The sequence below is a fragment of the Arthrobacter sp. USHLN218 genome, assembly GCF_037144715.1.
Classification (GTDB): Bacteria; Actinomycetota; Actinomycetes; order Actinomycetales; family Micrococcaceae; genus Crystallibacter.
The window spans coordinates 512478-568981 of record NZ_JBBCYT010000001.1 but is presented as its reverse complement, the minus strand read 5'-3'; the positions used below and the strand labels follow the sequence as shown (position 1 = coordinate 568981).

Sequence of the window (56504 nt, the reverse complement as noted above, 5' to 3'; positions counted from 1 at the left end):
AGCGCTCCCACTCCGGCGAAGGCCACCTTGTCAGCAACATCGTGATCTTCGTCCTCATGATGGTGCTGTTCCTCGGCGCGATCGTCGCCTTCGGTTTCGAGCCGCAGATCGGGGCCATCCCTGCCTTCGCCATCGGCCTGACCCTGTTCGCCCTGGCGTTCTTCATCCCGCAGCAGATCATCGGCCGCTCGGATTCCCACAAAGACCTCGCTAGCTAATCCCACCAACGGGCGACAAGCCCCCCAACACCTGGGCGCACAGCCTCGGTTGCAGGAGAACTCCGGTGCTCGGCCCTGGCCGAAAACCCGGTGGCACCTGCAACCGGCTGTGCGCTCAGCCCGTTAACGGCGGCGGCACGCTGCCCGCTGGGCAAGGCGCCACAACGACGGCGGGGCGGCCCGCCGTCGTCGGCGTTCCGCTGCCGGTCGATGCGCATGTAGACTGGCAAACGGTGTGACGGGAAGTCTGGTCGTCGAGCAATTCGTGACGTCCTGACCCCAAGGAGAGCCATGACCCAGCCCGCTCCCGGCCAATCCAAAACCGTCCTCGGACGCGGCAGCTATCCCGAGTATCTGCGGATCAGCGACCTCTTGCGCAAGGAAACCGTCGGCGGGATCCTGCTGCTGATCGCCGCCGTCGCCGCCCTGGTCTGGGCGAACTCCCCCGCCGCGGACAGCTACTTCGCCATCCGGGACTTCACCATCGGCTACGAGCCGTGGCACCTGGACCTGAGCATCGGCAAGTGGGCCTCCGACGGCCTGCTGGCCATCTTCTTCTTCCTCACCGGTCTGGAACTCAAGCGCGAGTTCGTCGCGGGCGACCTGCGTTCGCCCAGCCGCGCTATCGTTCCCATCGCGGCGGCATTCGGCGGTGTGGCAGTCCCGGCCCTGATCTACGTCGCCATCAACCTCAGCGCCGGCCCCGAAGCGCTGCGCGGGTGGGCCATCCCCACCGCTACCGACATCGCCTTCGCCGTCGCCGTGCTGGCCGTCATCAGCTCGCATCTGCCGAGCGCCCTGCGCATCTTCATCCTGACCCTCGCGGTAGTCGATGACCTGATCGCGATCGCCATCATCGCGTTCTTCTACACCGAAGAAGTCCATGTCCCGTTCCTGCTGTGGATGTTGCTGCCGCTCGGGCTTTTTGCCTTCCTGACGCAGAAGTACACCCGCTTCTTCGCCCGGCACCATGCCGCCGCATGGATCGTCCTGCTCCCGCTGGGCGTCATCACCTGGGCCCTGATGCATTCCTCCGGCGTCCACGCCACCGTTGCCGGCGTCCTGCTCGGCTTCGTGGTCCCCGTCCAGCGCCGCGCGAAGGACGGCGGCCCGGATGCCGGGCCTGGCCTCGCCGAGCTGCTCGAGCACCGCTTCCGTCCGTTGTCCACGGGCTTCGCCGTTCCGGTCTTCGCCTTCTTCTCCGCGGGCGTGGCGCTCGGAGGATGGGCGGGCTTCGAGTCAGCCGTCACGGACGCCGTCGCGATGGGCATCATCCTGGGCCTCTTCCTGGGCAAGCCCATCGGCATCCTGCTGACCACGTGGGTCCTCACCAAGGCCACGAAGGCGCACCTGGACCCCTCGCTGAAGTGGGTCGACGTGCTGGGCGTCGCCATCCTCGCCGGCGTTGGCTTCACCGTGTCGCTGCTGGTCAACGACCTCAGCTTCCTCCTCGGCAGCCAGCATCACGACCATGCCAAGGTCGCCGTCCTCACCGGCTCGCTGGTGTCCGCCCTCGTCGCCGCTGGCGTCCTGCGCGCCCGCAACAGCCACTACCGCCGTGTCGAGGCTGAGGAACAGGTGGACGCCAACCACGACGGCATTCCCGACGTCTACGAAGAGGGCAACCGCGCCTGATGCGCCGCAACGGTCGTCGGCAGCCACAGCGCGGTTAGGAACAGACTCCCTTTTGGCTCAACTCACTGAGTGTCCATGTCAGGGGCTGCGTTCCCCCGGCTGAGTCGGTCTTCGTCACGACAACCTCCCAGTTGCTGTTGTTGAGGCCCAACTGGTCCAGCGAGATAGTAAGTATCGCCAGCCCTGATGCGTCCGGCCGCGGGGCGACCAACGTGATCGGGTCTTTGCCCGGTTCCTGGCCGCCCTTGTTCAGGCGAACCGCAGAAAGCGTGAAGCCAGTCCCCGGGGTCTGCATCCACCGGATGGTGAAGGTCTTGCCATCCGCGGAAACCGAACAGCCGGAACCGACGATTCCCACGGCGACGGACACCTCGACGGCCGCCGACTGGGACCACTTGGCCGCCGCCGTTCCCGCGCCGGCGCCCATCAGCACCGTAGCCGTGAAGGCTGCAGCGGCAACACGAAGTTGTTTGGACTGCCGAAACCTCGTGCCCTGCTCAGTCATGCCTCGGCCTTCTTTCGGCGTGACTCCCGTGCCCCTCGGAGGATAGTGACCACTCCATAGCCGATCAGGCCGACGGCGACCCACTTGGCCACGCCCTCGCGGTTGTTGTTCTCCATCCAGTTGGCCGCCCACCCCACCTTTGGCACGGAGTACAGCAACTTCCCGCGGACCTGCACCTCCTGCACGGGGACCTCGTCCTCCAGCGAATTGTTGTCGCCCTTGGTGATCAGCGTGCGGTCGCCCTCCTGGTTCACGCCGATCGACACGATACGGTGCGTCACCACCTCCGGTTCTCCGGACTTGAGCTGGTACGTGATGACGTCGCCGATCCTCAGCCCGGCGAAATCCGTTGGCTTGACGATCAGCAGGGTCCCCGGCGGATACTTCGGCGCCATCGAATTGGTCAGCACCGTGTAAGGCTGCGAACCCGTGACGGCAGGAATGACGATTAGGATTACAGCGGCAAAAAGGGCCGTGCACAACGCCACGAAACCCAGTACCCGGCCGGCGGCGCGCCGCATCCCCCGCGGCTTGGTTACAAGGCTGGTTTCAACGCCAGCAGCAGTCATAGCTATCCGTTCAAAGCTGGTCAGCGGTAATCGGCACGGTGATCTTCGTCTGCGTGCCGGAGAGTGCCTGAGGCGCGGTCGAAACCAACGCCAACTGAAAGCAGAAGACGGCCGACGCATTCTTGGCAAGGGTCGCCTCGGCCGAGCCGCCGGCGGCGGTGAAATCGACGGCGCCGCAATTGCTCGTATCCGCAGGAAGCGCCCTTGTCTTGATCACGAGGTAGCTGGCGGAAGCCTGTCCGATGCGGGCCCGGACCGCGAAATCCGAGCCCGCATTCGTGACGTTCGAGACCTTCACGCCGGCGTAGGCCGGCACCGTGCTCGAAACGGGGCCGCTTGGCCGCAGCGGCAGCAACGCCGCCTTGCCCGAAGCATCCACCATTTCCATCTCTGCACCGGTTCCCACGTCCGTGAGCGTGACACGAAAATTCGCCGCCTGGATGGTGCCGGCTTCCACCGGCACCACCCTGCTCCACAGCGCGTACGTCCCCTGTACAGTCAGCAAACCAAGAACGACGGCGGCAGCGAGGAGAGCGCTGGCCTTCAGTAACGTCTTGATCCGCATCGTGTTTCTCTGGGTCGGTCAACGGGCGAATGCCGCTGAGGCGTGTTGCGCTGCTCGTAACCTGCCTTAAGGAGCGGCGACCGCCTGAGGCTTAATCTGCTCCAGCTTGTATGCGACCTCACCGAAATCGTATGCGGCTCCTACTCTGTCGCGCGCGCCTGTCGAAGCAAAGAACTCGAAAGTCGTGGCAGCTTTGACTTCCATAGTGTGGGTCTCGGAATCGGTCATGCTCGCCTTGAGCGGGCCAACGATACGCTCTCCATCTAGCGTTAGCTGCACGGGCGTCTGCTTTGCCGTTTCCCCGAACTCACCTCGGCCGATGCCCTCGGCGCTCACGGTCGCAGCCATCGCTTTGCCCTCAAGAGTGACCGTAAGGTCCTGCGAATAAGTAATCTTCTCGCCCGGGACGATTCGGTAGGCCTCAATATTCGAGATGTGTCCTGTCTTGTTTGAGGTCCAGGAAGCCTCACCGGCCTTTAGGTTGAGATCGCCGGCGGTAATACTGCCCGGGTCCCCTCCAGGCAAGTCCACACTCCACCAGGCCAACGTCCCACCGCCGCCTAGGAGCAGTGCTACGCCAATACCGGTGGCGATGGCACCTTTCGTCATCGTGTTCATTTGTAGCCCCAACTGTTCAAACTAATTGCTGACAAGTGCCACCCTTGCGGCCGATTCTCAAGAATCGACGCTGGGTTAACAAAAGGAAGATGCAAGATCTCCTCAAGATTTGGGCCCTTCTGGCCAGCTGAATCTTGAGCAGATCTTGAGGTGTTTCTGCGCTGGAGCTTGAGCATGTGTGGCGACAATGGCTGCATCAGGTCGGATCACGCGGACGGAGGAACCATGAGGGTCGACGACCAGCTGGTTTCCTTCGAGGCGCTGCGTGAGCTGGCGGATGAGTTCGATGACGACCGTGTATGCCGGTCCTTCGTGGGTAACTTCATCAGCATGTGGGAGGCACGGCACGCCCGTCTTCGGGAGGCTGTCCTGGCATGCGATGTGAAGGCTGCGATGGATGCGGTGCTCAGCGTAAAGACCGCCAGTGCCATGGCGGGCGCTAAGCCGTTGTCGGCGCTGGCTGCGAAGCTTCAGCAGCTCATCCAGTGCCTGGGAGAGGAGATGCGGACGTCGCGTACGCTCGCGCTCCTTGAGGAAATCAAGTCCTGCGGCGAAGCGACGATCGTCCAGCTGAGGCTCTGGTATTTGAGCTCAGCGGGATCTGGCGGCAGGTAGCTGGTGACCGGGTAGCGGGGTCGGTTAGCGGAGGGCGTTGGGGGCCAGCCGGTAACCGACTCCGCGAACGGTCTCCAGATACTTGGGCGAACGGGAGTCGTCTCCAAGTTTGCGCCGCAGGTTGCCGACATGGACTTCGATGGCGCGTTCGTCAGCGTCGCTGATGAAGGACCCCGTGTCATATTCTTCGTACCGCAGCCGGCGGACCAGGTCCGCCTTGCTGCGGACTACGCGGCCGCTTTCCAGCAGCGCATGCAGCAGGTCAAACTCCGTGCGTGTGAGTTCGATCGGGGCGCCATCGACCTCTGTGGTGCGCGTCCTGTGGTTCAGCACGAGTCCGTTGTGGCAGTACGCGCTGTCCTCTTCGACGGGCGCGGCGACCACTGATTGCCTGGGGGCCGATTCGGGAGACGAGGAAGCGGGCACCGATGGCGTTGCCGGTTCGAGGTCAGGCTCCCGATCGAATGCCTCAGTCTCCTCGGCCACTACCGGCACTTGCCCGTTCCGCGGCCGGCGAAGCATGGCGGTGATCCGGGCACGCAATTCGCGCGGCCGGAAGGGCTTGGTGATGTAGTCGTCCGCGCCGGATTCCAGCCCGAGCAGCGTATCCAGCTCCTCGGCCCGGGCCGTCAGCATGATGATGTAGGCGTCGCTGAACTGGCGGATCTGGCGGGCGGTTTCGAAGCCGTCGATATCTGGAAGTCCGAGGTCGAGAGTCACCACCGTCGGGTTGCTTTCGCGGACAGTGGAGACACCTTCGACACCGCTGGCTGCTGCATAGACCTCGAAGCCGGCCTGCGTCAGGACAGCACGTATAAGCTCACGTATGTCGCCGTCGTCCTCGATTATTACTGCTACCCGTGCTGGAACCACTCTGCCCCGCTTCGCATTTATTCCCCAACTTACGCTCCCTGACCTGCATTGTAGCCCCTTGTCAGATCGATTTACCAGAGCACTGAGGGCTGCTCCAGCTAAGTGTCAGAAACCCGACTTATACTGATGTCGCCGGTGGGGGCCTGCCTCCTGCGCAGGCGTCCCCGTCGTCAACAGGAACAGGATTCGTCCGCCATGTCCACGGTCGTCAGAAGAACCCTGGGACTGATCGGCGTGCGCAAGCCGTTCTACGAGCTCAGCCTTCGCCTCCGGGTGGGCCTAAGCCAGCTGCCGCTCGTGTTGACCGTGGCACTGGTAACCGTGCTCGTCGCCTGCTTCTTCCCCGAGACCTTCCGGCATCCTTCCTTCCTTATTGGCCTAGGGCAGCTCGCTGTCCTGACCCTGCTGGCCTTCGCCGTGCCGTGGGACAACCTGCCGCGCGGGTCCTACTGGGTCATCCCGCTGGCGGACTTCATCGCGATCGGCGCGCTCCGGCACAGCGGGCAGGACGCCATCACCGGACTCGGCCTGCTCATGCTCTTCCCGGTTTTCTGGCTGGCCTGGTCCGGCATAGCCCCGATTGGCGCCAGGATCATCAGCTTTGTGCTCCCGCTCGCCATCGTCTGGCTGCCGGCCTTCACGTCATCAGGACCGGTAGCCCTGCCGGACCTGGCCTCGACGCTGATTGTCCCGGTGCTGATGCTGGCCTTTGGGGTGACTATCTCGGTGGCCAGCGAGAGCGAAACGGCGCGGCAGCTCGAGTTCGAGGCAAAGGACCGGGAGCTGCAGCAGGTCCTGCGCGAGACCCGGGACCGCCAGCGGCTGCTGGAAACGATGATGGACACCGTGAGCGTGGGGCTGGTCGCCGTGGACCGGGGCGGCCACGACATCCTGATGAACCGGCACCAGCGCAATAACCACCTGCTGGCGGCCCCCAGCGGCAACCAGGACCCGAACGAGTCGCAGCTGCTGGTCTTCCAGCCGGACGGCACCACCCCCATTCCCCTGGAGGAGCGGCCCGTACTCCGGGCCATCCGCGGCGAGACCTTCAGCGACGAGCTGCTGTGGATCGGCGCGGGCAAGCAGCAGCGGGCCATGGCAGTCACCGCGCGTCCCATGATTGACGACGACGGGGAGTTCGACGGCTCCGTGATCGCGTTTGCCGACGTGACGGAGCTGGTCCGTGCATTGGCTGCCAAGGACGACTTCGTCGCCAGTGTGTCCCACGAACTCCGGACTCCCCTGACCTCGATCATCGGCTACCTGGACCTGGCCCTGGAAGAAGTGGAGGAGACCGACGGGACGGGGCGGCTGGCCGGCTCGCTGCGTGTAGCGCAGCGCAATGCGGAGCGGCTGTTCCAGCTCGTCTCCGACCTGCTGTCCTCTGCGTCCGGGCCCATGAGCATCGCGCCCAAACGCACGCCGCTCGCCGAGGTGATCCGCTCCAGCGTGGACTCAGCGGCACCCAAGGCGGCCGCGGCCGGCGTCGTACTCCGCGACGACTGTCCGGAGGCACTGCAGGCCTTTATCGACCCGGACCGGATCGGCCAGGTCGTGGACAACCTTCTCTCCAACGCCATCAAGTACTCCCCCGGCGGCGGCGAGGTGGAGGTCCGGGCCTGGGCAGCGGGCGGCAAGGCCGTCCTCGAGGTCCGGGACTACGGCCTGGGCATCTCGGAGGAGGACCAGCGGGAGGTCTTCACCAAGTTCTTCCGCACCGCCGCGGTCCGCCGGACAGCGATTCCGGGCGTCGGGCTCGGACTCGTCATCAGCAAGTCCATCGTGGAGGCCCATGGCGGCACGATCGAGTGCAGGAGCACGCTCGGCGCCGGCACCACGTTCACTGTCACGCTGCCCTTGGACAAGGCACAGGACGGGGAGCGCCGGCAGGCTCCCGCGGGTGTCCGGTGACGGCCGCTCCCTCGCACGCCCCGTACGGCCGCGGCCATCTGGCCGCCTGCCTCCTGGCCCTGTACCTGCTCACCGTGGCGTTCATCGTGCTATGGCCGTCCCCGGTGGACCAGCAGGCCCAGGGGGCCATCGCGCGCATGCTCATCCGGCTGCGGGCTTTCGGGGCACCGGACTGGATCGACTACAACCTGGTGGAGGCCAGCGCCAACGTGGCCATGTTCGTGCCGATCGGCGTGCTCGCCGGGATCCAACTGCGCGACGGCCTGCGGTGGCTGGCCCTGCCGGGGGCGTTCGTGGTCTCGTTCCTGATCGAGCTTTTCCAGGACTGCTTCCTGCCCGGCCGCTTCGGCACGATGCAGGACGTGTTGGCGAACACGCACGGCGCCGCGGTCGGACTGGTGATCCTCTACGCGGTCCTCGAGCACCACAGGACACGGAGAACGGCGCCGCCGGACATCCCGAAGAGATGAACGACGGCGCCGTGCCGGGTTAGCGGTGCAGGTTACCGCTGCTCGCCGTGGCCCTTATGCTCCCACTGATCGTGATTGCCCTTGTGGTGGCCTTTGCCCTTGCCCTTGTGGTGTCCCTTGCCGTTGCCCTTGTGCGGCTGCAGGTCAGCGAACGTGGCCGTGGCGTGTGCGACCGCGTCCGACATCTGGCCCAGCAGCTTCTCGTCGATGTTGGTCAGGTCGTCGCAGGCCGTGTGGTAGCACGGGTCGTAGGCCTTGCCGGCGGTGCCGCCGAAGATCGCTGCCTCCTCCTTGGTCTTGATCCCCTCCGCACCGGTGAACAGGCCGCCGGCCGGGATGCCCGCGGCGATGAAGGGCGCATAGTCCGAGCGGCCGCTGAAGTCCGTCTCCGCCGAGGCCAGGCCTTCGGACGCAAAGTAGTCGGCGAAGACCTTCTCGATCTCAGCCGAACCTTCCGGGCCGGCCTGGCCGAACGCCGATCCGTCACCGTCATACACGAACCGGCCGCCGTTGGGCGAGCCGACCATGTCGAAGTTCAGGTTGAGCGCGTGCTGGGCGATCTCTTCGTCGCTGAGCTGCGAGACGTAGTACTCGGAGCCCAGCAGGCCGCTTTCCTCGGCGCCCCAGAATGCGAAACGGACGCGGTTCGCCGGCTTGGCCTTGGTCTTCGCCAGCTGGATGGCCGTCTCCAGGGTTGCCGCGGTGCCGGAACCGTTGTCGTTGATTCCGGCGCCTTCGGCGACACTGTCGAAGTGCGCGCCGACGACGACGGTTTCATCCGCATTGCCCTTGGTGTCCGCCAGGATGTTGAACGTGGTCGAGTCGACGACTTCCGCATCCACCGCGACGCGCACCTCGGTGGCCGGATCCGCGGCCAGCTCCTGGCCCAGGGCGTAGGTGCCGCCGACAACCGGCACGGCAGGGTTCGGAACGGCCGCGAGCGTTCCGTTCAGCAGGCCGCTGCGGTCCTCGCCGTTGCCCTGGTTGAAGATGATGACGCCGGCCGCGCCAGCCGCGGCAGCCTCCTGCGCCTTCTCGCCAAAGGTGCAGGTGCCGCGCTGGATGAGGGCGATGTTCCCGACCGGGAAGCCGGCGAAGTCGGCAGCTTCGCATCCACTGGTGGAGGCGGCCGGATCGGTGAAGTTCACGTCGACTGCCGTCACCGCAGCGGTCACGTCGCCGGTACCGGAGTACTCCATGGTGAGGAAGTCCGTGCCGTGCTCGTACGTGGTCGCCACGGGTGATGTCTGCTGCAGTTCGGACGGGCTGTGCTCGACGAACTGCTGGTAGTCGAAGTACTGGCGCTGCGGGTCATAACCGGCCTTGCGCAGCTGCTTCTCGACGTACTGTGCCGCGGCTTCATAGCCCGGGCTGCCGGAGGCCCGGTTTCCCCCATTGGCCTCGGCGATATCCTGCAGTTCCTCGAGGTGTTCGACGACGTTGTCGGTTTTGACTGCTTTCTGCAGCTTCTCCGCGCTATTTGGGGCTGCCTGGGCTGTACCGCCCAGGCCCAGCGCCAGAAGGACGACGGCGGACACGGCCACCGTGCGAGTGGTGCGTTGATGCTTCATCAGGTGCGATTCCCCTTCATCTGCGAGCAGCCGGATCCCGATGTTCCCCAACTCCGGCCAGTGGCCCAGAGACTAGTAACCGCGGGCGGAGATTGGAAGACTTTGTTTCAGATCTGGCCGATCTTGCAGGCCCGGTGCTTCCTACCGCCTTGAGCTCTTGACCGCGGCGGGAATCCGGACTGTGATGAGGAAGTTAAGCTTCAGCTGGCCGCCGGTTTCGCCATGGCAAAGGACATGGTCACGTGGGCGATGGCGTCGGTCATCTCCTCAAGCACCTGGACGTCCACGTTCGCGACCGTGTCGCACGCTTGGTGGTAGCACGAGTCGTACTGGCGTCCCGCGGTCCCACCGAAGACGCTTGCCTCGGAGCTGCTCTTGGTTCCTTCGTCTCCGGTAAACAGGCCGCCGACCGGAATCCCGGCCTCCATGAAGGGGAAGTAGTCGGAATCGTCGAACAATAGTGTCGGCTCGGCCTCGAGCGAGTTCGCCCTGAAATAGTCCATGAAGACGCGTTCGATCTCGTCCGAGCCGTGCGGCCCGGCGCTGCCAAGGTCGGACCCGTCGCCGTCGTGGACAAAACGCACGGCGTTGGGCGAGGCGACCATGTCCAAGTTAAGGTTCAGCGCGGTCTGCCGCCGTTCATCGCTGCTGAGTTCATCCACGTAGTACTGCGAACCGACGAGATCGTCCTCCTCGCCGCCCCAGAAAGCGAAACGAACGCGGTTCGCGGGCACGATCCCCGACTCGGCCAACCGGACCGCCGTTTCCAGGACCGCGGCCACGCCGCTGGCGTTGTCATTGATGCCGGGGCCCCTGCGGACCGAGTCCAGGTGTGCACCGAGGACGATGGTGTGTTCGGGGTCGCCGCGGCTGTCCGCGAGGATGTTGAAGGTGTCTACCTCCCGATCCCTCCGGCCCTCATAGGAAAACTCCTGGCGCTCTGTCTTGTAGCCGGCGGCCCGCAACTGCTCCTCGACATAGCGGGCAGAGGCCTCGTAGCCCGACGTCCCGGCGGCCCGGTTGCCGCCGTTGTCATCCGCTATCCGCTGGAACGCCTCCAGGTGTGCCATGACTTCGCCGTGATTCACTTCCGCGCGGAGCACCTCTGCCTCCGGCACCTCTGCATCGACCACCACCAACGGCGGAGGAGGCGCGCTGCAGCCCGTCACCACGATGGCGGCGATCGCGACGGCAGATGCAGCTGCCGCGTATCTCGGTTGATGCGTTTTCATGGTGTCCCCCTGCGAAGAATCTAGCGCAGCACCCCTGCGTGTAAAAGAGTGCGGCTGGCTACGGTGGAGACGGCCGCGAATCCGGCGCCGAACATGGCCAGCGCCACCGCGAGGGCCACGGCCCCGGGCGAAAACGCGCTGCCGGCTTCGGCCTCCATCGCCACGGGCGACAGGAGCACCAGCAGCGCGCCGGCCGCCGTCACGATCCGCGGGGCGGCCACACAACCGATGAGGACAAGCGCAGCGACGGCCAGCGTCCACACCCAATCGCTGCCCGGCAGCTCCAGCACCCCCATCCGGCCGGCGTCCATGGCGAACAGCAGCAGCTGCAGTCCGCCATAGGCGCACAGTCCAATCCCCAGGGCGGTTCCTTGTCCGCCCACTTGGTGGTGGTTGGGCAGCACAGCCAGCGCGGCAGCGACCAGCAGGGCGATGTAGACCGCCGTCCAGAACGGCCGCGGCAGCACCGAAGCCGAGGCGGCCGAGGCGAGCTCGAAGTAGCCGGCCGACGCATGCACGAACGCGATGCCGCCGAGGACGAACTCCCCGAAGGAGCGGCCGACGTGCATATTGCGGGCCGAGTCCTGCCATCGCCGGGCGAGGCTCGCGAAGAGCGCGTACGCACCCCCGATGCCGAGGCCTACCAGGGCCAGCCGGCCGGCCTCGCCCCCGACGGTTCCCGCCACGACCGCGGTCACGGCGGATCCGGTGACGAGGACAGTGCCCGTCAGTCCGGCGTCTCGTTCCAGCCCGGCCGGCGGCTGGCGCTGCAAGGCGATGAAAAGCAGCAGCAGCGCGAGGCACAAAACAATGACTATTCGAATTCCGGCTTCGTCCAGGATGCCGACGAATGATTCCATCGCCTCGCCTACCGTCTGTCCGGAATTACCCCGCTCAGGATCGGTCTGCGTTTTCGGATTACTTGTATTGCTGACATATGAATCGGATCCCCCAACTGATGTCCGTCAACCGTGCTCCCCAGCACGGCCTTCATGGACCTGACTGCACTCTAGCGCAGAAAGTCAAGATGCATAACGTCCCGACTTTGTGTCCAAGGAGAAAGCCAAGGTACGCCGCGCCGAACCCTGCAGCGACCCTCGGTTTTAATCTTCTCGTTACGATTGCGGGATACTGTCAATAGCGGCGCCGGGACTCCGGCGCGGAACCAGTCTCATCATTGTTGAAGGATCAGTATGCGTATTTCCGTTATCGGCTGTGGCTATCTCGGCGCCGTGCATGCGGCCTCGATGGCCAAGCTCGGCCACGAGGTCATCGGTATCGACGTGGACGAGCGCAAGATCAGCGACCTGCAGGCCGGCCGCGCGCCGTTCTTCGAGCCCGGCCTGCCCGAACTGCTGACCGAGGTGCAGGAGACCGGGCGGCTGTCCTTCTCCACCAGCATGGCCGATGCGGAAGGCGCCCGGGTCCATTTCGTGTGCGTCGGCACCCCGCAGCGCAAGGGCGAAAACGCCGCAGACCTGACCTACGTCGACTCGGCCTTCAACGAGCTCTTCCCCTACCTGCGCGAGGGCGACATCGCCGTCGGCAAATCCACCGTCCCGGTCGGCACCGCCGCCCGGCTCGCCGGCCTCGCCGCGGACAAGACCCCCGGCGCCGTACTGGCCTGGAACCCCGAGTTCCTGCGCGAGGGCCACGCGGTCAAGGACACCCTGACCCCGGACCGCTTCGTCTACGGCATCCCCGCCGGGCCCGCCGGCGACGCCGCCACCGCGGCCCTCGACGAGGTCTACGCCACCCCGCTGGCCACCGGCACCCCGCGCCTGGTCGTGGACTACGCCACCGCCGAGCTGGTCAAGACCGCCGCCAACTCCTTCCTCGCCACCAAGATCTCCTTCATCAACGCGATGGCCGAGGTCTGCGAAGCCACCGGCGCCGACGTGACCGCCCTCGCCGACGCGATCGGCATGGACGAACGCATCGGCCGCAAGTTCCTCAACGCCGGCGTCGGCTTCGGCGGCGGCTGCCTGCCCAAGGACATCCGCGCCTTCATGGCCCGCGCCGGCGAACTCGGCGCCGACCAGGCCCTGACCTTCCTGCGCGAGGTCGACGCCATCAACATGCGCCGCCGCTCCCGCGTCGTCGAACTCACCCGCGACCTCTGCGGCGGCTCGCTCATCGGCAAGCGCATCACCGTCCTCGGAGCCGCGTTCAAACCCGAATCCGACGACGTCCGCGACTCCCCCGCCCTCTCCGTCGCCGCCCAGCTCCAGCTCCAGGGCGCGACCGTCACCGTCACCGACCCGGAAGCCCTGGCCGGCGCCAAGATCCGCTTCCCCGAGCTCTCCTACGAACCGGACACCAAGACCGCCCTGGCCCGCGCGCACGCCCTGGTCCTGCTGACCGAGTGGAAGGAATACCGGGAACTGGACCCCGCCGCCGTCGGAAACCTCGTCGACGAGAAAAACATCCTCGACGGCCGCAACGTCCTCGACCCCGCCGCCTGGCGCGAAGCCGGCTTCACCTACAAAGGCATCGGCCGCCCCTAACCGGGAACCGGACAGAGCCACCCGCGTCCGCAGCCGCACGTGCGGAACGGCCCGTCACCGGGACCGTTCGGCCGTCGCGTGCGGACGCGGGTGGATTGCCGTATGCGGACGCGGGGGGCTTGCCGACGCCGAACGCGGCGCCATAAGGATGGTGTCCGCGGCCGGAGATGCGGCCGGGTGCCCGAGGTCTGCGAGAGGGAGCAGCCGGCCCCGCAGGATCAGCGCCCGGGGGTTTCGCCCAGGACGCGCAGGCGCTCGTTGTAGTCGTCCGGCGTGATGTGCCCGTGCGCCAGCCTCTCGTCCAGGATCTGCCGTGCCCTGCTCCGCGGCATAGCCCCGAGCTGGGGACTGCTCAGGGGCGGCTCAGCCACGGCTTCGTTTTGCGTGAAAGTGACCAGCGCACGGACCACCAGCACCGCCAGCAGCACGACGACGGCCACCAGGACCAGGCCGAAAATCCAGACGAAGCCCATGAAAAACCAGTTCCCGTTCATCATTGCCATCATCCCCTTTGACGCCGCAAGCGGGGCCTTGCCGGGCTCCCTTGGTGCCTAGGATACGCTTCCCCGGCACCGGCAGACAGGGGCCGGAAGCCGGACCTTCCGTTCCCGCTGATCCAAGGTTTCCCCAACGGGCGGCACCAAGAATGGACACGGCACGGACCACCGTGCCACGGCATTCATTGACACGTCCGGAGCGGCAGAGCAAGGTAGACACCACCGGATTTGGAGAGATCGAGTGGGGCAGGCATGGGTTGGACGCCCCGCTGCATGGGAGAACAGCATGAGCTTCAGGTCCTGGTCAGCAGTCGGCACATCGGTCCCGGGCACCGGGGGCAACCGGTGCGTCCGCGTCTGGGCGCGCCGCGGGACAGCGGCTGGCGCGGCGCTGGGCCTGGCCGCCGGAGCGTTCCTGCTGCCCTCGTCGTCCGCCTTCGCGGCCCCGGATCCGGGTGCGGTCGAGTTCGCGCCGGGCGCCTCCGGATTGGGCGATTCCTACTATCCCAACGCCGGCAACGGCGGCTACGACGTCCGGCATTACCGGTTGGACCTTGACTACCACCCGCCGACGGACACGCTCGCCGTCACCGCCACGATCACGGCGCGGGCAACCCAGGACCTCAGCTCCTTCAACCTTGACCTGGACGGGCTCAGCGTCGAGTCCGTCCAGGTAAACGGCCTGACCGCCGCCTGGTTCGTCGTGGACGATGAACCAGGCGGGGAGCTGACCGTGACCGCGCCGCAGGGAATCCGCCGCGGCAAGGTATTCACCGCCGTCGTCAAGTACAGCGGTGTGCCGAAGACGATCACGAAGCCGGGCACCGCCGGATTCATCCACACCGAGGAAGGCGCCGTCGTCACTGGCCATCCGCTGGGGGCGGCCACCTGGTTCCCGTCCAACAACCACCCGAGCGACAAGGCAACGTTCAGCTACAACATCTCCGTGCCCGACGGCTGGGAGGCCCTGGCCAACGGGGCGCTCAAGGGCAAGTCCAGCAAGTCCGGCCGGACCACCTGGTCCTGGGAGGCCAAGGAGGAGCTGCCGACCTACCTCGCCTCGATCAACATCGGCGATTTCGATATAGAGTCCTACACCAAGAAGGGCACGGACTACTGGAACGCGCTGGATCCGAAGCTGAAGGACGTGGTCACCCCGCGCAACGGCCACGGGCTCGCCTGGTCGCACGCGGCGGATTCGTCCTACAAGCGGCTGACCCGCACCATCAGCGTCCCCGACGGCGGCGCGGAGTTCTCCTTCTGGATGCACCGGGACACCGAGCCGGGCTGGGATTTCGCCTTCGTGGAGGCCCGGACGGCGGGCGGCGGCGACTGGACCACGCTGAAGGACACCACCGGCCACGCCAGCAACGACACCGGCCAGTCCTGTCCCGCCTGGCATGAGGTGCATCCCTTCCTGAGGCACTACCAGTCGGACGACGGCGAGGGGGGCTGCACCGCGTCCGGCACCTCGGGCGAGTGGTGGGCGGCCAGCGGCGCCAGCGACGGCTGGGAGAAGTGGGAGTTCAACCTCGAGGCCTACAAGGGCAAGGACGTCGAACTGTCCATCACCTACGCGAGCGACATCACCGGCCAGCACGACGGCGTACTGGTCGAGGACATCGATGTCTCCACCGGCGAGGGATCTACTTCCTTCGAGAACGACCGCAACCGGGACCGGCTGGAGGGCTGGAAGGTGGCGGAGGCGCCGGAGGGCAGCCCGGCCAACACCAACAACTGGGAGGCCGGCGTGTCCACCCCCACGTCCATCGGCGCGAAGGCGCAGAAGGGCCTCGACCGGCAGCCAAAGATCCTGTCCTTCCTGGCCAAGAAGTTCGGCGCCTACCCGTACGCCTCGGCGGGCGCAGTGGTGACGGACCAGGATGGCCTGGGCTTCGCGTTGGAGAGCCAGAGCCGGCCAATCTACGCCAAGGACTGGTTCTACGACCCGGCCAGCGCCGACTCCTACATGGTCCACGAACTGGCCCACCAGTGGTTCGGCGCCGACCTCTCGCTGGCCTCGTGGAAGGACGCGTGGCTCGCCGACGGCTTCGCCACCTACGCCCAGTGGCTGTGGAACGAGGAGCAGGACCTGGGCACCACGCAGGAAACCTTCGACTTCTATGCCGGCATCGACGCCGGCGAGCAGTTCTGGAAACTGCGGCTGACCGACCCGAAGGCGGACCATCTCTTCGATCCGGCGCTGCAGGCCCGCGGCGCGATGGTGCTGCAGGCCCTGCGCAAGGAACTCGGCGACAAGGAGTTCTTCGGCCTGCTGCGCAGCTGGACCGCCGCGCAGTCCGGGAAGGCGGTGGAAACCAAGGAGTTCACGCGATTTGCCGAGGCATATTCCGGCCGCGACCTGGATGAATTGTTTGACCAGTGGCTTTTCACCCCGGGCAAGCCGGGAAGCCTGAAGACATCCTGAGAATCGCCGGTTCCGGCCGTGTCTCTTGGGGCCGATGCGGCGGCTGAGGCCTACAGTGGCTGTACATTTCCTGGGGAGGAAAAATGCAAAGTGAGCAAGCAACCGGAACCAGCAACTTCCTGACCGTCTCGGACGTCGCGGCACGGCTGAATGTTTCCAAAATGACCGTCTACCGGCTGGTGCACTCCGGCGAGCTTCCCGCCGTGCACATCAGCCGCTCATTCCGGATCAGCGAAGACGCCGTTTCGGACTACCTGGCGCACGCCGCGGTGGAGGCCGACCCCGTCCCCTGAGGACCGGAACCGTCAGTTCGAGGCGTTGCGGCGCAGCACCCACACGTTGCTGCCGTCCTCGCGCTCGAACGTGACCGTCGTGACGAGGGCCTGGATCAGCGCCAGCCCCCACCCGGACTCGTTCTCCGCGCCGGCTTCCGGCATCGCGGCGTCGTCCGCGGCGGGTTCCGAGCGTCGGGCCCCGATCTCGCTGATGCGTGCCTCCAGCCGCTCCGCCGACACGGTCACGTCCACGCCCAGCTGGAGTTGGGCGCCGTCGTCCGGCTGCGCATGCCGGATGACGTTCGTGGAGGCCTCGATGACGGCGGTGGTGAAGGCCATCCGGTCCAGGTCGGACAGGAACTCCGCGTCCGTCCAGAGCTCGTCCAGGGCGGCATGCACGGCCTCCAGGGTTTCCTCGGAGGCCGGACCGCGGCGTGAGAACCCCGCTACGATCTCAGCCATTGGAAAAGGCGGCCTCAACGCTCTGGTACGGGGTCAGGACCCGGTGCATGCTGGTCAGCTCGAGCACCATCTGGACCTGCGGCTGGACGTTGGCGATCCGCAGGTCTCCGCCGGCCTGCCGCGCCAGTTTGAGGCAGCCGATCAGGGCGCCGAGCCCGGACGAGTCCATGAACTCCGTGCCGGCCATGTTGACCACGACGTGGTTGCTGCCGTGCGCGACGATGTCCGCGACAACCTCGCGCAGTTTGGGGGCGGCGACCATGTTGAGCTTGCCGACGCCGTTGACCTCGGCGTAGTCCGGCAACCGTTCAACGGTGAATTGCATCTGCGTTCCTTTCCAGCGGGTTAAACCCTTTGTACCGGACCGCCTTGATCAGGACGCTCATCACGACCAGATCGAAGACCACCCAGGCGACATTGACCAAAGTTCCGATCGGCTCGTTCATCCCGGCGGCCAGCCGGCCCAGCCCCGCGACCAAAGCCACGACCAGCAGCACCATGGCGACGAGCTGCGGCCGGATCAGGCTCCAGCCGGGAGCGCCCGACTGCCTCGCCTTCGGCGTGACAGCGAACCCGAGGGGACGGCCGAACCAGACGTTGCGTGCCGCCGTCGTACACGCCTTGATCCACGTGGGGAAGAGCGCCAGGCTGTACTGCTGCCCGCGCCAGGTGCTGACCCCGCGGCCGATCACGGCGAAGAGCAGCTGGTTGACCACCATGAACGGAATGAACCGGATGAAGAAGTCGAAGCTGAGGCTGCTCACCGGCAGGATGCCCAGCGTCAGGTAGACGATCGGCGCGGCGATATAGACGACGGCGGCGAACCCGCTCAGGTAGCTCCACATGGTGGCGAAATACATCAGCCGCTGGCCGGGCTTGAGCCCGCGCTGCACTAGGGGGTTCTCGCGCAGCAGCACCTGGATGGTGCCCTGGGCCCAGCGCAGCCGCTGGGTCAGCATGGTCTGCACGTCCTCGGGCGCCAGGCCGTAAGCCAGGATCTCGTGGTGGTAGACGCTTTCCCAGCCCATGCCGTGCATGCGCATGGCCGTCGCCATGTCTTCGGTGACCGAGATGGTGGCCAGCGGCATGATCGGCTGGGCCTCGTCCGAGCGCTCCACCGAGACCGCGTCCAGGATCGCCTGCACGGATTCGAGCGCGCCCAGCGGCGACCAGTCGCGCTTCGCCATCCGCTCCACGGCGCTGTCCAGCTCGTCCGGCACCTCCAGCCCCTCGCCCTGGGCCAGGTCCATGGCCGCGATTTCAGCGAGGTCCGCCTCCAGCGCGGAGAAGTCGGCGGCCACGAGGGTCTGCACCGCCGCGTCCACCTTGCGGCGCACCCGGTAGGTGATTTCGCTCAGCGAGGCGCCGTCCTTCAGCTCGCGGGACGCCTGGTCCGCGGCCTCGGCTACCTCGTCCAGCAGTGCGGAGACCAGCGGATCGCTGGCCTGCGGGGAACGGCGGGCCTGGCGCACGGCGCGGCGGGCGCCGGCGAGGGCCTGCCGGACCCCGCGATCCACCTCCCGGACGTAGCCGGCCAGGCCCAGCTGCATCAGGGCCTCGCGCCGCAGGATCGCGTTGGATCCGCAGAAGAAGGCGGCGTTCCAGCCGTCCTTGCCCTGCTGGATCGGCCCGTAGAAGAGCGGCGCCTGGCTGCCCAGCGGGTCATCGACGGGCACATTGCTGAAGTACTGCGGGGTCTGCACTAGCGCGACCTTGGGGTTGCGGAAGTACCCGAGCGTCCGGTCCAGGATCTCGGGCTCCGGAATCTGGTCCGCATCCAGGATCAGCAGGAATTCGCCGGACGTCGTCATCAGCGCGTTGTTCAGGTTGCCGGCCTTGGCGTGGCGCGGCCGGTCCGCCCAGTCCGCGCTGCGGGTCAGGTAGCCGAGCCCGTGCTCCTCGGCAAGCCCGCGCAGTTCGTCCCGGGCGCCGTCGTCGAGGATCCAGGTGTTGTGCGGGAACCTGATGCGCTGGGCGGCCAGCGCCGTTTCCATGACCAGGTCCAGCGGCTCGTTGTAAGTAGTGATGAAGACGTCCACCGTGGCGCCGGGGTCCGGCTCCGGTGGCTCCGGGCGCCGTTTGAGCCGCCACACTGTGACGCCGAACAGGCACACGTCGATGAGGCTGTACGTCTCGGCCAGCACCAGCGGCACGGCGATCCACCAGGCGGACCAGTTCAGCGATTCGAGCCAGCGCCAGGCCACGTAGTTGACGCCCAGGATGATCGTGAGCACCACAACGAGGCGGACCAGGAACCGGTTCATTCCGGCGCCTGCCCGTCAGCGCCCCGGCGCACCATGACGGCGGTGACGTCGTCTGCCGCGGCATCCGGGCCTGCCAGCCGCAGCACGGCATCGCAGGCGCCCTGCGCCGTCGCCTCCTGCGCCGCGGCCTCCCGGACCGCCGCGATGGCCTCCGGCACGGAACCGAAGGCATCCAGCAAACCGTCGCTGGCCACCAGGACTGCCTCCCCCGGGGAAAGCTCCACGCTGTGGGAGCGCCAGGTGCTCCCCGGCAGTGCCCCCACCGGCGGTCCGCCGGAGGGCAGCCGGCTCACGTTGCCGCCGGCAAGATAGAGGCCGAGCCCGTGGCCGGCATCCACGTAGTCCAGGCGCCCGTGCCGTGCATCGAGCCGCGCGTGGAAGACGGTGACGAAGGACGCGGACTGTTCCAGGTCCCGCTCGAGTTCCCGGCCGGCGGCCCGGAAGGCGGCATCCAGATCCGCCTGGCCGGCGGACGACCGCAGCACGGCCCGGACCGTGGCCGCGATCAGGGCCGCGCCCATCCCCTTCCCCATCGCGTCCGCGAGCGTCAACTGCAGGCCGTCCCGGGTGGGGTACCAGTCGAAGAAGTCCCCGCCCACGCTGCGGGCCGGCCGGCAGTTTCCGCCGATCTCGTACCCGTCCAGCAGCAGCGGCTCCGAGGGCAGCAGGCTGCGCTGCACCTCGGCCGCGCGCCGCTGTTCGGCTTCGCCGGGAACGACGGCGGACGGCTGGGTGCGCGGGCGGCGGAACAGGGCGGTGATGCGGGCGGCAAGTTCCCGCGGGCTGAACGGCTTGCTGATGTAGTCGTCCGCTCCGGTCTCCAGTCCCTCCAGGCGGTGGAGTTCATCGGCCCGCGCGGTGATCATGAGCAGGTAGGCGTCCGAGAATTCCCGAACCCGGCGGCAGACCTCGATGCCGTCCATGTCCGGCAGGTTCAGGTCCAATGTAATCAGGTCCGCCCCGCCGGCCCGCACCAGGTCGAGTCCTTCGCTGCCGGTGGCTGCCTCGACCGTCTCGAAGCCCTGGCCCGAGACAATCTGGACCAGGAGGCCGCGTATATCGTCGTTGTCCTCCACAATGACGGCGCGGCGGGTGCTTTGCGGCTCAGGCATGTTCTCATTAAGTCGGGAATCACCCCATTTGTCACATCTGTCCCACTGAAACCGCCGTCATCACCGGTAACCGGAGCCGCCGTTGTGGATAAAGTCCTCGATTACCTGACGCTCAACCGCGTCAGGTTCGATGCCCTCTCGCTGCGGATGCGGGTGGTGCTCAGCCAGCTGCCGCTATCCATCACCATGCTGTTCCTGCTGGGCGGCAGCATCGTCCTGCATGCGCCGCTGCTCCAGGACCCCCTCTTCTTGCTCAGCATGGCGTGCAATGCCGTGCTCCTGCTGGCCTGCTTCGTGGTCCCGTGGGAAAAGCTGCCGTATCCGTCCTTCCTGGCCATCCCGCTGCTCGACTTCATCCCGATCGGACTCCTTCGCGAGGGTGCCGGGACGCACCTGACCGGGCTGGGGCTGCTGGCCGCGTTTCCCGTGATCTGGCTGGCGGCCTCCGGCCAGCTGCCCCGGTTCTCCGTTATCGCCGGCGCCCTGGCATCGCTGGCCATGGTGTGGATCCCGGTCCTGGCCTCAGGGAAGCCCGTCACCGTGGACACGCTGACCCAGCCGCTGCTGGTGCCCTTCATGATGCTGGCCATCGGGATCACCATCCGGGTCATGACCGCCAGCATGATGGCGCAGCAGGCGGTCCTGGAGGCGAAGGACGCCGAGCTTCGCGAACTCCTCGAGGCAAGCGGCCGCCGCGAGCGGCTGCTGCGGACCGTCGTCAACACGGTGGACGTCGGGGTCCTGGCCCTGGATCCGGCGGGCCGCAGGGTGCTGGCGAACCGGCCGCTGGAACAAATGCGCCGGGTTGCCACGCCGGAAGGCGTGGACGAGGCGCCGCTGAAGGAGCTGCTTCTCTACCGCATGGACGGCGTCACGCCGATCGCGGAGCCGGACCTTCCTACCGCCCGAGCCGCCCGCGGCGAGACCTTCTCCGAATACCTCGTCAGGGCCGGCCGGACCGGCCACCAGCGCGTGCTCTCCACCTCGGCCCGGACCATGAAGGACAACAACGGAAAGCGCGAGGGCTCGGTTCTGGCCTTCAGCGACGTCACCGAACTGGCGGAGGCACTCAACGCGAAGGACGACTTCCTCTCCAGCGTTTCCCACGAGCTGCGCACTCCCCTGACCTCCATCCGCGGCTACACGGAGCTGCTCCTGCTGGACACCGGCCTGCCGCCCCAGGTGACCGCCGGCCTGACCGTCATCGACCGCAACGCCGACCAGCTGTTCAAGCTGGTGACCGACCTGCTCGGGACGGCGACCGGATTCGCCGACCTGCGGCCGGTGGAGTCCGACCTTGCGGACCTGCTGAAGCAGGCAGCCTCCGCAGCCGAACCGCGGGCCGCGGCCTCCGGCGTCGTCCTTTCCCTGGATGCTCAGGGACCGCTGATGGTCGAATGCGATCCGGCGAGGATCCGGCAGGTGCTGGACAATCTGCTCTCCAACGCCGTCAAATACTCCCCCGACGGCGGCACGGTCACCGTGCGCGGAGGCGTGCGGGACGGCATGGTGTACGGGGAGGTCGCGGACACGGGTATGGGGATGGATCCGGAAGAATCCGGCTCGATCTTCACGAGGTTCTTCCGCACCTCGACGGCCCGCAGGAGTTCCATCCCCGGCGTGGGGCTGGGCCTGCCGCTGTCCAAGGACATCGTTGAACGGCACGGGGGCAGCATCTGGTGCGCCAGCGCTCCCGGTGAGGGCAGCGTCTTCACTTTCACGCTGCCCCGCCGGACCGATTGCGTGATGACGGAGGGGCCGGCCAGCGGGAACCAGTAGGATGGAATCTGGTCCGATCCGAACCGATTCCCCGGGAGTTTTTCCATGGCACTGTCTGCCTCCACCGACCTGTCCCACCCCGTTACCGAGGTCATCGACACCTTCACCAGCGAAGACTTCCTGCGCCACATCAGCGAGATGGTCGGCGGCAGCCTGGTGTCCGTCGAGCAGGACGGCGAGACGGCCGGCGCGTTCACCCTCAAGGTGGTGCGCAACATTCCGACCACGCGCCTGCCGGAGATCGCCCGCAAGATGCTGGGCGAGTTCCTGTCCGTGACGCAGACCGAGAACTGGCAGGCTCCCGAGACGGACGGCTCCCGGACCGTTAACATCGACGTCAAGATCGCCGGCGCCCCGGTGGACGTCGACGCGGTACAGAAGCTCGTGGCCGTCGGCGGCACCACCCGCGTGGACCTCGAGGGCACGGTCTCCTCCAGCATCCCGTTCCTCGGCGGCAAGGTCGCTTCCGCGGCCGAGCCGATGCTGGGCAAGGCGCTGAAGATCCAGGCGACGCAGGCCGAAGCCTGGATCGCCGGCCGCGCCTGACGCAGGGAACGCAGCTCATGACGATGCCCGCAGTGCTGGCCTGGATCCTGGTCTTCGCCGGCCTCTGGTCGCTGATTGCCTGGATGCCGATCCTCCTGGCCGCGTGGAAGGACCCGCGTGCAAAGGACGAGAACGGCGCGCTGACGCGCTACTTCACCAACCGGTTCATGCTGGCGTCCACGTCGATGATCCTGGGCCTGGCCACGGCGGTCATCGGGGTGCGCGGCCTGGTCGGCTGAACCGAAGCCAAACCGCTGATAGTGGTCCGGGCCGGCGGCGAATGCCCCGGCCCGGACTGCTCAGTCCGTGTAGGCGCGCCAGCGTTCCTTGACGTCCTCCGCCAGGTCTTCCCACGGCGGGGCATCCGGCATTCCCAATCCGTCCAGCAGTTTCATGCGCTCTTCATACAGCGCCTTGCCGGCTGCATCCCGGTCACTTGCTCCCACGCCTCCGAGTATCGCCCATGCGGGGCCGTTGGCTAAAACTTTCCGGCGTCATGATCCGTCTCCGTGGCCGCCGTGCTTCCCGTGCTCTCCGCGCTGGCGACGCCGTTCCCGCCAGCCAGCACCCGCTCCTTGGTCCACCCCGTCGCGGCCGAGACCATCCGCTCCAGCGGACCCTGCGACTTTCCCGTGACGTTGTGCCAGAGCACCGCGAAGAGCACCGCGGCGACGGCGTGCAGGACGAACGCCAGATGCGGCCGCCCGCTGAGGAAACCGGTCGCCAGCAGGACCAGGTGGGCCGAGTACAGCGTCAGGCTCATGGTGCCGGCCATGGCCAGCGGGGTTAGCAGTGAACGAAGCGCGGTGCCTGCGAAGAGGACAACGCCGAGTACGACGGCGGCGATCCCCAGGGTGTTCAGCAGTTCCACGGGCGTGGAGGAATAGGGCGAAAGCACCGTCAGCCACCACCCGGTGGAGGTCGGCAGGCCGTCCGTCGGGCCCCAGGTGAGGATGTCATCCACTCCCTCGGCGCCCAGCCGGGGACTGTTGGCAATCAGCTGTTCCCGTCCGCCGAGCGGGCCCGTCATGACCAGGGCGAACAGCCAGGTCACCGCACCGACGATGGCCCCCGAAACCACGAGCCGGACCTGGGTGTCCCGGCTGGCCAGGTCCAGCTGGCCCACGGCCATGCCCGCGCAGATATAGGTCATCCAGGGGATGGCCGGATACGAGCCCGTCAGCAGGAGCGCCCCGACGACCGCGCCCGGATCGTCGAAGAGCATGCTCAAGGAGGGATCGTAGCCGCCGAGGCCATGGAGATCCGGGCGCAGCCCCTGCATCAGGAGCGGCCCGAGCACCGCGAAGCACACCGCGGCGATGCCCAGCGAGCGGGCGCTGAGCCCCAGCAGCGGAATGGCCAGCAGGAACATCGCCCCGTAATAGGCCAGGATGATGGCCGCGGGCGGATCCAGCAGGGCGATCAGGAACCCCAGAGCCAGGATGAGCGCCGCCCTGACCGCCAGCGCACCCTTCGCGGCGGCCAAGGCGCGGCCCCCAACAGCCCGCGCCTTGGCCGCCGAGAGGGAGAGCGATATCCCGGCCAGGAACGCGAACAGCGCCGCCGAGGTTCCCGAGAGCAGCTGCCAGGTCATCGTCGGTTCGAAGTCCGCGTTCCAGCCCGGCAGGACATGGATGGCCATCATGGCGATCAGCGCCATCCCCCGGGCGGCATCGAGGGCGGCGATGCGTGGCCTGGCCGGGCCGGCCGAAGCGGTGGTTCTGCTCATGGTGCGTGGTTCCTTCACGGGTCGGTCGGCGGGCCGGTCTGCCATCAGGCGGGCTGGGAGACGCCGGCGGCGGCCGCGTTGGCCAGGCCGGCCAGGTCCTCCAGCAGCGCGGTGTGTTCTTCGGCGGTCAGTTCGGCCAGCGGCGTGCGCAGGTTCCCGGCCGGCATCCCCAGCGCGGCGAGCGCGGCCTTGACCGACGCGGCGGCCGGAGCGCGGAACATTCCCCGGTAGACCGGCAGCAGTTCCCGGTGCACGGCGAGCGCCTGGTCCACCCGGCCCTGCGAGTAGAGGTGGAACAGGTCCGCCAGCTTGTCCCCCACGACATGGCCGACCACGGAGACGAAGCCGACGGCGCCGATCGCCAGCAGCGGAAGGTTCAGGGCATCGTCTCCCGAGTAGTACTCCAGCGCGGTCTCCCGCATGACCCAGGAGCTGCTCTCCAGATCGCCCTTGGCGTCCTTGACCGCGACGATGCTCGGGTGCTTGGCAGCCGCGGCGAACGTCTCCGGTTCGATGGCGACGCCGGTGCGCTGCGGGATGTCGTAGAGCATCACCGGCAGGGACGTACTGTCGGCCACGGCGAGGAAGTGGCGCAGCAGCCCGCGCTGCGACGGCCGGGAATAGTAGGGCGCCACGAGCAGCAGCCCGTCCGCTCCCCACTGCTCCGCCGCCTGCGCCAGCCGGATGCTGTGCCTGGTGTCGCCCGCGCCCACGCCGGCGATCACGCGCTTGCCGCTGCCGGCGACCGCGCGCCGGGCGGCACCGACCATCTTGGACTTTTCGTGGTCGCTGGTGGCGATGGACTCGCCCGTCGTGCCGTTCACGACGATGCCGTCGTTCCAGCCGTCGCGGGTCAGCCAGGCCGCGAGCCGCTCCGCCGCGGGCAGGTCCACGCGGTCGCACTGGTCGAAAGGCGTGACCATGGCGGTGAGCACGTTCCCGAACGTGGTGGCCGCCGTCGTCGTTAGCTCAACGCCGTGGATAGTTGTCATGGTCGGTTCCCCCCGGAAGATGTTGCCGTGCGGTCAAGTTGCAGTGCGGTCAGTTGGTGCTTTCGGCGAGCTGCTGCTGGCGGCGGACCCCCGGCGACCAGCTGCGGATCGGGTTGCCGGCCCAGTGGCTGCCGGCCGGAACGGATTCCGAGCGCATGACCAGCGAGCCGGGCCCCACAATGGTGTGGGACTGGAGCCGGCTGCCTGGCAGCACGATGCTGTTCGGCCCCAGCGTGGAGTAGTCCTCCAGGTCGACCTGCTCCATCCGCATGATGCGGTCGTGGAAGAGATGCGTCTGCAGCACGGTTCCGCGGTTGATGCTCACCCCGTCGCCGATGCTGATCAGGTCGAACTCCGGCAGCCACCACGTCTCGCACCACACCCTGCGGCCGATCTTCGCCCCCATCAGCCGCAGCCAGAAGTTGAACATGGGCGTGCCCAGGCTCATCCGGACCAGGCCGGGCACGGCGAGCGACTCGGAGAACACATCGGCCAGCTCGTTGCGCCAGATGAAAGAGGTCCAGAGCGGATGTTGCGAGGGGCGGAACCTGCCCACCAGCGCCCACTTCGCCGTCAGCGCCACCAGGCAGGCCGCGAAACCGCTGGCCAGCAGCACCGGTCCGGCGAGCAGCGCGGCCGCCAGGAGCCCGGCCTGCAGGTAGATCTGCGCCAGGATCCATACGGTCGCCAGCGCCAGCCAGGCGGTGATCACCACGGGCAGGAAGCGGCAGCTTTCGACGGCGGCGCGCGCCACCATCAGGCGGCGCGGCGGGTTGTAGGTGCGCGCCGAGTCCGACTGGTCCACCGGGCGGGGCAACTCCACCGCCGGGCGGCCGAACCAGTTCGAGGACGCCGGCATGTCCCGCGGCGCCGAGGAGAGCACGGCGATCAGCGAGTTGTCCGGCACCTTATTGTCCGCGCCGACGATCCCGGAGTTGCCCACGAAAGACTTGGCGCCGACGCTGGCCGTACCGATGTGCAGCCACCCGGCACGGGCGCGCGGCGCGGTGGCCAGCGAGTGGTCCGCCATGAAGGAGCGGTCCCCGAAGCTGCTCAGATGCGGGATGGTCTCCATGGTCGAAAGCTCAACGTGCTTACCCACCCGGGCACCGAGCAGCCGGAACCACAGCGGGGTGAGCAGACTGGCGTAGATCGGGTAGGCGGACACCAGGGACTTGGCCAGCAGGAGGTTGGAGAGCCAGGCGGCCCACGCCGCGGCCGAGTGGAGGCTGTGGAAGCCCGGCACGATCAGCAGCGCCAGCAGCCGCACCAGGCCGGCGGTCACAGCCAGGTAAAGCACCACGGTCATCGCCAGGAACACCGGGCTCCACGCGGCCAGCGTCAGCAGCGCCGTCGCCAGGTTGGAGATCCCGCGGGTCACCGCGACCATCAGCAGGGCACCCGGTACGACGGCGACCATGGGCATCAGCGTCAGCAGCAGCGTTCCCAGCGGGTACAGGAGGGCGACCGGCCGCCGGCGCGGCGCCTCGCCGGTTTCGGCCGGCCATTCGTCGCCCGCCATGCCGACCCGCTCCAGCTGCGATCCTGCCCAGCGTTCGCCGTCCGGGACGATGCCGTTCACGCAGCTGCCCGGCTCCACTTCAGCCCCGGCCCCGATGCGCGCCTCGTTCATCACGATGGAGCGGGTGCCCACGCGGGCGTTCCTGCCGATCCGGACCCGTCCGATGTGCAGCCGGTCCCCTTCCAGCCAATGGCCCGCCAGGTCCGCCTCGTATTCGATGGTCGCGCCGTCGCCGATCTCCGCCAGGCCCGTGACCGGCGGCAGCGCGTCGAGGTGCACACCCCTGCCGATCCTGCAGCCAAGCGCCCGGGCGTACCAGGCGGCCATCGGCGTTCCCATCAGCGGCTCCAGCTTGCCGAAAGTGGCGATGCGTTCCGCGGCCCACAGCCGCAGGTGCGTCGAGCCGCCCCGCGGATACACGCCGGGCCCGACGCGCCAGAGCAGCACCCGCGCCGAGAGCACCGCGAAGATCGCCCGCGACGGCAGGCTGAAGAGCACCACCCAGGCCGCCACGGTCGGCAGCAGCGGCGGATTGGGCACCCACGGCGTATCCGTGAAGTTGAAGAGCAGCAGGCAGACGATCGCCATGCCGGTCACGTACCGCAGGCCGGAGACGCCGTAGAGCCCGGCGATCAGCGGTGCCTGCACCAGCCCCGTCCACCAGGGCGTGGACCGGACCTCGCGCTGCTCCCCGGTGGTGGTGCCGAGTCCGTCCAGGTATGCCGCCAGGTCGCCGAGCACCGGGCGGGCATAGAGGTCGGCGATCGAAACCGCGGGATGGCGGCTCCTGAGCTTGGCCACCAGCTGGGCGGCGGCCACACTGGCCCCGCCCAGGGCGAAGAAGTCGCTGTCGCCGTCCAGCGGGACGGGTCCCAGCAAATCGGTCCAGCTGTCGGCCAGCCAGCCCTCGGTGCCGGTCAGCCGGTGGCCCGCGCCGTCCGCGGCCGCGAGCGGCCAGGGCAGCGCCTTGCGGTCCACCTTGCCGGAGGTCTTCACCGGCAGCTCCGGCACCACGCCGAGGGCCGGCACCAGCTGCGCGGGCAGGACTTCGCCGAGCCGCTTCCGGCAGGAGGCCAGGTCCAGCTCGGGACCGTCCTCGGCCACCAGGTAGCCGGCCAGCACCTTGTTGCCGCTGGGCGTCGTCTGCACTGCCGCGGCGGCCGCGGCCACGCCGGCCAGCTGTGCCAATGCCTCATCGATTTCGCCAAGCTCCACCCGCCGGCCGCCGAGCTTGACCTGCTCGTCGGCGCGGCCCACGAAGAGCAGGCCCTCGGGATCCGCACGGACCAGGTCGCCGCTGCGGTAGGCGCGCTCCCAGCCCAAAGCGGGCATAGGCGCGTACTTCTCCGCGTCCTTGGCCGGGTCCAGGTAGCGGCCCAGGCCCACGCCGCCGATGATGAGTTCGCCTTCCTCGCCCCACGCAACGGGCTGGCCCTCCGGATCCACCACGGCCAGGTCCCAGCCGCGAAGCGGGAGCCCGATCCGCACCGGCCCGGAGCCGTCAAGGGCCGCGCCGCACGCGATCACCGTCGCTTCCGTCGGCCCGTAGGTGTTCCAGACTTCGCGCTCCGGGCCGGCGAGCCGGGCCACCAGCTCGGCCGGGCAGGCCTCGCCGCCGAAGATCAGCAGCCGGATGTCCTCCAGCGCCTCCTTGGGCCAGAGCGCGGCCAAGGTGGGGACGGTGGAGACCACGGTGACGCTGCGCTGGGCCAGCCACGGGCCGAGGTCCGCGCCGGATCGCACCAGGGACCTCGGCGCGGGCACCAGGCAGGCCCCGTTCCGCCAGGCCAGCCACATCTCCTCGCAGGACGCGTCGAAGGCGACGGACAGCCCGGCCAGGACCCGGTCGCCGCGGGTGAGCGGACGCTCCTGCAGGAACATCTCCGCCTCCGCATCCGCCCACGCCGCCGCGGAACGGTGCCGGATGGCCACGCCCTTGGGCTTTCCGGTCGAACCTGAGGTGAAGATGATCCAGGCATCGTCGTCCGGGTGCGGCTGCGGGCTGTGTCCCAGCCGCTGGACGCCGGGAATCGTCGCCACCACCAGCCCTGCGCCGATCACCGCGCAGACCTGCGCCTCGGCCCAGACGGTTTCAGCCCGCTCATCCGGCTCGTCGGCGTCCACCGGGACGTAGGCCGCGCCGGCCACCAGCACGCCCAGGATCGCCACGTACAGGTCCACCGATCCCGAAGGCACCCGCACGCCGACCCTGTCCCCGGCCCCAATGTCCGAGGCCCACAGGCGGCGCGCCAGCTCGTCGATGCGCGCGCCCAGCTCACGGTAGCTCAGGCAGGTGGTGCCGTCGTCGATGGCCGGAGCCTCCGGGTAGCCGGCGATGGTCTGCCGGATGATGTCCACCAGCGTCCGTTCCTCCGCCGGCGGCCGGCTGGGATACAGCGCGGGTCCTGAAAGCGGGGCCTCATCCCCGCGGACAGGCCCCTCCAGCAGGCCGGTCGGCGCCACGGCGTGCGGCAGTGCAGCACTCTTCAACGATTCCAAAATTTCCCCCACAGAAGTCCGGATCATCCCTGCCGTCCGGATGGTGCGAGTGACACCGAGGCATGGCAGGGCAACGCGGCACCGCCGGCGGCGTTGGCTGCCGGCTGCGCCGTAAAGCTAGGTCTCGTAAAGCTGGTTAAAGAACCGGTTAGGCCGGCGGACGGTGCGTCCCGCCGTTACCCCCACACCTGAACCCTATGAAGCCGAAGCCGGGGCTGTGATGCGTAGCGCCTACGGGAGTTGCCATAAGCAACTACTCGATTGACCGTTTCAACTACCGGTCCTGCCATTCGCACTACTCGAATGGGGCGGCGGATGCCGCGCGTAACCGCCCGCGGCTGGCAGGATATTGCCGATGACACCAGCCAAGCACCGCGCCGCCGCCCTCGCGCTGGCCTTCGCCGCCGTCACCGGGTGCTCCGCGCCGGCGCCCGACTCCACCGCCCCGGCGGCGAGCCTTGCCCCCGCGCCGGCCGCCGAGGGGCCGTGCCGGCTGCTGGCCGAGGGACGGGTCGCCTTCGAAGCCGGCGGCGCCGACCGCGTCACCTTCGCCATCGGCGACGCCTACGGCAAAACCGCGGTGAAGCTGACCGCCTGCCTCCGGGTTCCCGGCGGCTACGCCGAGGAATGGGAGGCCGCCGGCTTCACCGGCAGCGAGGGTTTCGGCAAGCCCGGGACGGTACGGGTGAACTCTCTGCTGACCCCGTCGGGCTCCTACACGGTCACCGAGGCCTTCGGCCGCGAAGACCCGGGCACCGCGCTCGAATACCACGAACTCAGCCCGTCCTCGCGCTGGGGCGCCCGTCCGGGCAACCACTACCAGCAGTACTTCGAGGGCGCCGGGGCATGGCCGGACGAAAACCTCTGGGAGCTCATGGAGGACGGGCTCTACGAGCAGGCCGCCGTCATCAACTACAACCGGCCCCCGGACATGGATCCGCAGCCCGGCCTGTCGCACGCGATCTTCCTCCACGCGGGGATGGAGGAATCCTGGGGCTGCGTCTCCACCGACCTGGCCACGGTCACGGCCTTCCTGCGAACTGCGGTTCCGGGCGACCGGATCATCATGGGCGTCGCGGATGCGGTCTTCGCCGCGTCAGGAACAGCGCGGGGATGATCAGCACCCAGATGAACATCGCCCAATCCGCGCTGACGAAGGCCACCGGAATGCTCAGCAGGAACACCACCGGCACCGGCAGCATCGCCCAGAGCATGTAGCGGTACATGGGCGCGTCCACCACCGGCGCGATCAGGCCGGCGCGCCAGGCGTGCCACCAGATCAGGTCCAGCACCAGGAACACCGCCGACGTCACCACGGCGTAGAGCACGGCAGGCCACGGCGACAGCTCGCCGCCGTAGTCGCTGAGGAAGCTCGTGGGCATCGGCAGCACAGCAATGAAGAACAGCAGCAGCAGGTTCAGCCCCTGCAGCGGTGCATCGTAACGGTGGATCACCGTGAATTTGCGGTGGTGGCTCAGCCACGCAATGGCCAGCACCGTGAAACTGATCGTGTAGGCGATGAACTCCGGCACCGCCTCGGCGAGCGCCTCGCCCAGGTGCTCCTGGTCCAGCCCCTCCGGAATAATCAGCTCCAGCACTAACAGCGTCATCGCTATCGCGAACACCGCATCGCTGAAGAAGACGGTGCGCTCCACCGAGGTACCGGAGTCGAACAGTTCCCGGTGGCGCCGGACGATCCCTTCCGCGCGGGAACCCTCCGGGCCCGGAGGCTCCGGAGGGTTCCTGCCGCGGCGGGTGCCGCCGTCGTCGTTGTCCTTCATACGTCAGGCGCCCCGGGCGCGGGACCCGGCTAGAAGATGGAGCCCCGGATGAGGTAGCCGTAGTAGCGGGCGCCGTCCCCGTTGGAGGCATCGCCGGTGAAGCCCTGGTCAGGGTTGGAATTGGCGTACTCGGCGGTGGCATCCAGGAAGCTCTGCATCACGGACGAGGGATCGCCGCTGCAGGTGCCGCTGCTCAGGCAGAGCGCCACGGTGCCGGCGACGGCCGGGCTGGCGAAGCTGGTGCCGTGGTTGTTCCCGTAGCCGCCGGGAGCGGTGGACTGGACGCAGACGCCGGGGCCGGCCACGGTATGGCCGTCGTCGCCGGAGCTGGTGGCGAAATTGGAGAACGTCGCCGGACCGTCATCCTGGGCGTACCGGGTCAGGTCTTCGCCGTCGCACGTCGAGGAGCCGGCGCCGCCGGGCTTGCCGTCGAAGTCGCCGATGGCGGTGGCCGTGAGTACCTCGTCATAGGCGGCCGGAACGGTGGTGGCGAAGTCGGTGCCGCTGTTGCCCGCGGCGACCGCGTAGGTCACGCCGGCCTCGACCGAGCGGCAGATCGCCGCGTGCATCGGGTCACCGCTGCTGCCGCAGTCGCCGTCGTCCGTGCCGCCGCCGCCGATGCTGACGTTGGCAACGGCGATGTCGTTGTCCGGGTCATCGTCGGTGCGGGTCGCGGTCACCCAGTCGAAGGCGCACAGCAGGGCGGCCTCGGAGATCGCCCCGGCGCTGTCCATTACCCGGACGGACCACAGCGGGGCACCGGGCGCCATGCCGACCACACCCGTGTCGTTGTCCTTGGCCGCGGCCACGCCGGCGACCGCGGTGCCGTGGCCGTAGACATCGATGACCGGAGATTCGTCCGTGGCGCTGCCGCTGCTACAGTCCACGCCGGCCTGGACATTCAGGTCCGGATGGCTGCCGTCGATGCCGGTGTCGATGATGGCGATGTTGACGTCCACCGAGCCGCTGCCGTCACCGGCCTTGGCGCTCGACTCGTCCGCGCCGGTGCGGGTCACGCTGCGCGGGACGGACTGTTCCGCGAGCGCGAAGATCCGGTTCGGGGCTACATAGGCTACGCTCGGGTCGACCGCGACGTCCGATGCCTCCGCCGCCGTCATCTCCGCCGAATAGGCCGGCACGGCGTGGCTGTAGGTTCCGGTTTCGGTCATTGCGTACTGCTTGTCGTGCACGTGTGCAACGGCTTCTGCATCCACGTTGTCTTTCAAGACCACAATGTATTCATCAACCGGCTGCGCGGCCGAGGCCGGGGCCAGGCCCCACCCGCCCACGGCCATTCCCAGCGCGGCTCCCAGAGCCAGAAGCCGGCCGGCCCCCGAACGCATTCTTCCCATGATGTCCTCCCAAGCACGGACCTAGATGCCAATCCCCCGATTGCCTTACCGTCCGTCACACCCGCCCCCAAGCGCGCGGTTGGAAATCAGTATGGCCCTGCCCGCAGTTCCCGTCTAGGGGAATTCGAAACCGTTTCGTTATCTTGCGGGCCGTGTTAGGCGACGTGCTCGATATGGGTTATCAGCACCGAGCAGTGCGCGTGCGCAGCCACCGCCGAGCTGACCGACCCAAGCAGCAGGCCGGCGAATCCCCCGTGCCCGCGGCATCCCACGACCAGCAGTTCCGCATGCCGGCTGGCTTCGATCAGCAGGTGGGCAGGCTGGCCCTGCTGGACGGTCCGCGCCACGCCGGTGGGTTCCTCGGTGCCGAACACGTCGCGCACGCTGGCCTCCTGCATCTGGCGGGCGTCGTCCGAAGGATCCCACTGGTAGACCGCGCTCGGCTCTACCATCAGGGGGAACTGCCAGGCCGTAAGGACTTCGATGTCGCAGCCGAGCAGGCCCGCGAAACGCCGGGCTTCCCGCAGGGCGTGGTGCGCGTGCGGGGATCCATCCACGCCCACGAGGACCAGCCGGCGGCTGCCGGCGCCATCGTTATTCATGCTTTCCTCTCCTTGCGCTGCCGTTCCGCCTCGGCGATCCGGGGCACGGTCCGCACGAACGTGTCCGGGTTCAGCGAGATCGTGTCGATGCCCTCGTCCACCAGGAAGGCGGCGAAGTCCGCGTGGTTGCTGGGTCCCTGCCCGCAGATGCCGATCTTGATGCCGGCCGCGTGCGCGGCGCGGATGACCTGGCTGATCATCCGCTTGACCGCCTCGTCCCGCTCGTCGAACAGCGGCGCCAGCAGCTCCGAGTCCCGGTCCACGCCGAGCACCAGCTGGGTCAGGTCGTTGGAGCCGATGGAGAAGCCGTCGAATCGCGCGGCGAACTCCGCGGCGAGCACCACGTTGGAGGGGATCTCGCACATCATGTAGGCCTGGAGCCCGTTCTCCCCGCGGACCAGCCCGTTGGCCGCCATCACCTCCAGCACCCGGTCCGCCTCCGCGGGCGTGCGGCAGAAGGGAATCATGACGACGACGTTGCCGAAGCCCAGTTCCTCGCGCACCCGCTTCAGCGCCCGGCATTCGAGCGCGAAGCCCTCCCGGTAGCGCTCGTCGTAGTACCGCGAGGCGCCGCGGAAGCCCAGCATCGGGTTCTCTTCGGCCGGTTCGAAGGCGCTGCCGCCGAGCAGGTGGGCGTACTCGTTGGTCTTGAAGTCGCTGAGCCGCACGATCACCGGGCGCGGGAAGTACGGGGCGGCCAGCTTGCCCAGGCCGGTGGCGAGCGTCTGGACAAAGTACTCCCCCGGGTCCGCGAAGCCGGCGGTGAGCTCGCGGATCCGTGCGGCCACCTGCTGGTCCGCCACGCGCTCCGGATGCACCAGGGCCATCGGGTGGATCCGGATGACGTCGTTGATGATGAACTCCATCCGGGCCAGCCCCACCCCGGCCGCCGGCAGTCGCCACCAGCTGAAGGCGGCGGCCGGGCTCGCCACGTTGACCATGACGCCGGTGGCGGTCCGGGGCAGCTCGGCGAGGTCGATCTCCTCGGTCTCGAACTCCAGCGCGCCGGCGTAGATATGGCCCTCATCCCCCTCGGCACAGGAAAGCGTGATCTGCTCCCCGTCGCCGATCACGTCGGTCGCGTTGCCGGTGCCGACGACGGCGGGGACGCCGAGTTCGCGGCTCACGATCGCCGCGTGGCTGGTGGTGCCGCCGTGTTCGGTGATGATGCCGGCGGCCCGCTGCATCACCGGAACCCAGTCCGGATCCGTCATCTCGGTGACCAGCACGGCGCCCTCGCGGAACCGGTCGATGTCCGCCACGCTGCGGACAACGCAGGCTTCGCCGACCGCGATGGAGTCCCCGATGGCGGCGCCCTTCGCCAGCAGCCGGCCATCGCCGAGCAGGCGGTGGACGCTGAAGCGGCTGCCGCTGCGCCCGGCCTGGACCGTCTCCGGCCGGGCCTGGACCAGGAACAGCTCGCCCGTGGTGCCGTCCTTGGCCCATTCCATGTCCATCGGCGTGCGGTAGTGGTCCTCGATGGCCACGGCCCAGCGCGCCAGCTGCAGGACCTCGCCGTCGGCAAGCACCAGGGCCCTGCGCTCCCGCTCGCTGGTGTCAACGAGCCGCGTGCGCAGGCTGCCGCCCCGGCCGTACACCATCTTGCGTTCCTTCTCGCCGCGCGTGCGCTCGATGATCGGGGCGAAACCGTCGCGGCCCAGCAGGGGCTTGTAGACCAGGTACTTGTCCGGGTTGATGCTGCCCTGCACCACCGTCTCGCCCAGGCCCCAGGCCGCGCTGATCACCACGGCGTCCGGGAAGCCCGTCTCCGTGTCGAGCGTGAACATCACTCCGGAGGCCCCGACGTCGGACCGGACCATCCGCTGCACGCCGACGGACAGGGCCACCTGCAGGTCGTCGAAGCCTTTGATGGCCCGGTAGCTGATCGCGCGGTCCGTGAACAGCGAGGCGAAACAGCGCCGGCAGGCCCCGAGCACCGCCTGGTCGCCGGCCACGTTCAGGAATGTCTCCTGCTGGCCGGCGAAACTCGCGTCCGGCAGGTCTTCCGCGGTCGCACTGCTGCGCACCGCCACCGCCGCGGCGGGGGCGGCCAGGCCGGAACGCTCCGAGAGCTGCCGGTACGCCTGGAGGATGGCCGCGGCCAGATGCGGCGGAAACTCCGCTGCCAGGAACAGGTTCCGCACCGCGTGCCCGGCCTCGGACAGGCTGACGCCGCCGGACCGGTAGCGCTCCAGCCAGCCGCGCAGTTGTGGCTCCATATTGTTGGCCCGTACGAACTCGCGGTAGCCCTGCGCCGTCACGGCGAACCCTTCCGGCACCCGGACTCCCGCCCCGGCCAGCGTCCGGACCATCTCGCCCAACGACGCGTTCTTGCCGCCCACCAGGGGCACATCTGCCATCCCCGTGTCTTCGAACCACACGATGTACGCCATGTCCGCCGGGACTTGCTGCTCCACGGTGTTCCTCCCCCGCTACGTTCCTCTCCCCGCTACGGCCTGGTCAGGCGCAGCGAGTCCAGCAGTTCGGTGCAGGCCTGCTCGCAGCGGACGCAGGCCTGAAGGCAGAGCCGGCAGTGCGGGAAGCCCAGATGCGGTTCGCACTGCTCCTGGCATGCCTGGCACGCGGCCCTGCAGGCCTCGATCAGCGCCCCCAGGAACGCCTTCCCGCTGTCCGTTCCGGGCGATCCCAGCCGCGGCAGGATCGAGACGGCGGCGAGGCAGATGTCCGCGCAGTTCTCCTGGGCGCGCTGGCAGGTACGGACGTTCGCCGCGCCCTGTTCGTCCAGCCACGCATCCGCCCCGGAGCGGCAAGCCTGGGCGCAGTCGAAGCAGGCGTCGATGCACACGCCGCGGGCCAGCCGGTGCTCGGGGGCGGTTTCCGGTGCCGTCGGATGCACGGCCAGCACGTGCTGCGTACTGCTCATCGCGTCTCCCTGTCAGCCATGCGGGCCGCGGGTCCGGCTCCCCCGCCAGGCGGCACCCGCGGCGTAATGGTTGCAGGGTACCCCTCGATGCTGCGCGCCGCATCTGCCATTTGGGGCAGGCTTTTACCAGCGGTGGGCTACATCGATAACCAGCATGGTCTGGTTCCTTTCCGGACCCGGGAGCGTGAAGACCCGGAACGGCAGACGGGTACGGACACCGAGCCCGATGGTGGACTGCCCTTCGAAGCTTCCCGCCCAGGCCACCTGGCGGAAGGTCCGGAAGTCCTTGACGTTGACAATGTTGGACTGGTTGCGCGGGTTGTAGGTGGCCCGGCCCTTGCTGTCGTAGGCCGGCGCCTTGACGACGATGCGCATGTCGTAGCCCCGCAGCGGGATGCGGTCTCCCTTGCCCTCACTGTAGACAGCGCCGTAACGGACGTTGTAGCCCGGTCGTTTGCCCTTGAGATCGACCACCAGTCGGTCGAAGCAGGTGTGCCTTCCGGCGCGGACGTTGGTGAGTACCGGCATGTACTTCGAGGACGAGGTCTTGGCCTGGGATCCCCAGGTGATGCCGCAGTAAGGCGCTGCCGAGGCCGGGCCGGGGGCTATAAGTCCGAGCCCGAGCACCAGCAGAACGGCAGCGAGCAGCGCGTGCAGTTTTTTCATGGCGATGGATCTTTCAAATCGCGAATCACTAAGGCGATTGCGGAACGGCTGGTTGCGATCGGCCTGCCTTGATGAGCCGATGATTGATCAGCGGACCGCGTTGTTGGCGTATGTAGCGCAGGGCGGGAGAAAGCGCCCTCGCTCATTCCCCGTGGCTGCTTCCATTATCGGACGGCCCGAGGCCGTCGCAACAGGTACGCCCGCCCCTGCCCAAAGCGGCCCGCCGCGGGGATACTGGAGGAATTCCCATCCGCCGAGGGAGCCGAGGGGTCATGAAGGCCTGGTGGATCGACCATACTGCCCCGCTGACGGGCCCGGTCCGCGACGGGCCGCTGCGCTTTGGCCACCTTCCCGATCCGGTGCCCGGTGCCGGCGAGCTGCTGGTACAGGTGAGGGTGTGCGGCGTCTGCCGCACGGACCTGCACCTGGCCGAGGGAGACCTGCCGCCGCACCGCCGGCACGCCGTGCCCGGGCACGAGGTGGTCGGCACCGTGCTGGAGGCCGGCGCGGGCTGCACGCGATTCCGGGCCGGCGAGCGCGTGGGCATTGCGTGGCTGCGCAGCACCTGCGGTACCTGCCGGTTCTGCCGGCGGGGCGCGGAGAACCTGTGCCTGGCGCCGCGGTTTACCGGCTGGGACGACGACGGCGGGTACGCCGAGCGTGCGACCGTCCCGGAGGATTTCGCGTACCGGATTCCGGACGAGTTCACCGACGAGCAGGCCGCTCCCCTGCTCTGCGCCGGCATCATCGGCTACCGGGCCCTGCGCCGCTCAGCACTGCGCCCGGGCGGCCGGCTGGGCATCTACGGTTTCGGCGCCTCCGCGCACCTGGCCGCGCAGGTGGCAATGTACGAGGGTGCCGAGGTCTACGTCATGACGCGCTCCGGCAAGGCCCGGGAACTGGCCGCACGGCTGGGCGCCGCTTTCGTGGGTGGCGCCCAGGAGGAGCCGCCCGAACTGCTGGACGCCGCGATCCTCTTCGCCCCGGCGGGCAACCTGGTGCCGGCGGCGCTGCGTGCGCTCGACCGCGGCGGAACCCTGGCCGTTGCGGGCATCTACCTCAGCGCCATTCCGCCGCTGGACTACGCGGCCGACCTCTTCCAGGAACGCCAGCTGCGCAGCGTGACCGCCAATACCCGGCGGGACGGCGAGGAACTGCTGGAGCTGGCCGCCCGGATTCCGCTCCGCCCGACCACGGTCAGCTATCCGCTGGAACAGGCGGGGCGGGCCCTGCGGGACCTGGCCGCCGACCGGATCACCGGCGCGGCCGTCCTCCGGGTCTCGGCCGCCCGGGCCCGGTGAACACGCCCGGGCTGCCCGACGGGGTGATGCTGCCCGCCGGCCGGCACAGCGCCTCTCCCACCGCCGCGGGCACACTCTCGCCGTTCTCGGCCGTCATCCTCGACCTGGACGGCGTCGTCACGGACACCGCCAGCGTGCACCGGGCCGCGTGGAAGGAACTCTTCGAGCGGGTCTTCGGGGACGCCAGGATGCCGCCGGCCGCCCGCGGGCAGCCCTATACCGAGGAGGACTACTTCCGGTACCTTGACGGCCGGGCGAGGCTCGAGGGCATCGCCGCCCTGCTCGCTTCGCGGCACACCGGGCTGCCGGAGGGCGACCCGGCCGACCCGCCTGAGGCCTGGACGCTGAACGGTCTGGGGAACGCCAAGAACCTGCTCTTCCGCGATTGGCTGCGGCGGCACGGGGTCAAAACCTTCCCCGGAACCGTGGATTTCGTGGACCGGCTGCGGGCCGGCCGCGTCCCGGTGGGACTGGTCACCGCCAGCCGCAATGCCGTCCCGGTGCTCACCGCTGCCGGACTCGAGGACGCGTTCGACGCCGTCGTCGATGGCTACGCCGCAGCACAGCAGCACCTGGCCGGAAAGCCGGACCCGGCGATGTTCCTGGAGGCCGCGCGCCGGCTGCACGTACCGCCGCAGCGGATCGCGGTCCTGGAGGATTCCGCGGCGGGCATCGCCGCCGCACGCGCCGGCGGCTTCGGCCTGGCCGTCGGGATCGACCGCGCCGGCCGGCGCCGCGACCTGGAACGCGCCGGCGCCCAACAGGTGCTCGAGGACGTCGCCGAGTTCGACATCGGCCTGGTCCTCGCCGACCCGTGGCACCTGGTCTACGACGGCTTCGACCCCCAGCACGAGGGCCACCGGGAAGCGCTCACCGCGCTGGGCAACGGCTACCTGGCCACGCGCGGTGCCGCGCCGGAACGCGCGGCCGACGGCGTCCATTACCCAGGCACCTACCTGGCCGGCGTGTACAACAGCCTGCCCTACCTGGTGGACGGCGTGTGGACCGTCGGCGAACACATGGTCAACGCGCCCAACTGGCTGCCCTTCGATCTCCGGCTGGGCACGCGCTGGTGGTCCGAGGGCGGCCTGGCGATGCTCCGCGAGCGCCGCGACCTCGACCTGAAGCGTGCCCTGCTGGTCCGCCACGTGCTGCTGCAGGACGCGGACGGCCGGCGGCTGGACGTGAGGCAGCGGCGCGTCGTGTCCATGGCCCGGCCCCACCTGGCCCTGCTGGAGACGACGCTGACGGCCCGCGGCTGGAGCGGCCCCCTCGGCCTGCGCACCGGAATCGACGGCGAGGTCCTCAACCGGAATGTGCCGGAGGACGCCGCGCTGGGCAACCGGCACTTGCGCTGGCTGCCGGAGGAGCCGGCCGGGCCGCGGGATCCGGAGGACCTGGAGACCCTGGAGGTCGAAACCAACCACAGCCGCATCCGGATCGCCACCGCCGTCCGTACCGGATTCGGCTGTCCCGCCGCCGGCAACCGGCCGCCCGTCCTCCCGGCGCCCCCTCCGTCCCCGGAAGAGCAAGACCGGTCCGCTGGCACCACCGAGGGTCCGTGGCGGCATGCCTGGACCGTGCACCTGTCCGATGGCGTGCCGCTCAGCGTCTGCCGCACCGCCGCCGTGGTGACGTCCCGGGACCCCGCGATCGCCTCGCCGCTCGACGGCGCCAAGGCGATGCTGGCGCGCACGCCAGCGGGCTTTGCCGAGCCCTTCGCCGAGCACGAGGCGGCGTGGCGGCGGCTGCTGCGGCTGTTCACCATCGACCTGCATGCCGACCCGCAGGCCCAGCTGATCCTGAACCTGCACGTCTTCCATCTGCTGCAGACGCTCACCCCGCACACGGCCGGACTGGACGCGGGGGTGCCGGCGCGCGGGCTGCACGGCGAGGGCTACCGCGGCCACGTCTTCTGGGACGATCTGTTCGTCCTGCCGCTGCTCACCTCGCGGCTGCCGGCGGTGAGCCGCTCGGTGCTGGACTACCGCTGGCGCCGCCTCGATGCGGCGCGGGATGCGGCGCGCGCGGCCGGACTGCCGGGGGCCATGTTCCCGTGGCGCAGCGGCAGCGACGGCACAGAGCAGACCCCGTCGTCGTTGTTCAACCGCTACAGCGGACGGTGGATGGCGGACAACTCCCGGCTGCAGCGCCACGGCGGCCTGGCGGTGGCGTACAACGCCTGGCAGTATTTCGAGGCCACCCAGGACCGGGACTGGCTGCTGCTGCACGGGGCGGAGATCATCGTGGAGGTGGCGCGGCTGTTCTCCGCGATGGCCACCAGCGACGACGGGGGCCGGTACCACCTGCGCGGCGTCATGGGTCCGGACGAGTACCACGACGGCTACCCGGGGACGCCCGGCAGCGGGCTGGACGACAACGCCTACACCAATGTCATGGCCGCCTGGGTTTGCACGCGGGTGGCCCGGATCATGCGCCTGCTGCAGGGCCGCGACGGCCGCGACCTGCGGGAACGCCTCTCCATCGGCACGGCGGAGCTGGACCGCTGGCGGCAGCTGTCGCGGCGGCTCTACGTCCCCTTCCATGACGGGATCATCAGCCAGTTCGAAGGGTACGGCGACCTGCGGGAACTCGACTGGGCCCGGCTGCGGCGCCGCTACGGCAAGATCGAGCGGCTGGACCTGATCCTCGCCGCCGAAGGCGATTCGCCCAACCACTACCGGCTGTCCAAGCAGGCCGACGTGCTGATGCTCTTCTACGTCCTCGGCGAAGACCAGCTGCGCCGGCTGCTGCAGCGGCTGGGCTACCCGGTCACGCAGGCCCAGCTGGACAGGACCGTCGACTTCTACCTGGCCCGGACCGTGCACGGCTCCACGCTGAGCCGGGTGGCGCACGCCTCGGTGCTGGCCGCGTCCGACCCGGAGCGCGCCTGGTCGACCTTCCGCGAGGCGCTGGACGCGGACCTGGACGACACGCAGGGCGGCACCACCCGCACCGGCATCCACCTCGGTGCGATGGCCGGCTCCGTCGACGTCATCCAGCGCAGCTTCGCCGGGCTGCGGCTGGCCGGCGACGAACTGGTGTTCGCGCCGCGGCTGCCGGCCGAGCTGGAGCAGGTGTCCTTCCGGCTGCGCTACCGGGACAACCTCCTGGACATCGCGCTCGACCACGCCGTGCTGCAGGTCTCCGCTGCGCGCAGCTCCGCGCCGCCGGTGCGGGTCCGCGTCGGCGCCAGGACGGCCGTCCTGGCCCCCGGCGCTACCGTGGTGCTGCCACTGCCTGCCGCGCGGCCGCCGCGGACCGGCGGTGCCTGAACGCCTTGTACGCGTAGTCGGCGGCGAGCAGGCCCGGGATGGCGAGCAACGCCACCAGCAGGCCGGGCAGGGTCGGCGGAGCCTGGCCGAGCATCCGCGCGATGGGCTCCACGAACAGGAAGGCGGCGAGCGCGAGCAGTTCGGCCGCGACCGCCCAGAGCAGCAGCGGGTTGCTGCGCCAGCCGAGCCGCCACGGCGGGACCGTTTCGCTGCGGCAGGCGAAGGCATTGGCCAGCTGGGCCAGCACCACCACGGTGAATGCGGTCCCCGAGGCGGCGGCAATCACGCCCGGCCCGGGCAGCTCGCCGCCCGGCCGCCAGCCCGCGAGCCAGAGGAGCAGGGTGAAGCCAGCCATTTCGAAGAGCGCCTCGACCGGCCCGAGCACGCCGAAGACCCGGCGCATCAGCGCCCCGTCCATCAGGTGGCGGCGTTCCGGCGGCCGGTTCAGCACGCGCTTGCCCGGCGGTTCGCTGCCCAGCGCGAGCGCGGGCAGCAGGTCGGTGCCGATGTCCAGGAACAGGATCTGCAGCACGCCCAGCGCCAGCGGGAAGCTGCCGCCGGAGAGGGCCCAGATGACGAACGGGGTCAGCTCGGCTACGTTGTCCGTCAGGTGGTAGGTCAGGAAGCGCCGGATGTTGGCGTAGGTGGCCCGGCCCTGTTCGACGGCGGCAATGATGGTGGCGAAGTCATCGTCCAGCAGCACCAGGTCCGCGGCTTCGCGGGCGACGTCCGTGCCGCTCGCGCCCATGGCGACCCCGATGTCCGCCTCCTGCAGCGCCGGGCCGTCGTTGACGCCGTCGCCGGTCATCGCCAGCACGTGCCCGCGCTGCTGCAGGCACCTGGCCACCCGCAGCTTCTGCTCCGGCGAGACCCGGCTGACCACCACGCCGTCCCGGTCCAGCAGGGCGCCGAGCACCTGGTCGTCCGCCGGCAGCCCGTGCCCCTCCAGGACCAGCCCGCCGGGTCCCTGCAGTCCGATTTCGCGCGCGATTGCCGCGGCCGTGGCGGGATGGTCGCCGGTCACCATGGCCACTTTGATCCCGGCGCCGCGGGCCCTCGCCAGCGCCTCGGGCACCGAGGGCCGCGGCGGGTCGTGCAGGCCGACCAGGCCCAGCAGCTCGAGCCGGGTCTCCGCCTCCTGCGGCCCCTCCGGGATGGCCCCGGGGGCGAGGCCGCGCCGGGCGACGGCGAGCACCCGCAGCCCGCGCGCCGCGAGTTCGGCCAGCGCCCGGTGGGCGTCCTCGCTCCCTGACCCGTCCGCGCCGTCTATGCACAGCGGCAGGACCCCCTCCGGAGCGCCCTTGAGCAGCAGCTCACCGTCGACCACCACGGACTCCCGGCGGCGGACGGCGTCGAAGGCCCAGCGGACCGAGGCCCGCTCCTCGACCGGCTCCGCCCCGCCGGACATCCGGTGCGCCAGCGCATCCAGCGCCGCTTCCATCGGATCGCCCTCGGCCGCCCAGCCCTTTTCCCGCTGCACGATCCGGCCGCGGGACGCCGCCCGGGCCGCCCGGGCCAGCCGCCGGCCCGCCGCCACGGCCGCCGGGCTGCCGTCCAGCCTGGCCACCGGCTCGTACCCGGTCCCCTCCACGGCAACGCTGCCCTCGGGGGTCCAGAGTTCGACGGCGCTCATCCGGTTCTGCGTCAGCGTCCCGGTCTTGTCGGTGCAGATGAAAGTCGTGGAGCCCAGGGTCTCGACGGCCTGCAGGTGCCGCACCAGCGCGTTCCGCCCCGCCATCCGCTGCGCTCCCATGGCCAGCGACAGCGTGACGGTCGGCAGCAGGCCCTCGGGAATCAGCGCCACCGACACCCCGATCGCGAACAGGAACGCGTCCCGCCAGGACGTCCCGGTCAGCAGCGACACCAGGAAGAACAGGCCGCCGAGCGCCAGCGCCACCAGCGCGATGACCCGCACGATCCGCCGCAGCTCCCGGTTGAGCGGGCTGGGCGGCGGCTTGGTCTGCGTGGTCAGCGCCGCGATGTCCGCCAGCCGCGTGCGGCCGCCGGTCGCGATGACCAGAGCCTCGGCGTCGCCGTTGGCCAGGAACGTTCCGCCGAAACCCGTGTCGTCCGGACCCTTCGCCACCGGCTCGCTCTCGCCGGAGAGCATGGATTCGTCCACCGTGCAGCTGTTCGTCCGGACAAACCGCACGTCCGCCGGGATCCGGTCCCCCGCCGCCAGCAGCACCGCGTCTCCGGCCACCAGCTCGGAGACATGGATCTTCACCGGCCTGCCGTCCCGTACCGCCAGCACCTGGCTCGGCAGCAGCGCCCGCAGCGTCGCCGCGGCATGTTCGGCCCGCGCCTCCTGCGCGTACGAGAACAGGCCGTTGACCACCACCACGACCAGCACCGCCACGCCCAGCTCCGGCATCCCGGCCACGAAGGCCAGCGCCGCCGCCACCCAGAGCATCAGCGCGAAGAAGTGCGTGAACTCCGCCGCCACCCGGCGCCAGCGCGGCACCGGCCGCACCCGCGGCAGCAGGTTGGGCCCCTGCCGGACGAGTTGCTCCCGGGCCTGGTCGGTGCTCAGGCCGAGCATGGCGTCCATGGCTACGGGACGGAACCCGAATACCGCGGTTCCCGCTCCGCCGGAACCGCCGCCGCCGCCGTCGTACGACCCGGTCCGAGCGCCCGCAGCGCGTTGAGGATGGTGGCCAGGTCCACCAGTTCCTGGAACAGCGCCCCGGCCACCGCCGGCACGAAGCCCAGCGCCGCGAGGACCATCAGCCCGATGCTCAGCGCGATCCCGATCCAGATGCTCTCCAGCGCCACCTTGACGCTGCGGCGGCCGATCTCCACCGCCCGCGCCACCTTGGACAGGTCATCGAGCATGATCACCACGTCGGCGGACTCGCTCGCCGCGGTCGACCCCTTCGCGCCCATCGCCACGCCGACGTCGGCCGCCGCCAGCACCGGCGCGTCATTGACGCCGTCGCCGACCATCATGACCGGCCGCTGCCGCAGCGACCGCACCGTCTGCACCTTGTCGGCGGGCAGGCATTCGGCCTGCACCCGGGTCAGCCCCACCTCCGCGGCGATGTGCGCGGCCGTCTCGCGGGCATCGCCGGTGAGCATCAGGGTCTCCTCCACGCCGAGCGCGCGCAGCTGCTCCAGCACCGACGCGGCGTTCGGGCGCACGGCGTCACTCATCACGAGCGTCCCCGCGAAGTCCCCGTCGACCGCCACGTACACGGCCATCTCGCCGCTGGCCAGCGGCGTCCGCTCCACCCCGCGCGACCGGTCTGCGACGAAGGCAGGTTTTCCGACGACGACGGCGTGCCCGCCGATCTGCGCGGCGACGCCGTGGGTGGCGGCCTCCTCCGCCTCGGCGGCCGCCTGCAGCTGGAGTCCCCGGTCCGCCGCGGCTTCCATCACCGAGGCGGCCAGCACGTGGGAGGAGTACTGTTCGGCGGACGCGGCCAGCCGCAGCAGCCCGTCCGGCCCCAGCCGTGCACCCGCGGTACCGGCCGGGCGAATCTCCAGCAGCACCGGGCGGCCCCCGGTCAGCGTGCCGGTCTTGTCGAACGCCGCCACCTTGACCCGGCTGAGCTTCTCCAGGGTGCCGCCGTTCTTGATGATGATCCCGGCCTTCGCCGCGCGCCCCATCCCGCCCACAAAAGCCACCGGCGCCGCAATCAGCAGCGGACACGGCGTCGCCACCACCAGCACCTCGGCGAACCGTGCCGGGTCGCCGCTGAACAGCCATGCCGCCCCGGCCAGCAGGAAGGCGAACGCGGTGAACGGCACCGCGTACCGGTCGGCCAGCCTGACCACCGGTGCCCGGCTGGCGGAGGCCTCCCGGACCAGCGCCACGATCCGGCTGTACTGCGAGTCCTCCGCGGTGGCCGCGGCGCGGATCCGCACCGCCGCCTGCCCGTTGAGCGCTCCGCTCATCACGTCCTGCCCGGCCGTGCGCTCCACCGGCAGGCTCTCTCCGGTCAGCGCCGACTCGTCGAAGGAACCGAAGCCGGAGAGCAGGGTCCCGTCCACCGGCACCACCTCCGCCGGGCGCACCAGCAGCACGTCACCGAGGCGGACCTCGTCCACGCTGATCTCCTCGGGCGGCTCGCCCGCCCGCTCCCGGTGCGCCGTCATCGGCGCCCGCTCCAGCAGCGCGCTCAGCTCGCGCTGCGCACGGCCCTGGGCGAAGTCCTCCAGCGCGCGTCCGCCGGAGAGCATCAGCACAATGATCAGCGACGCAATGTATTCGCCGACGACGACGGTGCTCACCACCGCCGTCACGGCCAGCAGGTCGATTCCCCAGTGGCCCCGGAGCAGCTGGCGGACCATGTCCCAGGCCAGGCGCGCAGCCACCAGCAGCGCGTAGACGCTGGCCGTCCACTGCGCCGCTTCCGGATAGCCGAACAGCAGCAACCCGGCCACCACCGCGGCACAAAGCAGCGTGGCTGCCACCAGCGGGTAGCGGCCGATCAGCGTCAAGCGTCCTCCCGTCCGTTGCTCCCGGCCGGTCCCTGGCCGGGCAGCCTGCCGGCGCGCGCCGCCAGCTCCTGCGAAATCCCGTCCGCCCAGGACTCGATCGCGGGCCAGTCCCGGAAGTCCCCGAAGCGCCCGCCGATCAGCCTGAACATGAAGTGCGCCGTGCCCTTCAGCTGGCCCTCGCGGTAGACCCCGGAGAAGAGCCGGTGCCCTTGCGGCTGCAGGACATCGGCGCCGAGCAGGCCCAGGATCCGCTTCTCCTGCATTTCCTTCCCTTTCGCCTGTAGCAGCCTGGGCAGCCCGTCGGACATCCCCACGCCGAACAGCCACAGGGGAAGGCCCGACAGCGCCGACACATGCCGCGATACGAAGTCCGCGGCCTCCGGCAGCCACGCCTGGTTGTGCACAGCGCTCCCCAACACCACGGCGTCGTACCCGGACACCTCCGGCCCGTCCTTCATTTCCGCCACGTCGACGTCCCGGCCAGCTCCCCGCAGCCGGCCCGCCACCCGCTCTGCGATCTCCGCCGTCGACCCGTTCCGGCTGGCAAAAGCCACCAATATCCGCATGAAGCGCCTCCCAAAGCACCCGCACCGCCCGGCAACATCAGCGTAGCCGGGCCTTCCGAGCCTGCCCAGTGCCTTAGGCCGCCAATCCGGCATTCATCCGCCACTAGCCGGCACCCGTCCGGCCCGGACGACGGCGGCGCACGGGTCTGTCCGGCCGGTATCCTGCAGGGGTAAGCGCAGCCAAGGGGTCCGTGGATTGCCGGGCCCGCAGGAGGTCAGCCGTACGTGGAGACACCGGCAGCAGCGGGGCACGAACTCGAACGCAGGCTGCGGCGTGCCGTGCTGTGGGTTGCGGGGCTGAACCTGGCCTACTTCTTCGTCGAGTTCACCGTCGCCATCGCGATCGGCTCCGTCTCGCTCTTCGCGGACAGCGTCGACTTCCTCGAAGACACCGCCATCAACCTGCTGATCTTCGCTGCGCTCGGCTGGACACTGCACCGCCGGGCCCTGGCGGGCAAGGCCATGGCCCTGATCATCCTCCTGCCCGCCCTCGCCGCCGCGTGGCAGGCCTTCGCCAAAGTCGCCTCCCCCGAGCCGCCGGATCCGCTCTCCCTGGCACTGACCGCCGGAGGCGCCGCCGTGATCAACCTGGTGTGCTCGCTGATTCTCGCGCGGTTCCGGCACCACGGCAGTTCGCTGTCCGCCGCGGCGTTCCTGTCGGCCCGGAACGACGTGCTCGTGAACCTTGCCATCATCGCGATGGCGCTGCTAACCGTCTGGGTCGGCTCCGGCTGGCCGGATATCGTCCTCGGCCTGATCATCGTCATCCTCAACGCGGGCGCCGCCAAGGAAGTCTGGGAGACCGCCGAAGAAGAGCGCCTGGCAGCCAAGGCGCTGGCCGGCGAGGAGATCGACTGACCGCGGCCGCGGCCCGGGAAGCTACGGGCCCACAAGCTGCCAGCTACCCGCCGGCCGGGCGGTACACGAGACCGGCGTGGCAGGGATCTCACCGCTCTTCGACGGCCGGCTTCGGAGTGAATCGGTTCATCAGGTCTAAAATGACCGAGGACCCGGACGCCGCCCTGCGTGCCGCGCCGGATCCTGGTAACCGTTCCCTGCTTGGTCCGGCCTTGGCGGCCGGCCGAAAGTTGAGTTGATGAACACGGGCGATATCGACCCTTACCCGCGCCGCCGCGACATCCGCACAGGCGCGGCCGACCCGGTGCCGCCGACCGGCATGATCCCGGTCGTACCGATCGTCGAGGCGCCGGCCGGCGCCCCTATGCCGACGCGGAAGGAACTGCGGACGGGCATGATCCAAATCGTTCCCGCCCCCGGGGAGGCACCGCAGAAAGCCGTCGCCAAGGACCTGCCTCAGCCGCGGCGCCGCGGGACCTGGCTGGCCGCGGGGGCGCTGGCCGTCGTCGTTGTAGGCGTGCTGGCCTGGCTCCTGCTGGGCGCCTGACCCCGGCCGCGTCCGACCCCGGCCGCGTCCGACCCCAAGGATCGGGGGCAGGATTTGGCGCTTTCCGCCGTGTCGGCGCGGGAATGCGCGGGTCTAAGATGTCGCTATCCATATAGTGACGAGCACCCGCGTCGGCGGGCTCCAGGCTGGCCGGCGCGGCATGCCTTTCGAGGCACCGGATTCTATCCACGGCTCACCTCTTGGGACCCATCATGAAAACCCTGTCACGCACCTGTTCTGCTGCCGGCTTTGCCGCCCTGCTGGCGTTCGCCGGAATGGCCGCGGCCAACGCCGCCACCGTCACTGTTCCTACTACAGGCAAGCTCCTGGCCGACGGCGCGGGAGCCACAGTCTCGGTCAGTTACACATGCAGCAGCGGCTCGACCGTCAGCATCTTCCTGGATGCCGCCCAGACCGTCGGGGGCAACCGCGTCGCCACAGGCACCGGTTTCTCCAGCACCGCCGACTGCACCGGCGGGACCGACTCCCTCGACGTGACCTTCCTCGCCGCGGGTAACTTCGTGGCGTTCGAGGAGGGCACAGCAGCCATCCGGGTCGTACTGATTTCCTGCGACACCCAGACCTGCGAGCAGGTCATCGAGGCGGGCGAAGTCACCCTCGCCGAGTGATCCCCACCGGCTGGCCTTCCGGGCGCCGCCCGTCCTAGGGTGGCTGTGACACCGTCCCAGCTACCCTAGGAGCCGCCAGCATGCCACGGATCGCCATCATCGGAGGACATGGAAAAGTCGCCCTGCACCTCGCCCGCATCCTCGCCGGCCGGGGCCACGAGGTCAGCTCTCTGATCCGAAAGCCCGAAGACCGCGCCGACGTCGAGGCGACGGGCGCGACGGCGGTGCTTGCCGACGTCGAACATCTCACCGCGGAGGAACTAACCGAGGCGCTCCGCGGCCATGACGCCGTGGTCTGGTCCGCCGGGGCCGGCGGCGGCAACCCGGCGCGCACCTACGCCGTGGACCGTGACGCCGCCATCCGGTCCATGGACGCTGCGGCGCAGGCCGGCGTCGGCCGGTACGTCATGGTCTCCTACTTCACCTCGGGCACGGACGAGGTCCCGGAAGACAACCCGTTCCGCCCGTACGCCGAGGCAAAGGCGGCCGCGGACGAGTACCTGCGCGGCACCTCGCTGCAGTGGACCATCCTCGGACCCGGCCGGCTCACGCTGGAACCGGCCACCGGACGGATCGAAGTCGGTCCGGCGGCGGAGAAGGGGGACGTCAGCCGCGAGGACGTGGCGCGCGTGGCGGCCGCTGTGCTGGACCGGCCGGAGACGGCGGGCAGGTTCATCGCGTTCAACAAGGGAAACACGCCGATCGAGGACGCGCTTATTTCGGCGTGACCTCCGCACTCATTCCCTCGTGATCACCACTTTGAGCGCCTTGGTTTCCGCCGCGCGGCCGAACGTATCGTAGGCCTCGAGGATGTTGTCGAGCGTGAAGTGGTGCGTCGCGAACATCTCGGCGGCGATCTTCTGCTGCTCGACCAGGCGCAGCAGCATCGGCGTGGTGTTGGCGTTCACCAGCCCCATGCTGATGTTGATGTTCCGGATCCACAGGTCTTCCAGGTGCAGTTCCACCGGCCTGCCGTGCACGCCGACGTTGGCCACGTTGCCTCCGGGCCGGACCAGGTCCACCGCCATCTGGAACGTCTCCGGGATGCCCACGGCTTCCACGGCGACGTCCACGCCGGCGCCGTCCGTCACGGCCAGGACCTGGTCCTTCCAGTCCGGCGCCGACGAGGCCACCGTGTGCGTGGCGCCGAACTCGAGGGCCCGCTCCAGCCGGTTTTCGTCCAGGTCGACGGCGACCACCGCCGCCGCCCCGTACAGTCCGGCGGTGGCAACCACGGCCAGTCCGACCGGCCCCGCCCCGATGACCGCGACGGTATCGCCCGGCTTGACCCTGCCGTACTGCACGCCGATCTCGAAGCCAGTGGGCAGGATGTCCGAGAGCATCACCGCCTGCTCGTCGCTGACGCCTTCGGGCAGCTTGTAGAGCGAGTTCGCCGCGTACGGCACCCTTACGTACTCGGCCTGCGTGCCGTTGATCAGGTGGCCGAAGACCCAGCCGATCCCGGAGGCCCCTTCGCTGCCGAGGCAGTGCGAGTACAGTCCCGTCTTGCAATTGGGACATTGGCCGCACGACTTGATGCAGGAGATGATCACCCGGTCGCCGGGGGCGAGGCCGGTCACGGCGGAGCCAACCTCGGTGACGGTACCCACCCCCTCGTGGCCCAGGATCCGGCCGTTTTCGACGGCGGGAACATCGCCCTTCAGGATGTGCAGGTCGGTGCCGCAGATCGTCGTCGTGTCGACCCGGACAATCGCGTCGGTCGGTTCCAGCAGCTGTGGATCCGGCACCTCCGTCCAGTCCTTCTTGCCCGGCCCGCCGTACACCAGCGCTTTCATCGATGCCCTCCTAGGCGGCCATGCCGCAACGCTGCTAGGCCGCTACGGGGTCCAGGATGCGAAGCCGGCATGCCAGATGCAGCGGATCCGAGGCCTCCGGCAGGTGCTCCTGCCGCTCCACGGCCTTGAGGTCGTCCAGCGCGTTGCCAGTGACCCGGGCCCCGGAGAGGTCCACCAGGATCTCGATCCCCGGAGCGAGCGCGTTGGTGCGCCGCGCCACCGCATAGAGCGCGCGCAGGTTATCGGAAGTCACAGTTCCCCCGACCTGGATCCGCGCCGACTCCAGATCGGTATCGAGCCGGACCAGCACCCTGATCTTGCGGTCCGATGCCGCCTCGAAGGCTGCCCGGTCGGCTCCGGACCGGCGGGCAATACCGCCGGAGACTTTGTCCTTCATCATGGACCTGTCGACCACCATGGACATGCTTACCCCCATATCGGTTCTGTTCATCCGGCGCCCCCTGCGCCGGATGCCGTACAACACCGTGGGCCGTCCGCAGCGGACGACCCACGGTTTTCTCCGCAGCGGGGACTGGAAGGGCACCACTTCTTCCGTCCCCTGCGGACTTCCGGGTCTGTCTCAAGCGCAACCGGCTTTCCCCCACCGGCCCCCGAAAACGCGCCGCTTACAGCATCACGTCTGCCCGGCGGAGGCGGCAGGGTCCAAAGTCCCGGATTCCATGATCCAGATCACTTTTGCTGCGCCGGCCTTGGCGCGGGCACTGCCCGTCTCCCCTCCGACATGTTCTTGACATGTCCGCTAAGGATGGCATTTAGTGGCATATGTGCGGCCGGGGGACCACACGCGGAACAACACTATTCGGCCCAATGGGGGTGCCGGACCAGGCGGTGACCTGTCTGGCGCGCCGCATCGGGCGCCTTTTGGGGGAAGCATGAGTCTCAACCCGGGACAGGCCGCACTATGGTGAGCCAAGACAGGCTCCTGGCAGCCATGGAAGTCGCTTCCGACCTCGACCTCGACACGTCGATGCGCAGGCTGGTCCGCTCTGCGCAGATCCTGACCCGGGCAGAGTCTGTTGAACTGCAGCTCGCGGGCACCGATGATGGCGGCAAGAGCATCACGGCGACCGCTGCTTCCCCCGTACCGGTGGTCACCATGAACGACGGCGCCGTTTCCGCTTCCCGTTCCGGCGGACCGGAGGCAACGGTGCAGGGAGCCAGTGTGCCGACGCTGTCGGCCGAGCTGCGGGTACAGAACCGTGAATACGGCCGCCTGCAGATCACAGGCAAGACCGGCGGCGAAGACTTCACCGATGAAGACCGGAACACGGTCATTTCCCTGGTCTCGGCCGGGAGCGTGGCCGTTGCCAACTCGCTCCAGTTCGATGCCATGCGCCAGTGGCTAAGTGCCTCGATCGCCCTCAGCACGCAGCTGCCGTCGAAGTGGCAGGACGTACGAGAGCTCGTCGTGGAGCAGGCGCTGCGCCCCTCCGCCGCCGTCCTGGCCGCCGTCGTGGCACCGACATCCGACCGCTCCCTGGCCCGCTGCGAAGCCGCCGCCGGAAGTCGCGCCGACAAGGTGCTGCGCAAGACCTTCAAGCTCGTCGGCTCCGTGGCCGCCGAGGTGCTCGCCACGGGGCGGCCGCGGGTGTGCGCGACGGCGGATCTCGTGGGCGCAGATTCGGTCGATGGCCTGGGCGAAGCGCTGCTCGCGCCGCTGACGCCCCGCGGCGGTGAGCCGAGCCTGTTGATTCTCTGCCGGGAACGCGGAGCCGGCAGCTTCCGGCCGCTGGATCTCGAAATGGCCGGGGTCTTCTGCACCCACGGCGCGCTAGCCATTGAACTGGCGCAGGGCCAGCGGCTGCGCGAGCAACTCGTACTCTTCGCCGACCGGGACCGCATTGCGCGGGACCTGCACGACGTCGTGATCCAGCGCCTGTTCGCTGCCGGGCTGAGCATCCAGACTTTGAGGCGCTACACGGAGGACGAAGCCGCCCACCAACGGATCGGCGGCATCACCCAGGAGCTGGACGAAGCCATCCGGGAGCTCCGGGACACCATCTACTCCCTCCAGGCGGAAACCGAGGAGGAACTGAGCAGCAGGCTGGTCCGCACGGTCCAGGACGGCACCAACTCGTATGCCGCCACGCCCCGGCTGGAAATCACCGGCCCCCTCGACGCCGCCGTGCCCGAGCCCATCGCGGACCATCTGGTCGCGGTCGCCACCGAAGGAGTGAGCAACGCCGTGCGGCACTCGGGCGCGGAGACGATCGACGTGTCCGTCGTCGTCGAGGACGGCATTGTCCGGTTGATTGTCCAGGACGACGGCCAGGGCTTCGCGGCGACCATGCGCCGCAGCGGCCTGGCCAACCTGGAACAGCGGGCCGCGGACCTGCACGGAACCTTCGAGGTGTTCAGCGCGCCGGGGAAGGGCACCCGCCTCTGCTGGACCGTGCCGATCCCCCACGACGATTCGTCCGAAACGGCGGCAGAGCTTAACTAGCCCGCTGCCGGGCATGCGCCGAAGATCACTCCCGCCCGGAACCCGGACCACTGAACCGTCGCCGGGCCCGCCGGATTACGATGGGCGCAGACCCGAAGGAGCCAGCGTGCCGAAGCAACAGAAACCCGAACGTCCCGCTGCCCCGCAGCAGCCGGAGCCGGCAGCCCGCGACACGCAGGCGACGACGCCTGTGGAAGGCACCGCAACGGCCCCGCCCGGTGCCGGCGAGCTGCGCCGCGTCGCGGAGGAATCCTTCGGGCTCAAGACCCTGCGCGAGGGGCAGCTCGAGGCGATGGAAGCCGCGGCGGCCGGGCGGGACGTGCTGGCGGTCATGCCGACCGGCCACGGAAAGTCCGCGATCTACCAGGTGCCCGGGCTCGCCTTGCCGGGCACCGCCGTCGTTGTTTCCCCGCTGATCGCCCTGCAGTTCGACCAGCTGGAGGCGATCAACGAAGACCTCGGCGAGGAACGGGCGTTCGCGATCAATTCCCACGTCGGGGCGAAGGCCGAAAGGGCCGCGTGGGAAGCCGTGGACAGCGGCGCGGCCAAGTTCATCTTCCTCGCGCCGGAGCAGCTGGCGCGGGAGGAGACCCTGGAGCGGCTGGCGGCGCAGGACGTGTCGCTGTTCGTGGTGGACGAGTCGCACTGCATTTCCTCGTGGGGCCACGATTTCCGCCCCGACTACCTGACGCTGACCGCCGTCGTGAAGAGGCTCGGCCAGCCGCCGGTCATCGCCCTCACGGCCACGGCGTCCCCGCACACCCGGGCGGAGATCGAGGACCGGCTCGGCATGCGGGATCCGTTCCTTATCGTGCACAGCTTCGACCGGCCCAACCTGAAGCTCAGCGTGGTGCGCCACCACCGGGACGAGGACAAGCGGCAGGCCGTGCTGGACCAGGTCACGGAGCTGCGCGGCCCCGGCCTGCTCTACGCCGGCACGCGCAAGGACACCGAGTGGTATGCCGCCGAGCTGGCCGAGCGGGGCCTGCGCACGGACGCGTACCACGCCGGCCGGAAGGCGTCGGAGCGCGAAGCCATCCACGAGCGCTTCCATGCCAACGAGGTGGACGTTGTCGTGGCCACCACCGCGTTCGGCATGGGGATCGACAAGCCGGACGTGCGGTTCGTGCTGCACGCCAACATTACGGATTCGCTGGACAGCTACTACCAGGAGATCGGCCGTGCCGGGCGGGACGGCGAACCCGCCCGCGCCGTCCTGCACTACCGCTCCGAGGACCTGGGCATGCAGCAGTTCTTCGTCGGCGGCGCCCCCGATCCCGAGGACCTGAAGGCCGTCTTCAGCGCCCTGCAGGAGCACGGTCCGCTGCGCCCGGCCAAGCTCGGCGCGCAGACCGGGCTCGGTACGCGGCGGCAGTCCCGCGTGCTCAACCTGCTCGAGCACAGCGGCAGTATCGCCGCCAACCGGCAGGGCTACCGCGCCCGCGGCGGCGTCCCCGAGGAGGAAGCCGTGGAGAAGGCGCTGGCCGAGGCCGAGTCCCGCCGCAAGATCGACCAGTCCCGGATCGAGATGGCCCGCGGCTACGCCGAAACGGACAACTGCCGCCGCGACTGGCTGCTGAACTACTTCGGCGAGGAGACGGACGGGTACTGCGGGAACTGCGACAACTGCGAGGCGGGCTCCCGGGCGGAGGCGATGGCGCACGAGGCGGCCATGCCGGAAGGCTACGAGATCCAGCAGCCCGTCTCGCACCGCGAGTGGGGCCCCGGCATCGTCATGGGCACGCAGCCGGACCGCATCACCGTCCTGTTCGAGTCGGTCGGCTACAAGGACATCGCGTTGAAGGCCATCGAGGCGGAGGAAGGCCTGCTGACCAGCGGATGACGCGACGCCGGCCGGCCGGTGATGAAACCGTAACGCGCCAATAACACCGCTTCTGATAGATCGGTTCAACGTTCCTCCGCGGCGTCACGTACAGGTCGGATTCCTGCGGCAGGGACCGCCGCGCGGCCGATGCCCAACGCGACATTATCGACGACAAGAACAAGCGCTTGATTCGACGGTGGTGGGAATTGGGGAGGAGTATCGTTGTCTGCCTCGACGGCACCGGCGGGCAGGTAGACGCCGCCGGGAGCAGCAATGTCGTGCGGCTTTTCGAAATGCTGGAGCTCGGCGACCGCAGCAAACAGATCGCCTATTACGACCCGGGTGTCGGTACGTTCAGTTCCTTCGCCGCATGGGTACCGGCGCTCAAGCGAGTGGCGAAGATCCTGGGCCTGGCCACGGGAATCGGGATGCGCGAGAACCTGGCCGAGGCCTACACCTTCATCCTGCAGAACTGGCAGCCGGAGGACCGGCTCTACGTCTTCGGTTTCAGCCGCGGCGCCTACACCGCCCGGGCACTGGCAGGGCTGCTCTACCGGGTGGGCATCATGCGCCCGGGAAGCGAAAACCTGGTGGAGTACGCCATCAACGCCTACGCCCGGAACGAGCGCCGGTGGGAGGATGACGACTGGGACCAGATCGACCGCTTCGCCCGTGCCTTCTCCGTGCGGGGCGGCCGCTCGCTGGCCGTGCCGATCGAGTTCCTGGGCATCTGGGACACGGTGAAGGCCGCGGGCGTGCTGCGCCGGGACCTGAAGTGGCCCTACACCAGGCAATTGCCCAACGTGCGCCGGATCTGGCACGCGGTCTCCCTGGACGAACGCCGGCGTCCCTTCCGCGAGTACCTGGTCGAGCGCGGCTCGGCGGGGACCGAAGTCAACGAGGTATGGTTCGCCGGCGTGCATGCCGACGTGGGCGGGACCTTCCTGGACGACTGGAGGCTTGCGGACGTGGCACTGAAGTGGATGGCCGACGGCGCCATCGCCGCCGGCCTCGGTGTCCGTTCCGATTCCTACCGGAAGACCTGCACGGTGAAAGCGAGCCACGCCCTGGGAAGGATCCACCGGCCGGGCTTCCTCTGGTACGCCCTGGTGCTGCGGCCGCGCGCGGTTCCCGCCGGTGCACGGGTGCATGCGAGCGTCCGTGACCGCATCGCGGCGGACGTCCGCTACGGGCGCCGCCTGCCGTCCGACACTGTCTGGGAGGACACGCAGTGGCTGGCTCCCCGGATCTGATCTACGACGGGCCGGAGGAGGCCGGCACGCATGCGCTGGTCATCGGGATCGGCAAGTATCCGAACCTGCTGGGCGGCAGCAGCCCCGCCGCGAAGGCGGCGGGCATGGGACAGCTGACTTCTCCCCCGCTCTCGGCCCGCTCGGTGGCCTCGTGGCTGCTGGCGGACTACAGCTTCGAAGCGAAGCCCCTGGCCAGCCTCTCGCTCCTGCTCAGCGAACAGGAGCCGGCGTCCTTCCGCAATCCGAGGACCGGAGCCGGCCACGCCGTCCCGGAGGCCACCGCCGACAACATCGAGGCGGCGGTCAAGGCGTGGAGGAAGCGGGCGAACGGCTCCCCCGACAACAGGCTCGTCTTCTACTTCTGCGGCCACGGCATCTCCGAGGGCACGGACATGGCGCTGCTCGCCTCGGATTTCTCTCCCGATGACGAGGACAACCCGCTGGACCAGGCGCTGGACTTCGAGCAGCTGCGCCGCGGGCTGAAGGCCTGCCAGGCCAGCGAGCAGGTCTTCTTTGTCGACGCCTGCAGGGCCTCCTCGAACTTCCTGATCAGCCAGACCGACGCCCGCTTCGCCGGACGCGTCCCGCTGCTGGGGCTCCGCCGGCCGCCCGAGCTGCCCCGCGTCCTCTCGGTCCCCTACTACGCCTCGCTCGCCGGCGAACGTGCCTATGGCCGGCCCGGGCAGGTCAGCCTCTTCACCCAAGCGCTGCTCCGCGGACTGCGCGGCGCGGGCAGCGACAACCCGGAGGGTGACTGGCGTGTCAGCACGGCGACGCTGGCAACTGCCATCGACGACTTCATGAGGCGCCCCGTTCTGGCGGGACGCGCGGCCAGCGTCCAGACGCCCACGGTCCATGAACTGGCGGT

Annotated in this window: 50 protein-coding genes (2 of these 50 cut by a window edge); 22 read left to right on the top strand and 28 right to left on the bottom strand. The window is 69.1% G+C overall.

What is annotated here, in order from left to right; translation table 11 throughout:
* Both WFH44_RS02530 and nhaA read left to right on the top strand, forming a co-directional pair.
* Positions 1-218: the 3' portion of a hypothetical protein gene (locus WFH44_RS02530; protein ID WP_336711482.1), read on the top strand. 16 nt of this gene lie to the left of the window's left edge; 218 of the gene's 234 nt are visible here — the last part of the coding sequence; its start codon lies off the left edge, out of view; the stop codon is at positions 216-218.
* Between the two features lie 291 nt (positions 219-509).
* Positions 510-1853, top strand: coding sequence for a Na+/H+ antiporter NhaA (gene nhaA, locus WFH44_RS02525; protein WP_336711481.1), 1344 nt, complete (start codon positions 510-512; stop codon positions 1851-1853).
* Positions 1854-1887: 34 nt separating this feature from the next.
* Here the strand turns inward: nhaA and WFH44_RS02520 are convergent, their stop codons facing one another.
* The 4 genes from WFH44_RS02520 to WFH44_RS02505 form a co-directional block, all read right to left on the bottom strand.
* Positions 1888-2358 (bottom strand): hypothetical protein, encoded by a 471-nt coding sequence (locus WFH44_RS02520; protein ID WP_336711479.1) that lies wholly within the window; start codon positions 2356-2358, stop codon positions 1888-1890.
* Complete coding sequence (locus WFH44_RS02515) at positions 2355-2927, bottom strand: signal peptidase I (RefSeq protein ID WP_336711477.1); 573 nt, start codon at positions 2925-2927, stop codon at positions 2355-2357. The genes WFH44_RS02520 and WFH44_RS02515 overlap by 4 nt, the downstream gene beginning before the upstream one ends.
* 10 nt (positions 2928-2937) lie before the next feature.
* Positions 2938-3492, bottom strand: coding sequence for a hypothetical protein (locus WFH44_RS02510; protein ID WP_336711476.1), 555 nt, complete (start codon positions 3490-3492; stop codon positions 2938-2940).
* 66 nt (positions 3493-3558) lie between these two features.
* Positions 3559-4110 (bottom strand): alternate-type signal peptide domain-containing protein, encoded by a 552-nt coding sequence (locus tag WFH44_RS02505; RefSeq protein ID WP_336711475.1) that lies wholly within the window; start codon positions 4108-4110, stop codon positions 3559-3561.
* Between the two features lie 225 nt (positions 4111-4335).
* Here WFH44_RS02505 and WFH44_RS02500 point away from each other — a divergent pair, with 225 nt between their 5' ends.
* Complete coding sequence (locus WFH44_RS02500; RefSeq protein ID WP_336711474.1) at positions 4336-4725, top strand: Hpt domain-containing protein; 390 nt, start codon at positions 4336-4338, stop codon at positions 4723-4725.
* Positions 4726-4749: 24 nt separating this feature from the next.
* Here the strand turns inward: WFH44_RS02500 and WFH44_RS02495 are convergent, their stop codons facing one another.
* Positions 4750-5598 carry a response regulator transcription factor gene (locus WFH44_RS02495; RefSeq protein ID WP_336711473.1) on the bottom strand — a complete coding sequence of 283 codons (849 nt, stop codon included), beginning with the start codon at positions 5596-5598 and terminating at the stop codon, positions 4750-4752.
* 195 nt (positions 5599-5793) lie between these two features.
* Here WFH44_RS02495 and WFH44_RS02490 point away from each other — a divergent pair, with 195 nt between their 5' ends.
* Positions 5794-7509: a sensor histidine kinase gene (locus tag WFH44_RS02490; RefSeq protein WP_336711471.1), complete on the top strand. Its 1716-nt coding sequence runs from the start codon at positions 5794-5796 to the stop codon at positions 7507-7509.
* Entirely contained in the window at positions 7506-7979 is a 474-nt protein-coding gene (locus tag WFH44_RS02485; RefSeq protein ID WP_336711469.1) for a VanZ family protein, read from the top strand. The genes WFH44_RS02490 and WFH44_RS02485 overlap by 4 nt, the downstream gene beginning before the upstream one ends.
* A gap of 32 nt (positions 7980-8011) precedes the next feature.
* Here WFH44_RS02485 and WFH44_RS02480 read toward each other — a convergent pair whose 3' ends face one another.
* The 3 genes from WFH44_RS02480 to WFH44_RS02470 form a co-directional block, all read right to left on the bottom strand.
* Positions 8012-9550 (bottom strand): M28 family metallopeptidase, encoded by a 1539-nt coding sequence (locus WFH44_RS02480; protein WP_336711467.1) that lies wholly within the window; start codon positions 9548-9550, stop codon positions 8012-8014.
* A gap of 200 nt (positions 9551-9750) precedes the next feature.
* Positions 9751-10782: a M28 family metallopeptidase gene (locus WFH44_RS02475; protein WP_336711465.1), complete on the bottom strand. Its 1032-nt coding sequence runs from the start codon at positions 10780-10782 to the stop codon at positions 9751-9753.
* Between the two features lie 20 nt (positions 10783-10802).
* Positions 10803-11642 carry a hypothetical protein gene (locus tag WFH44_RS02470; protein WP_336711463.1) on the bottom strand — a complete coding sequence of 280 codons (840 nt, stop codon included), beginning with the start codon at positions 11640-11642 and terminating at the stop codon, positions 10803-10805.
* 333 nt (positions 11643-11975) lie between these two features.
* On the opposite strand from WFH44_RS02470, the gene WFH44_RS02465 reads away from it, so the two are divergent.
* Positions 11976-13289, top strand: a complete 1314-nt coding sequence (locus WFH44_RS02465; RefSeq protein ID WP_336711462.1) for a UDP-glucose dehydrogenase family protein — start codon at positions 11976-11978, stop codon at positions 13287-13289.
* A 218-nt stretch (positions 13290-13507) separates the two neighbouring features.
* On the opposite strand, the gene WFH44_RS02460 is transcribed toward WFH44_RS02465, so the two are convergent.
* Entirely contained in the window at positions 13508-13786 is a 279-nt protein-coding gene (locus WFH44_RS02460; RefSeq protein WP_336711460.1) for an SHOCT domain-containing protein, read from the bottom strand.
* Between the two features lie 286 nt (positions 13787-14072).
* On the opposite strand from WFH44_RS02460, the gene WFH44_RS02455 reads away from it, so the two are divergent.
* The gene (locus tag WFH44_RS02455) at positions 14073-16214 is read left to right on the top strand and encodes a M1 family aminopeptidase (RefSeq protein ID WP_336711458.1); all 2142 of its coding nucleotides are present in this window, start codon (positions 14073-14075) and stop codon (positions 16212-16214) included.
* Positions 16215-16297: 83 nt separating this feature from the next.
* On the top strand, positions 16298-16507 hold the full coding sequence (locus WFH44_RS02450; RefSeq protein WP_336711457.1) for a helix-turn-helix domain-containing protein: 210 nt from the start codon (positions 16298-16300) through the stop codon (positions 16505-16507).
* A gap of 12 nt (positions 16508-16519) precedes the next feature.
* Here WFH44_RS02450 and WFH44_RS02445 read toward each other — a convergent pair whose 3' ends face one another.
* Genes WFH44_RS02445 through WFH44_RS02430 form a run of 4 tightly spaced genes read right to left on the bottom strand, consistent with a single transcriptional unit; the run spans position 16520 to position 20327 of the window.
* The gene (locus WFH44_RS02445; protein WP_336711456.1) at positions 16520-16951 is read right to left on the bottom strand and encodes an ATP-binding protein; all 432 of its coding nucleotides are present in this window, start codon (positions 16949-16951) and stop codon (positions 16520-16522) included.
* Entirely contained in the window at positions 16944-17276 is a 333-nt protein-coding gene (locus WFH44_RS02440) for an STAS domain-containing protein (protein ID WP_336711454.1), read from the bottom strand. Before WFH44_RS02440 ends, WFH44_RS02445 begins: the two co-directional genes overlap by 8 nt.
* Entirely contained in the window at positions 17260-19215 is a 1956-nt protein-coding gene (locus WFH44_RS02435) for a glycosyltransferase (RefSeq protein WP_336711452.1), read from the bottom strand. The genes WFH44_RS02440 and WFH44_RS02435 overlap by 17 nt, the downstream gene beginning before the upstream one ends.
* Positions 19212-20327 carry a SpoIIE family protein phosphatase gene (locus WFH44_RS02430; RefSeq protein ID WP_336711450.1) on the bottom strand — a complete coding sequence of 372 codons (1116 nt, stop codon included), beginning with the start codon at positions 20325-20327 and terminating at the stop codon, positions 19212-19214. Before WFH44_RS02430 ends, WFH44_RS02435 begins: the two co-directional genes overlap by 4 nt.
* Positions 20328-20411: 84 nt before the next feature.
* Between WFH44_RS02430 and WFH44_RS02425 the strand changes: the two genes are divergently transcribed.
* The 3 genes from WFH44_RS02425 to WFH44_RS02415 are packed head-to-tail and all read left to right on the top strand — an operon-like array spanning position 20412 to position 22891.
* Positions 20412-22106, top strand: coding sequence for a sensor histidine kinase (locus WFH44_RS02425; RefSeq protein WP_336711449.1), 1695 nt, complete (start codon positions 20412-20414; stop codon positions 22104-22106).
* A gap of 45 nt (positions 22107-22151) precedes the next feature.
* On the top strand, positions 22152-22652 hold the full coding sequence (locus WFH44_RS02420) for a DUF2505 domain-containing protein (RefSeq protein WP_336711448.1): 501 nt from the start codon (positions 22152-22154) through the stop codon (positions 22650-22652).
* A gap of 17 nt (positions 22653-22669) precedes the next feature.
* Positions 22670-22891 carry an SCO4848 family membrane protein gene (locus tag WFH44_RS02415; RefSeq protein WP_336711446.1) on the top strand — a complete coding sequence of 74 codons (222 nt, stop codon included), beginning with the start codon at positions 22670-22672 and terminating at the stop codon, positions 22889-22891.
* 60 nt (positions 22892-22951) lie between these two features.
* On the opposite strand, the gene WFH44_RS02410 is transcribed toward WFH44_RS02415, so the two are convergent.
* Genes WFH44_RS02410 through WFH44_RS02395 form a run of 4 tightly spaced genes read right to left on the bottom strand, consistent with a single transcriptional unit; the run spans position 22952 to position 29421 of the window.
* Positions 22952-23098 carry a hypothetical protein gene (locus tag WFH44_RS02410; RefSeq protein WP_264796281.1) on the bottom strand — a complete coding sequence of 49 codons (147 nt, stop codon included), beginning with the start codon at positions 23096-23098 and terminating at the stop codon, positions 22952-22954.
* 32 nt (positions 23099-23130) lie between these two features.
* Positions 23131-24381, bottom strand: coding sequence for a heparan-alpha-glucosaminide N-acetyltransferase domain-containing protein (locus tag WFH44_RS02405; RefSeq protein WP_336711444.1), 1251 nt, complete (start codon positions 24379-24381; stop codon positions 23131-23133).
* 44 nt (positions 24382-24425) lie between these two features.
* Entirely contained in the window at positions 24426-25373 is a 948-nt protein-coding gene (gene dapA / locus WFH44_RS02400; protein WP_336711443.1) for a 4-hydroxy-tetrahydrodipicolinate synthase, read from the bottom strand.
* Between the two features lie 49 nt (positions 25374-25422).
* On the bottom strand, positions 25423-29421 hold the full coding sequence (locus WFH44_RS02395; RefSeq protein WP_442892849.1) for a Pls/PosA family non-ribosomal peptide synthetase: 3999 nt from the start codon (positions 29419-29421) through the stop codon (positions 25423-25425).
* Between the two features lie 328 nt (positions 29422-29749).
* Here WFH44_RS02395 and WFH44_RS02390 point away from each other — a divergent pair, with 328 nt between their 5' ends.
* Positions 29750-30511, top strand: a complete 762-nt coding sequence (locus WFH44_RS02390) for a hypothetical protein (RefSeq protein WP_336711441.1) — start codon at positions 29750-29752, stop codon at positions 30509-30511.
* Here the strand turns inward: WFH44_RS02390 and WFH44_RS02385 are convergent.
* From WFH44_RS02385 to WFH44_RS02360, 6 genes are all read right to left on the bottom strand, one after another.
* A complete protein-coding gene (locus WFH44_RS02385; RefSeq protein WP_336711440.1) occupies positions 30459-31175 on the bottom strand; it encodes a TMEM175 family protein in 717 nt (238 codons plus the stop codon). The two genes, WFH44_RS02390 and WFH44_RS02385, sit on opposite strands and share 53 nt — an antisense overlap.
* Positions 31176-31204: 29 nt before the next feature.
* The gene (locus WFH44_RS02380) at positions 31205-32527 is read right to left on the bottom strand and encodes a S8 family serine peptidase (protein ID WP_336711438.1); all 1323 of its coding nucleotides are present in this window, start codon (positions 32525-32527) and stop codon (positions 31205-31207) included.
* A 155-nt stretch (positions 32528-32682) separates the two neighbouring features.
* Complete coding sequence (locus tag WFH44_RS02375) at positions 32683-33129, bottom strand: universal stress protein (RefSeq protein WP_336711436.1); 447 nt, start codon at positions 33127-33129, stop codon at positions 32683-32685.
* Entirely contained in the window at positions 33126-35522 is a 2397-nt protein-coding gene (gene ppsA, locus WFH44_RS02370; protein ID WP_336711807.1) for a phosphoenolpyruvate synthase, read from the bottom strand. The genes WFH44_RS02375 and ppsA overlap by 4 nt, the downstream gene beginning before the upstream one ends.
* A 56-nt stretch (positions 35523-35578) precedes the next feature.
* Complete coding sequence (locus WFH44_RS02365; RefSeq protein ID WP_336711435.1) at positions 35579-36013, bottom strand: four-helix bundle copper-binding protein; 435 nt, start codon at positions 36011-36013, stop codon at positions 35579-35581.
* Between the two features lie 123 nt (positions 36014-36136).
* Positions 36137-36679 (bottom strand): AMIN-like domain-containing (lipo)protein, encoded by a 543-nt coding sequence (locus WFH44_RS02360; RefSeq protein WP_336711434.1) that lies wholly within the window; start codon positions 36677-36679, stop codon positions 36137-36139.
* A gap of 272 nt (positions 36680-36951) precedes the next feature.
* Here WFH44_RS02360 and WFH44_RS02355 point away from each other — a divergent pair, with 272 nt between their 5' ends.
* Both WFH44_RS02355 and WFH44_RS02350 read left to right on the top strand, forming a co-directional pair.
* A complete protein-coding gene (locus WFH44_RS02355; RefSeq protein ID WP_336711433.1) occupies positions 36952-37980 on the top strand; it encodes a zinc-dependent alcohol dehydrogenase family protein in 1029 nt (342 codons plus the stop codon).
* Positions 37977-41255 (top strand): HAD-IA family hydrolase, encoded by a 3279-nt coding sequence (locus WFH44_RS02350; protein WP_336711431.1) that lies wholly within the window; start codon positions 37977-37979, stop codon positions 41253-41255. Before WFH44_RS02355 ends, WFH44_RS02350 begins: the two co-directional genes overlap by 4 nt.
* Here the strand turns inward: WFH44_RS02350 and WFH44_RS02345 are convergent.
* Genes WFH44_RS02345 through WFH44_RS02335 form a run of 3 tightly spaced genes read right to left on the bottom strand, consistent with a single transcriptional unit; the run spans position 41200 to position 46264 of the window.
* A complete protein-coding gene (locus WFH44_RS02345; RefSeq protein ID WP_336711429.1) occupies positions 41200-43806 on the bottom strand; it encodes a cation-translocating P-type ATPase in 2607 nt (868 codons plus the stop codon). The two genes, WFH44_RS02350 and WFH44_RS02345, sit on opposite strands and share 56 nt — an antisense overlap.
* Before the next feature lie 2 nt (positions 43807-43808).
* Entirely contained in the window at positions 43809-45698 is a 1890-nt protein-coding gene (locus WFH44_RS02340; RefSeq protein WP_336711428.1) for a heavy metal translocating P-type ATPase, read from the bottom strand.
* Positions 45695-46264 (bottom strand): flavodoxin domain-containing protein, encoded by a 570-nt coding sequence (locus WFH44_RS02335; protein ID WP_336711427.1) that lies wholly within the window; start codon positions 46262-46264, stop codon positions 45695-45697. Before WFH44_RS02335 ends, WFH44_RS02340 begins: the two co-directional genes overlap by 4 nt.
* 225 nt (positions 46265-46489) lie before the next feature.
* Here WFH44_RS02335 and WFH44_RS02330 point away from each other — a divergent pair, with 225 nt between their 5' ends.
* The 4 genes from WFH44_RS02330 (at position 46490) to WFH44_RS02315 (ending at position 49026) form a co-directional block, all read left to right on the top strand.
* Positions 46490-47122 (top strand): cation transporter, encoded by a 633-nt coding sequence (locus tag WFH44_RS02330; protein WP_336711426.1) that lies wholly within the window; start codon positions 46490-46492, stop codon positions 47120-47122.
* A gap of 238 nt (positions 47123-47360) precedes the next feature.
* The gene (locus tag WFH44_RS02325) at positions 47361-47669 is read left to right on the top strand and encodes a hypothetical protein (RefSeq protein WP_336711424.1); all 309 of its coding nucleotides are present in this window, start codon (positions 47361-47363) and stop codon (positions 47667-47669) included.
* Positions 47670-47881: 212 nt separating this feature from the next.
* Entirely contained in the window at positions 47882-48298 is a 417-nt protein-coding gene (locus tag WFH44_RS02320; protein WP_336711422.1) for a hypothetical protein, read from the top strand.
* A gap of 80 nt (positions 48299-48378) precedes the next feature.
* Positions 48379-49026, top strand: a complete 648-nt coding sequence (locus tag WFH44_RS02315) for an SDR family oxidoreductase (RefSeq protein ID WP_336711420.1) — start codon at positions 48379-48381, stop codon at positions 49024-49026.
* A 9-nt stretch (positions 49027-49035) separates the two neighbouring features.
* On the opposite strand, the gene WFH44_RS02310 is transcribed toward WFH44_RS02315, so the two are convergent.
* Entirely contained in the window at positions 49036-50094 is a 1059-nt protein-coding gene (locus tag WFH44_RS02310; protein ID WP_336711419.1) for a zinc-dependent alcohol dehydrogenase family protein, read from the bottom strand.
* A 34-nt stretch (positions 50095-50128) separates the two neighbouring features.
* Positions 50129-50545: a hypothetical protein gene (locus tag WFH44_RS02305; RefSeq protein WP_336711417.1), complete on the bottom strand. Its 417-nt coding sequence runs from the start codon at positions 50543-50545 to the stop codon at positions 50129-50131.
* A 471-nt stretch (positions 50546-51016) separates the two neighbouring features.
* Between WFH44_RS02305 and WFH44_RS02300 the strand changes: the two genes are divergently transcribed.
* From WFH44_RS02300 to WFH44_RS02285, 4 genes are all read left to right on the top strand, one after another.
* Positions 51017-52558, top strand: a complete 1542-nt coding sequence (locus WFH44_RS02300) for a sensor histidine kinase (RefSeq protein WP_336711416.1) — start codon at positions 51017-51019, stop codon at positions 52556-52558.
* A 190-nt stretch (positions 52559-52748) separates the two neighbouring features.
* A complete protein-coding gene (locus WFH44_RS02295; protein ID WP_442892861.1) occupies positions 52749-54401 on the top strand; it encodes a RecQ family ATP-dependent DNA helicase in 1653 nt (550 codons plus the stop codon).
* A 188-nt stretch (positions 54402-54589) separates the two neighbouring features.
* On the top strand, positions 54590-55636 hold the full coding sequence (locus WFH44_RS02290) for a DUF2235 domain-containing protein (RefSeq protein WP_336711415.1): 1047 nt from the start codon (positions 54590-54592) through the stop codon (positions 55634-55636).
* Positions 55615-56504, top strand: partial view of a caspase family protein gene (locus WFH44_RS02285; RefSeq protein ID WP_336711414.1) — the 5' portion only. It continues 289 nt past the right edge of the window; the window shows 890 of its 1179 coding nt (coding positions 1-890); its start codon is at positions 55615-55617; its stop codon lies beyond the right edge, outside the window. Before WFH44_RS02290 ends, WFH44_RS02285 begins: the two co-directional genes overlap by 22 nt.

Coding starts and splice junctions, on each gene's coding strand:
- WFH44_RS02470 (WP_336711463.1), bottom strand. CDS start 11,642: ATGGAATCATTCGTCGGCATCCTGGACGAAGCCGGAATTCGAATAGTC.
- WFH44_RS02385 (WP_336711440.1), bottom strand. CDS start 31,175: ATGAAGGACAACGACGACGGCGGCACCCGCCGCGGCAGGAACCCTCCG.
- WFH44_RS02515 (WP_336711477.1), bottom strand. CDS start 2,927: ATGACTGCTGCTGGCGTTGAAACCAGCCTTGTAACCAAGCCGCGGGGG.
- WFH44_RS02375 (WP_336711436.1), bottom strand. CDS start 33,129: ATGAATAACGATGGCGCCGGCAGCCGCCGGCTGGTCCTCGTGGGCGTG.
- WFH44_RS02355 (WP_336711433.1), top strand. CDS start 36,952: ATGAAGGCCTGGTGGATCGACCATACTGCCCCGCTGACGGGCCCGGTC.
- WFH44_RS02500 (WP_336711474.1), top strand. CDS start 4,336: ATGAGGGTCGACGACCAGCTGGTTTCCTTCGAGGCGCTGCGTGAGCTG.
- WFH44_RS02380 (WP_336711438.1), bottom strand. CDS start 32,527: ATGGGAAGAATGCGTTCGGGGGCCGGCCGGCTTCTGGCTCTGGGAGCC.
- WFH44_RS02490 (WP_336711471.1), top strand. CDS start 5,794: ATGTCCACGGTCGTCAGAAGAACCCTGGGACTGATCGGCGTGCGCAAG.
- WFH44_RS02395 (WP_442892849.1), bottom strand. CDS start 29,421: ATGATCCGGACTTCTGTGGGGGAAATTTTGGAATCGTTGAAGAGTGCT.
- WFH44_RS02320 (WP_336711422.1), top strand. CDS start 47,882: ATGAAAACCCTGTCACGCACCTGTTCTGCTGCCGGCTTTGCCGCCCTG.
- WFH44_RS02455 (WP_336711458.1), top strand. CDS start 14,073: ATGAGCTTCAGGTCCTGGTCAGCAGTCGGCACATCGGTCCCGGGCACC.
- nhaA (WP_336711481.1), top strand. CDS start 510: ATGACCCAGCCCGCTCCCGGCCAATCCAAAACCGTCCTCGGACGCGGC.
- WFH44_RS02510 (WP_336711476.1), bottom strand. CDS start 3,492: ATGCGGATCAAGACGTTACTGAAGGCCAGCGCTCTCCTCGCTGCCGCC.
- ppsA (WP_336711807.1), bottom strand. CDS start 35,522: ATGGCGTACATCGTGTGGTTCGAAGACACGGGGATGGCAGATGTGCCC.
- WFH44_RS02310 (WP_336711419.1), bottom strand. CDS start 50,094: ATGAAAGCGCTGGTGTACGGCGGGCCGGGCAAGAAGGACTGGACGGAG.
- WFH44_RS02435 (WP_336711452.1), bottom strand. CDS start 19,215: ATGAACCGGTTCCTGGTCCGCCTCGTTGTGGTGCTCACGATCATCCTG.
- WFH44_RS02345 (WP_336711429.1), bottom strand. CDS start 43,806: ATGGACGCCATGCTCGGCCTGAGCACCGACCAGGCCCGGGAGCAACTC.
- WFH44_RS02460 (WP_336711460.1), bottom strand. CDS start 13,786: ATGATGAACGGGAACTGGTTTTTCATGGGCTTCGTCTGGATTTTCGGC.
- WFH44_RS02390 (WP_336711441.1), top strand. CDS start 29,750: ATGACACCAGCCAAGCACCGCGCCGCCGCCCTCGCGCTGGCCTTCGCC.
- WFH44_RS02505 (WP_336711475.1), bottom strand. CDS start 4,110: ATGAACACGATGACGAAAGGTGCCATCGCCACCGGTATTGGCGTAGCA.
- WFH44_RS02420 (WP_336711448.1), top strand. CDS start 22,152: ATGGCACTGTCTGCCTCCACCGACCTGTCCCACCCCGTTACCGAGGTC.
- WFH44_RS02325 (WP_336711424.1), top strand. CDS start 47,361: ATGAACACGGGCGATATCGACCCTTACCCGCGCCGCCGCGACATCCGC.
- WFH44_RS02465 (WP_336711462.1), top strand. CDS start 11,976: ATGCGTATTTCCGTTATCGGCTGTGGCTATCTCGGCGCCGTGCATGCG.
- WFH44_RS02315 (WP_336711420.1), top strand. CDS start 48,379: ATGCCACGGATCGCCATCATCGGAGGACATGGAAAAGTCGCCCTGCAC.
- WFH44_RS02415 (WP_336711446.1), top strand. CDS start 22,670: ATGACGATGCCCGCAGTGCTGGCCTGGATCCTGGTCTTCGCCGGCCTC.
- WFH44_RS02365 (WP_336711435.1), bottom strand. CDS start 36,013: ATGAGCAGTACGCAGCACGTGCTGGCCGTGCATCCGACGGCACCGGAA.
- WFH44_RS02520 (WP_336711479.1), bottom strand. CDS start 2,358: ATGACTGAGCAGGGCACGAGGTTTCGGCAGTCCAAACAACTTCGTGTT.
- WFH44_RS02480 (WP_336711467.1), bottom strand. CDS start 9,550: ATGAAGCATCAACGCACCACTCGCACGGTGGCCGTGTCCGCCGTCGTC.
- WFH44_RS02305 (WP_336711417.1), bottom strand. CDS start 50,545: ATGAACAGAACCGATATGGGGGTAAGCATGTCCATGGTGGTCGACAGG.
- WFH44_RS02450 (WP_336711457.1), top strand. CDS start 16,298: ATGCAAAGTGAGCAAGCAACCGGAACCAGCAACTTCCTGACCGTCTCG.
- WFH44_RS02360 (WP_336711434.1), bottom strand. CDS start 36,679: ATGAAAAAACTGCACGCGCTGCTCGCTGCCGTTCTGCTGGTGCTCGGG.
- WFH44_RS02475 (WP_336711465.1), bottom strand. CDS start 10,782: ATGAAAACGCATCAACCGAGATACGCGGCAGCTGCATCTGCCGTCGCG.
- WFH44_RS02430 (WP_336711450.1), bottom strand. CDS start 20,327: ATGCCTGAGCCGCAAAGCACCCGCCGCGCCGTCATTGTGGAGGACAAC.
- WFH44_RS02300 (WP_336711416.1), top strand. CDS start 51,017: ATGGTGAGCCAAGACAGGCTCCTGGCAGCCATGGAAGTCGCTTCCGAC.
- WFH44_RS02405 (WP_336711444.1), bottom strand. CDS start 24,381: ATGAGCAGAACCACCGCTTCGGCCGGCCCGGCCAGGCCACGCATCGCC.
- WFH44_RS02335 (WP_336711427.1), bottom strand. CDS start 46,264: ATGCGGATATTGGTGGCTTTTGCCAGCCGGAACGGGTCGACGGCGGAG.
- dapA (WP_336711443.1), bottom strand. CDS start 25,373: ATGACAACTATCCACGGCGTTGAGCTAACGACGACGGCGGCCACCACG.
- WFH44_RS02445 (WP_336711456.1), bottom strand. CDS start 16,951: ATGGCTGAGATCGTAGCGGGGTTCTCACGCCGCGGTCCGGCCTCCGAG.
- WFH44_RS02440 (WP_336711454.1), bottom strand. CDS start 17,276: ATGCAATTCACCGTTGAACGGTTGCCGGACTACGCCGAGGTCAACGGC.